Raw genomic sequence first — 57,671 nt, 5'->3', positions numbered from 1 at the left:
TTGCAGGAAAATCCACCATAGGTATTGAGATCCCCAACCAAGTTCGTGACACAGTTTACTTCTCTGAAGTGATCAATTGTGACGCTTATGATAGATCTTCTTCTCCGCTTACTTTATCCCTTGGGCATGATATTTCAGGTGAACCTGTGGTGGTTGACCTAGCTAAGATGCCACATGTTCTGGTGGCTGGTACAACAGGTTCAGGTAAGTCTGTTGGGGTTAATGCAATGATTTTAAGTATGCTGCTTAAATCGACTCCCGATGAAGTGCGCATGATCATGGTTGACCCTAAAATGTTGGAACTTTCTATATACGAAGGTATTCCGCATCTGCTAACCCCTGTCATCACAGATATGAAAGACGCAGCGAACGGCCTTCGTTGGTCTGTTGATGAGATGGAGCGCCGTTACAAGCTTATGTCTAAGCTAGGTGTACGTAATATTGCGGGCTACAACAAGAAAGTAAGGGATGCGATAGAAGCGGGTAGTCCAATAGAAGATCCACTTTGGCAACCTGAAATGGCTATGTTCTCCGAAGATGGTGTTGCTCGTACAGTTCCTCACCTAGAGCCATTACCTTATATTGTGATTATTGTTGATGAATTTGCCGACATGATGATGATAGTCGGTAAAAAAGTAGAAGAGCTCATTGCTCGAATTGCACAAAAAGCCCGTGCGGCAGGTATTCATTTGATATTGGCAACACAACGACCTTCTGTTGATGTTATTACAGGTCTTATTAAGGCCAATATACCGACTCGTATGGCGTTCCAAGTGTCCTCTAAAATCGATTCAAGAACCATTCTGGATCAAGGTGGGGCAGATCAGTTACTAGGAATGGGTGATATGTTATACCTTCCTGCGGGTCTACCAACTCCTATTCGTGTTCACGGCGCCTTTGTTTCTGATGATGAAGTGCATGCCGTGGTAGAAGAATGGAAGCAAAGAGGGGAGCCTGCTTACATAGAAGATGTGGTAGTAAATCCTGAAGATCTTATGTCCGGCGATGATAGTGAAGACAAAGATGCCCTATATGATGAAGCTGTAAAAATTGTGTTAGAAACTCGAAAAGCTTCTATTTCGTCTGTACAGCGCCGATTAAAAATAGGCTATAACCGAGCTGCTAATCTAGTGGAAGCGATGGAAGCAGCTGGTCTAGTTGGCCCTATGGGCACTAATGGACAAAGAGAAATCTTAATTCCAGAATGATCCTGTTAGTTTTGAATTATCCTATTCTGGGCGATTGAATTTTAGTGAGGTAATGAATTGATCAACAAGTTGCTACAACAAAGCGTTTTATTTTTAGTGTTTATATTATCTCTAACGAATGTTCACGCCACTGAAGTCTCAGATTCGATTGAGGCCTTGTTGGAAAATAATCGAAATGTAGAAGGTGAATTCAGACAGGTTACCTACGATGAGCAAGGCAAAGAGCTGCAGGTCAGTGAAGGTGTGTTTTTGCTAGCCAAGCCAAATCAATTTGTTTGGGATAGCATCTCGCCTTTTTCTCAGCGTATTATTTCCAATGGACAGACAGTTACCATTTGGGACGTGGATTTAGAACAAGCGACGCAAAGGCCTGTTTCTGGTTCTGTTGGGAATTCCCCTGCGGCATTACTAAGCCAACCAGCAAGAGATGTTCTGCCTAATTTCGATGTTAGTGAAATCAGTAACGGAAAATATCGATTGGCGCCTAAAGATGATCAAACATTGTTTCAAACACTTACTTTGTCGTTTAAAAAAGATCTAATCAGTGCCATGAGTATTGTTGATTCTTTAGGACAAACGACAGTCATCGAATTTAAAAATGTCGAAACCCATGAAGGTGTTGCTAAGGCTAATTTCACTCTAGAACTTCCAGAACATGTGGACGTCATTATAGAAGGTAACTGATGAGAGACCTTTTTTCAGAGGTGCCTACGGAAGCTTATCAGCCCCTTGCTGCCAGAATGAGGCCTTCCTCCTTAGATGATTATATAGGTCAGTCTCACCTTGTAGGTCCAGGAAAACCATTGCGTCGTATGGTGGAAACGGGTCACTGCCATTCTTTTATCTTGTGGGGCCCTCCGGGTGTTGGAAAAACCACATTTGCTCAATTACTTAGTCACGCCTTGGATGCACAATTCATAGAAATCTCTGCTGTTATGTCTGGTGTCAAAGAGATTCGTGCCGCGGTCGATCAAGCAAAACAGCTGCGCATGATGAATGGTTCGCAAACAGTTTTATTTGTGGATGAGGTGCATAGGTTTAACAAGTCTCAACAGGATGCCTTTTTACCCTTTATTGAAGATGGTACTTTTTTATTTATTGGTGCCACTACCGAAAACCCTGCATTTGAACTTAATTCTGCCTTGTTATCACGAGCGCGTGTCTATCGTTTACAAACGCCATCTGTTGACGATGTTCAGCAAGTGCTTATTCGTGCTATGGAAGATGCAGATAAAGGCGTCAATATCAGCCGTAACCAAATATCGGATCACTATCTTTCTATCTTAGCGCAAGCGGCAGATGGTGATATTCGCAGGGGGCTTAACTTTCTCGAGATTCTTTCGGACTTAATCGAGCCGGAAACGCAAGTCACCCAAGCACAGTTGGAAGATGTACTTGGTGATAGCGTACGACGCTTTGATCGTCAGGGGGATGTTTTCTATGATCAAATATCCGCTTTCCATAAGTCTGTTCGTGGTTCCTCTCCTGATGGAGCCTTGTATTGGATGGCACGTATGTTGGATGGCGGTTGCGATCCTTTGTATATAGCTCGGAGGTTATTAGCAATTGCTTCTGAAGATATTGGTAATGCCGACCCAAGAGCCTTGCAGGTTGGCTTAAACGCATGGGATATATTTGAACGTGTTGGCCCTAAAGAAGGTAATAGAGCCATTGCGCAGGCGGCGGTTTATATGGCGTCAGCCCCCAAAAGTAATGCTGTCTACATGGCTTATAAGCAGGCAATGTCAGATGCGTCATCGCAACCTAGTTATGAAGTGCCAAACCATCTGCGAAATGCACCAACATCGTTAGCAAAAGATATGGGGCATGGGGAAGATTATCGCTATGCCCATAATGAAGAGCATGCTTATGCAGCGGGTGAAAATTATTTACCAGAAGAATTAGCCAATATGCGGTATTATCAGCCTACAGATCGAGGTTTAGAGAAAAAAATTGCCGATAAGCTGAACTGGTTATCAGAGCTTGATGAGCAAAGCCCCCAACAGCGTTATTTCATGAATCAACAAGAGAGTGACACATGATGTACTTGATGATTGCACTAGGCGGAGCCTTTGGTGCATTAAGCCGATACGGTATGACGAAATGGATTAATGGCTATTGGCAGCAAAGTTTCCCTCTCGCTACCATGCTGGTCAATGTGCTGGGTTGTATTTTAATGGGAGTGGCTTTTGTCATTGTTAGCGAACGTATGCCATCTTTGGCGACCTACCGACCTCTAGTCATGGTGGGTTTTTTAGGTGCCTTCACAACCTTTTCTACCTTTTCTTTAGAAATTGTTTCACTTATTGACGCACAGGCTTGGCTAAGCGCATTAAGCTATTTATTATTAAGCTGTATTTTGGGTGTGGTAGGTCTGGTCATTGGTATGGCCATGGCTCGAGCTTTTTAAGCTTCCAAAAACTTTGAAAGTTTTATTATTTATTTAAAGGATATTGTTGCAGAGATGTTAGACATTAAAGCGTTACGCGCTGACCCTGAAGCCGTCGCGGCTCAACTTAAAAAGAAAGGCTATGAATTAGATGTAGCGACTTTCTCATCTTTAGAAGAGCGCCGTAAAGCGATTCAAATAGACACTGAACAACTGCAGCAATCCCGAAATTCCGTATCCAAGCAAATTGGCGCCGCGATGAAAGCGGGCGACAAGGACAAGGCAGCAGAATTGAAGGCACAAACTGCCACATTGGGTGATGACCTTAATGCGGCGAAAGATCAGTTGAACGAAGTGCAAGGTGCAATGGAGTCCCTTTTAGAAGGTATTCCTAATATTCCTCACGCTTCTGTTCCAGCAGGGAAGTCCGAAGACGATAATGTGGAAATTCGTCGTTGGGGTGAACCAAAAAGCTTTGAGTTTACAGCAAAAGATCATGTAGACCTTGGTGAAGCTTTAGAAATGCTCGACTTTGAAGCAGCTGTAAAAGTAACAGGCTCTCGTTTTGCCGTTATGCATTCAGATTTAGCGCGCCTACACCGTGCTTTAACCCAGTTTATGATCAATACGCATGTTGATGAGCATGGTTACTCTGAGGTGTATGTACCTTACTTGGTAAATGCTCATTCCTTAAAAGGTACGGGTCAACTACCTAAGTTTGAAGAAGACTTGTTTAAAGTGCCAGTGGACAAAGAAAGTGGTAACAACGATCTTTACTTGATCCCAACCGCAGAAGTTCCTGTGACGAATCTAGTGCGCGATGAAATTTTAGGTGACATTAATCTTCATAAAAAGTTTGTTGCCCATACGCCTTGTTTCCGAAGTGAAGCAGGTAGCTATGGTCGTGATACACGTGGCATGATCCGCCAGCATCAGTTTGAAAAGGTGGAACTGGTACATGTGTGTCGTCCAGATCGTTCTGAAGACGTACTAGAGGAGCTTGTAGGCCATGCGGAAGTGATTTTGCAAAAGCTAGAGCTTCCATACCGTACTGTTATCTTGTGTGGTGGGGACCTAGGGTTCTCAGCTCACAAAACATACGACATTGAGGTTTGGTTACCAGGCCAAGAGAAATACCGTGAAATTTCGTCTTGTTCTAATATGGCGGACTTCCAATCACGTCGTATGCAAGCTCGCTGGCGTAACCCAGAAACAGGTCGTCCAGAGTTAGCTCATACGCTAAATGGTTCTGGTCTAGCTGTAGGGCGTACATTAGTTGCTATTCTAGAAAACTATCAAAACGCGGATGGTAGTATTACCGTTCCTGAAGCTCTATTACCTTATATGGGTGGTAAGACAGTATTAGCGAAAGCCTAAAGGCCTCGTTTACATAAAGCTCCCCTAGGGGAGCTTTTTATTATTATGGGTAGATAATAATGGTAGGCAAAGTATATTTAATCGGTGCAGGTCCCGGCGATCCAGAGTTGCTGACACTAAAAGCTCACCGATTATTAACCACAGCAGAAGTGGTGTTGTATGACCGTCTTGTGGGTCAGGAAATAATAGATTTAATTCCCGAAACGGCAGAAAAAATGTATGTGGGCAAAGCGAAATCCATGCATAGTCTTCCGCAAGATGAACTTAACGCTCTTATTGCTGCTAAAGCGAAGGAAAATAAAATCGTTGTTCGTTTAAAAGGCGGAGATCCCTTTATCTTTGGCCGTGGTGGAGAAGAGTTAGAAGAGCTTATTCAAGAAAGTGTTCCTTTTGAAGTGGTTCCGGGTGTTACCGCAGCAGCAGGCTGTGCTGCCTATGCCGGTATTCCTTTAACCCATCGAGATTATGCCCAATCTGTCCGTTTTCTAACAGGTCATTTAAAGGATGGCACTACGGATTTGCCTTGGGAAGAGTTGGTTCATCCAGCGCAAACTTTGGTGATCTATATGGGGCTAACTGGGCTAGAAGAGACCAGTGCTTCTCTTATTAAGTTTGGTATGTCGCCTACTATGCCTGTGGCTGTAGTAGAAAAAGGCACGACTAAAAATCAGCGAGTTTTTACTTCTACAATCGGTAGTGTTTATGAGTTAGCGGTTAAGAATGAGGTGAAATCCCCAGCTCTGCTAATTATAGGGGAAGTGGTGTCGTTACAAGAAAAGCTAGAATGGTATGGTAAATACTAGTTAACTCCTTATCGTATGATAAAAAAAACGGAGCTAGATAATTTGGCTCCGTTTTTTATTTCTGTCACTTTTTGTGTTGGTGATTTCTATAGGTATTTATTAAATGCAGTTTGCTGGCTTAGGTAAGCCTGCAATTTTTGCAGCTAATTTGGGTGGGCTGCCGGGGAATAAGCTCATTAAATAAATACTACGACCTTTTTCTGCCCCCAGCTTTTTACTGACGGCTTTCACTAAAGGACGCATAGCTGGTGAGACTTCGAAAGCTTGATAGAAGTCCCTTAGTAAATGGATAATTTCCCAGTGGGCATCGGTAAGCTCTATTTCTAATTCACTTGCGAGTTGATTTGCTAACTCGGGAGTCCAGTCGTCTAAGTTTAATAGATAACCTTCCTCATCTAACATGGGCGTATTGTCTGTCATCCTGTTACCAACTGATATTTTTTTCTGCCGAGAGAGTTGTATCAACCCATTGTTCTTCTGATAAAGCTTCGCCAATAGAGGGAATGATTCCGTAGGCATCTGCATCTGCTTGTAAATAATAGAGAGTTACCTGCTTGCTGGCTAATAGCGCTTCTAACTCAACTTTGTTTTGCTGTGTTCGCAAGATACCTTCTTCAATAAGCAGTATTTGATCGCCTATTTGTAAGCAATCTTGCCAAGTCGTTTCTGTGGATAATGGGTAAGCTAATCTATTGATTTGATGTAAAGTCATAATTAAAAGCGGAAAACCTGTTGGTAGTTTGAAAAAAGTTTTGCCCATTGAGCTTTGTCTAGTTCTGTTACTCCTGACCAAGCCTTACCGCTTTCTATTTCAAGCTTGCCTGCTTCAATATAAATATTCTCAATGTCATACATCTCTAGCCCATCTAAAAGCTTGTGTAGGTTCTTGCCGTGCTCTGGTAGAGGTGCTTGGTTGCTAACCAGTAATGCTAAGGCGGCTCCGGATAAACACAAATCAACTGGCTGTTCAAAAGTTGCCAAAACCAAAGCGAGGTCCAAACCCTCTTTGCAGCTTAGACTTGAGTAGGGACTGCTACTCAGGTGAATTAAAGTATGTGTCATTGGCTTACCTAAACTGAATTACTTTGTTTGTTGAATTCATGAGATCGATGAGTGTGCCTAAACCTTCAAGCTGAAAATGATCCGCTAATGAGTGTTGTTTTGACTCATAGCGCTTACTTTCGCTTTCACTGAGAATACCGCGCCTTACGGCTGCTGCAATGCAAAGATATAGAGGCGTATTATGCTGCTCGGATAAAGATTGCCACTCCTTCAACAGATTAATTTCGTCTCGCGGAGGTTGGCTTAGGTTATTGCCAATAAGAACGGCGTCTTCATAAAAAAATACCCCTCTAATACTTTCTGGGTACTTTTTTAATGCTGCTTTAGCAAAGCGGAGTGCCGTATGGCATGCCTTGGTTTGGTAGGGGGAACCTGTAATAAGCAGAGTGTATTGCATTATAAAGTGAGCCTAAAACGAGTATTTAACAAAATGTACAAATAAAAAAAGGCCGCTGTGAGCGGCCTTTTTTAACAAACCGATATTAATCGTCGTTTGCCATGCCAAGCAGAGACAGAATGCTTAGGAACATGTTGTAGATGGATACATACAAGGTCACTGTTGCCATGATGTAGTTAGTTTGGCCACCACGAACAATTTCACTTGTTTGTAGCAAAATTACAGCCGCTGAGAACAAAGTGAAACCCGCTGAAATGAAGATTTGCAGCGCAGGCATTTGTACAAAGAAACCAGCAATAACGGCAAACAATAGAACAAAAAAGCCTACTGTGATGAAGCCATTCAAGAAGCTGAAGTCTTTACGAGTGATAACGGCATAAGCAGAAAGGCCTAGGAAAGAAAGACCTGTCATACCTAACGCACTCATTATCATACTAGCGCCATTAGGAATACTTAAATAAGCGCTTAAGATTGGGCCTAGCGTTAATCCCATAAAACCAGTTAAAGCAAATACACAAAGGATGCCCATTGAGCTGTTTTGGCATTTGTGAGTTAAAAACAACAAACCATAAAATCCAACCAAGGTAATAATAAGGCCAGGATGAGGCAGGTTCATTGCCATGCTTAAGCCAGCAGTAAAGGCGCTGAACAATAAAGTTAGCGACAACAATCCGTAGGTATTACGAAGCGTTTTATTTGCCGCTTGTGACGTATGTGTCGAAAGGGCTTCTGTGTAACGCATGGGTATTACTCCTCTAAGGTTTTAAAACTATCTCTTGGATGTAATATGCGGTGGAAAGTTCCAAATTTCAAGTGACAATCTGACTTTGTTATTAAGAAAGGTGTATATAGCCAATAAAAAAGCAAAGACGCTCTGATTATCAGGCAGCCTTTGCTTTTCATGAAGTGTTTTGGCTAATAATGAGTAGCCTACTAAAGGTTTTTTTATAAATTTATATTATGTTTTGTTCCAGCAGTGCTGTGCTTGGTTTTGTGCTTGCTGATTTGGCGAATGAGCTTTTCTACCATGGCATCAATGGCATGGAATAATCGATTTTCTGAGCTCGCAGCAGCAAAAATATCTTTACCGGGTAAATGTAGAGTTGCTTCAGCTTTTTGAAACTTGCTGTCTTTTAGTAGAGTGATATTAATAGAAGTGATTTGATCGGTTAGTTTGCTGAGCTTGGCGAGCTTTTCATTAAGATGCTCTTTTATAGCTGGGGTGATGTCGATATGTTGGCCAGATATTTGAGTGGTATGCATATGTATTTACTCCCTGTGGCAAATGTTTATCGTTATGATGAAATCTTTCATCATCTTATTCAGCATAGGAGTTGTTATGGCAGCCGTCAAAAAAGCTTCTAGTGACTTTTGTAAAGATAGATAACCCCAAAAGTATCTATTTAAAGTATTAGCTTGATGATACTTTATGATGAATTCGCAACCAGTCATAAAAGCTTGTGGTGCTTATGTCATCGGCTTTTGATAAACTGCTGAAATACCTATTCAAAGCGAGAGTCATGTTGGATAACGATTACCTTTTACCCATTTCATTTGCAACCGCCGCTCAAATTGGGCTCGAAGAAACCGTCTTGCTGACCTTCTTAAAACAGCAGGCATATTCATCTAATACGAGTGTTTTGAGAGTTGAAATCAGCCGCTTATGTGCCCAGTTGCCGTTTTGGACTGTTCCTATGGTGATGCGTCAGTTGGCTAATTTGCAAATTAGTCAGCTATTAAGCTTTCAACGTAATAATGAAGTGTTGGAAATACATTTGTCATCGGCTTCTAATACGACAGCAGATTTTAATAAAGTGGCGGATGTCAAAACGGCAGATGTAAGCGTACAAAACGATGGTTTGATGGATAAAATGGATCGGTTGCATAAAGCCTCCCGTGAGAAAAAAGAGGAGTTCACGCCTAAGCCGCAATTTACTCCTAAACCACAATTTAATGATAAACCAAATAGTTACGCAGCTAAGCCGGTTGAGAGGCAATATGATGCGCCGCCTGTACCCACTACAAATGATCGTCGAGGCGTGACAGATTTTGATTTGTACCTAGAGCAGAAAGAACGTTCTAGACAACCAGATCAATGGCTGCCAGAAGAAGCCACCATAGAACAAATTACTCAAGCGGGCATTACTCGCGAATTTGCTTTGTCTCTACAGACTGAATTTTTATTAAGAATCAAAGAGCAGCGCAAAAATGTCCGTACTTGGAATAGCGAATTCTTTAAATATGTAAAACGCCAGTGGCAATACAAACAATCAGATAGGTCTTCATATGAAGGAACCTCAAGCAGTACAAAATTTAATAAAACCTCTAGAGAACAAGTTAGCGACGCACTCACAAACATCCACGACACAGACTGGTGATTACGCTAACAGCGCGTATCAAGGTAAGAGTGCAGGGCAAGAGTCTGGTCCGACGGAAGCGGAGCAACAAACTCGTGTTCTAGTAAATATGATTTTTGCTCGCTTTAAAGCGATTTACACTCACAAATTTGCCTCGGCATACAGTACGTTAGAAGAAGTGAAATTAGCTAAGCGAGAGTGGGCAGTGGCGCTAAAAGGGTTTCAGGAACCGCTTTTGGCGTATGCAGTTGAACGTACCAAAGAAGAATACGCTTGGCCGCCAACAATATCTGAGTTTTTGAAGTTAATTAGTACCGCCTATAAAGCATACGGTTTGGCTAACCCACGAGCTGCTTATTTAGAAGCATGTGCTTGTCGAACAGATCCTTTAAGCTATAAGTGGAGTCATCCTGCGGTTTTCTTTGCAGGCTCAGAAACGGATTGGTATAAATTGAAATCTGAGGAAGAAAGAGTTTCTTGGCCTCTCTTTGAACAAAATTATTTAGCTATTGTCGATCGTGTTATTGCTGGTGAGCGTTTAGTCATACCCAAAGTGGTTATGATAGAAAATAAACAAACGGTCAACCTGAATAACTTGACCAGTAAAATAGCGAAAGCGCTTTCTTTAGAAGAAGATGATATTGCGCCATTACTGTATTACACGCAGAAAACCCAAGGCACAGGGGTGAGAACTCGTTATCGAGAAATAGCGCAGAAGAAATTAATGGAAATGGGTTACAAAGAAACACTTCCAGAATAGAAAATCATATTGAATAGTGTTCTTAATATCAGGTAAAAATATTGCAGTGTAGGTGAAACAGGCTCCTACTATTAAGAACCAATGAGGTAGTTATGTTAAAAGTCTTGATCGTAGATGACCATGATGTGGTTAGCCAAGGTATCAGTAGAGTACTTCAAGATGTGAATAGCGTTGATGTGGTCGGTGTTGTAAACAGCGGCGAAGAAGCGATCGCTCAAGCAAGAACGCTAGTACCAGATATCATTCTGATGGATGTACATATGCCGGGTATTGGCGGCCTTGGTGCTACCAAAGAGATTAAGCGCATTCTTCCTAAGATTAAAATCATTGCCCTTTCTGCATTGGATGACAACATTTATCCAGTGAAATTACTCGAAGCAGGGGCGTCAGGCTATTTGACTAAGGGTACCAATACTTCAGAGCTATTAGAGGCAATGGAGACAGTATCTAAGGGCGACCATTATATTTCCAAAACCGTTGCCCAAAAAATGGCGTTGTCTAAATTTTCTATTGATGATGCTGGCTCACCTCTTGGTCAATTATCGGATAGGGAATTACAAGTGGCGCAAATGATTGTCGACTGTAAAAAGTCTAATGAAATTGCAGACTCTCTAAATGTTAGTCCAAAAACAGTCAGCACCTACCGTACACGTATCTTCACCAAACTTAATATAGAGAGCGATGTTGAGTTAATGCATTTAGCAGTGCGTTATAACGTTTTGGGTATGGGTTAAAGGAACGGAGTCTACTTGAGCCAATCTGAATTTGACCCCAAGCACTTTGTTAGCAATCTAACCACTCGCCCGGGCGTGTATCGTATGTACGATAACAAAGGCGAGTTGCTCTACGTTGGTAAAGCAAAGAACTTAAAAAATCGCGTAGCGAGTTATTTTCGTGTTACAGGCCTAACAACCAAAACGATGGCCTTAGTCAGTCGTATCCACACGATTGAAATAGCGGTCACAAAAAGTGAAACGGAAGCCTTGTTGCTTGAGCAAACGCTCATCAAACAGCATAGGCCACCCTATAATATCTTGTTAAGGGATGATAAATCTTACCCTTATATCTTGCTTTCCAATCACCATCATCCTGCTTTGCTTTTCCGTCGCGGTGAAAAATCTGATAAAGGCACCTTATATGGGCCATTCCCAAGCGGCAGTGCAGTAAAAGAAAGCCTGAATACTATGCAGAAAGTCTTCAAAGTTCGTCAGTGCGAAGACAGTACCTATGCTAATCGCTCAAGACCCTGTTTGCAGTATCAAATAAAGCGTTGTTCAGGCCCTTGTGTGGGCTTAATTAGTGATGAAGCCTATGACGCGGATGTTCGTCACGCCCGCATGTTTTTGCAGGGAAAAGACCAAGAGCTAACCGCAGAAATTACTTCTCAAATGAGTGATGCAGCAGCGGACATGGAATTTGAAAGAGCCGCAGAATTAAGAGATCAAATCATTCAGCTCAAACATGTGCAAGAGCAGCAGTATGTTTATGGCCAGTCAGGTGAGGCGGATGTGATTGCCGCGATTATCCAGCCCGGTGGCTTGTGTGTACATGTGATGATGGTTCGTAAAGGCAAAGTAGTGGGCAGTAAAAGTCACTACCCTAAAATGCCCATCGAAATACAAGAAGGCGATTTATTGTCTTCTTTTATTGCCCAGTTCTATTTAGGCGGTATTCAAGAGCTCCCCAAAACACTGATCGTCAGTCATGAACTAGAAGATGGTTTAGCCTTGGTCGAAGGTATTTTTGAAACCACTCAAAAGAAAATCGAAGTGGTGACCAATGTCAGAGGGCAAAGGGCCCGTTGGCTGGATTTGGCAAAGCTGAATGCTGAGCAAGGTTTGCAAGCACGCCTTTCAGATAAACGAAATCACTTTAGCCGTGTTACGGCTTTGCAGAAGTTATTGGGCTTTGCTGAGCCACCGAGCCACATGGAATGTTTCGATATCAGTCATTCTAGCGGTGAAGCTACCGTGGCCTCTTGTGTGGTATTCGGTGCCGATGGGCCTGATAAAAAGCGTTACCGCTCTTTCAATATTGAAGGGGTAGAAGCGGGTGATGATTACGGTGCCATGAAGCAAGCCTTAACTCGTCGTTATAAACGAGTGAAAAGCGGTGAGCTTGACCCGCCAGACGTATTATTAATCGATGGCGGTAAAGGGCAATTAACCCAAGCTGAGACGGTTTTAAAAGAGTTAGGGCTGGTGGATATCTTTTTACTTGGGGTTGCCAAAGGTGACACCAGAAAACCGGGTCTTGAAACCTTGTACATAGGCTCTAAAGAAGACGAAGTGGTACTGCCTCCTGATTCAGCTGCCTTACACCTCATTCAGCACATTCGAGACGAAGCCCACCGTTTTGCTGTGAAGAGTCACCGTAAACGAAGAGACAAAAAGCGCCGACATTCTGTATTGGAAGAGATTCCGGGCATTGGACCGGGAAGGCGAAAAGAACTGTTAACCGCCTTTGGAGGTTATCAAGAACTGCAAGCAGCCAGTCAAGAAGATATTGCCAAAGTAAAAGGAATTGGCGTTAAAAAAGCAGAAGAAATTTATCTTTACCTCCATAAAAGTTAAGCTTGTCATATAGAGTCATTATTTAGTCTACACATTAGGAACCGAATGAACATACCAAACATTTTGACCTCAATTCGTATCTTTATGATACCTGTTCTTGTCGTGATTTATTATTTACCTTGGGAAGGGCGTTACCATGCCTGCGCGGCTATTTTTGCTTTAGCGGCGATTACAGATTGGTTAGATGGCTACCTAGCAAGAAAGCTAGATCAATCGACGCCTTTTGGTGCTTTCTTTGACCCAGTGGCCGACAAGCTTATGGTATCCATAGCTTTGGTTCTTTTAGTCGCAAGTTACGCTAACCCGCTATTAACCTTAGCCAGCGCTGTTATTGTTGGCCGTGAAATCGTTATTTCGGCATTACGTGAATGGATGGCAGAAATGGGTAAGCGTGCGAGTGTGGCGGTTTCCTATATTGGTAAGCTAAAAACCGCGATGCAGATGGTCGCTATCTTTATTTTGTTAGGCAGCCGTCCAGATACTTTTTATGCCTATATTGGTGAGGGGGTTTTGATTATCGCGGCACTGCTTACTTTATGGTCAATGTATGTTTATTTGAAAGCGGCATGGCCAGAACTAAAATCACAAGAGACGGATAAAAGTTAAGCAGATTGTAAAAAACTGTCTAAGTAAGCTATTTATTTGGATTTTTTCCTTGACGTAGATGCTCAAATACATAGAATAGGCACCGTCTTTTGAGACGCGGGAATAGCTCAGTGGTAGAGCACAACCTTGCCAAGGTTGGGGTCGCGAGTTCGAGCCTCGTTTCCCGCTCCAAAAAGAAGATTTCTGATAGAGGCCGGATGGCAGAGTGGTCATGCAGCGGACTGCAACTCCGTGTACGCCGGTTCGATTCCGACTCCGGCCTCCAAAATCAGATATGCCCGGGTGGTGAAATTGGTAGACACACAAGACTTAAAATCTTGCGCTTTAACGAGCGTACCGGTTCGATTCCGGTCCCGGGCACCATTTATGGTGCCTTTTTTATGCCTGTAACTTTTCAAAGCATCTCAACTTTCTTCTTGTACGTTTCACTTCTTAATACTCAAACAACTCCTAGCGCTTTGTTTAATGCGTAATCAGATTTTTTGGTTGCCTATATTTCTAATGTTTTGATTCTAGGTGCACGAAATGGCTCGATGCCTCCATTTGATCTCACATTTGGCGTTTGCCTAGCCTCATATAGAACACTCTTGAATACGTCAGCATTGCCCTTGAAGTTATTCAGAGGACCTGTGTCCTATGGTATGCTTTGTGCTTAATGAATAAGGTTCTATTTTTACCCTAATGAAGTAAAGGAAAAGCAGGTTATGCCAGAATTTGAAGAAAAGACAAAGGGCCGTTTAACGACTAGAACCGTTGCTATGCCTGCTGATACTAACCCTGCAGGGGATATTTTTGGTGGCTGGGTTATGTCTCAAATGGATATCGCGGCGGGTATTTGTGCAGGGCAGCGTGCGCAATCACGTGTTGTGACGGTCGCCATTGATGGCATGAGTTTTATTCGCCCAGTAAAGGTAGGTGACATCTTGGGTGTCTACACAAGAGTAGAAGCGACGGGCCGTACTTCAATGGAAATTTTGGTAGAAGCTTGGGTTCGCCGAGATCGTATTGGTGCCCGTGAGAAGGTAACGGAAGGTATTTTTAAATTCGTAGCCATTGATGAAACTGGCCGCTCAACTCCTATTCCCAAAGAAGAAGACCTTCCTGATTACACGCTTTATGGTGTGGATGATCACTAAAAATTTTGTTTAAACAGACATAAAATAAAAAGGCGATGGCTAAAATAAGTCATCGCTTTTTTGTTTTTAAGTTTGTTGGTTGGGCGTTGACGGACTAACGAATGGATTCCATGACCTCGTCAGTCCATATCATAGCTTCTAGAAAGGAGTTATTCAGATCAGCTCTTTCCTTATTCGAGAGTGACTCCAAAGCACTCCAATTTTGCTCTTCACAGCTCAGGGTTTTTGTTAGGTATTGGCCGAATTCACCTTTATGTTCTGTGATTGCTTCCAATAGATTGTTATCGAGTGATATTTGTTTTAGGGCGATGGATTTTTCAATATTGAGAATGACGTCTATACCAGACATTAAGCCTACTAATAGCGCGGATTCTGCATTTTCAGACTGGTTCTTTTCAGCTAATAGCTGGCAGCAACGGCTGCGTGTAAGAAGAGCCTTTAAAAAAGGGTGGGGCTTACCGAAGGAAGAAGTGAAGGCGATTAGCATGGCCCATTTTTTTAGTTGCACTAAACCCAGAAAAATAACGGCCTCTTTTATGGACTTAATAGTGCGTGAAATACCGCAGGCGGGGCTATTGATAATACGTAATAGCTGATAAGAGAGCTTGGGGTTTTTCGTAACCAAATGAGCGATATGATCGATACTGCTGTTAGGGTCTTGAATGGTGTTGATTAGTTCTATAGCACCTTGGGTGGTGGAATCTACCTTTTTACCTTTTATCACTTCAGGGCGTTGAAGAAAGTAACCTTGAAACAGCTCAAAGCCTGCTTCTTTGCAGCGTTCAAACATGTCAGCATTTTCCACCTTCTCAGCTAGCAGTATCAACCCTTTGCTCTTTAAGGAGCGAATTTGCTTTGAGTAGTCCTCGGGCGGAGTTGCTAAAACGTCCACCTTGATGATGGATACCCAAGGCAGTAAAGCTTCATATGCTTCACTAAATTGATAATCATCAAGGGCAAATTTATACCCTGCATCATGCCATTTTTTTACGGCTTTAAAAAAGCTTGGAGTGAGGTTTTGGTCTTCTAAAATTTCAAGGTAGACGGTATTGGGCTCAATAGGAAAAAAAGCATCTGACAGAATCAAGCTTGTGGTCATATTAATAAAAAAAGGCTTTTTAATGTGAGACTCTAGCTCTGAAATACCAGTGCATAGATTGATGAGAACTTGGCTTGTGGCGGCTTCACCATTGCTCATATCGGCAATATTTAATGTATTGTCTCTAAACAGAAGTTCGTACCCAAAATTTTCTTTTTTCCGAGTAAGAATAGGTTGTTGAGCCATCATTAGGTCATTAAAAACGTTTGGTAGAGTCATCCTTGAGTACCTTGTTTTCATCTAGATAAAAGTCATAAGTAGCACTGGAGGAAAAACTGGTAGGTGAGTCGTCCGTATAAAAAGTGCATAAGACAGTTATTTTACTTAGAGTCTTTATTCGTTATGTGTGTGTTTTGTGTGTAATAGACTGAGTTTTGTGGCTTTTTATTGCAGAGTATATTTTCTGAAGTTTTGTACCCCCAATAGCCTTTTAATATAAGGGGGTACAAAGGGGGTTGACTCCATAACAGAGCGCAAATAAAATCTACCGCGATTTGGGGCTATAGCTCAGCTGGGAGAGCGCTTGCATGGCATGCAAGAGGTCTGCGGTTCGATCCCGCATAGCTCCACCAGATCACTTCTTTTTCTTCCTGCGTTATTCTTTATCAAAGTCCCTTTTTACTAAATCTAGATTCATTCTGTTGTCGAATTTTAAGGTATCATGCATAGATTGTTTTTAGCGGATAGCGGGATGCGTGCATGTTTCAACTTTATACTGGTAATCGCCTAGAAGATTTGGCCGTATTACTGGCAAAAATTTTAGCCGTTTCACCGCCGGATAACCCTTTTGATGATGAGCACATACTGGTACAAAACCCGGGTATGGCCCAGTGGCTAAAGATTTTTCTTGCCCAGTCCCACTCTATTTCAGCGGGCTTAGCTTTCCCTCTGCCTTCTACTTTTATTTGGCAAACCTTTTCCCACGCATTAGACGATATTCCCTCGCAAAGTGAGTTTAATAAACCTTTTCTAGTCTGGCGTTTAATGCGCTTATTAGATTCTCGTCTTCAGGAGTCTGAATTTCAGCCTCTAAAGTGGTATCTAGAGGAAGACGACACGCAAGTTAGGCGATTCCAGTTATGCAGCAATATTGCCGATATTTATGACCAATACCTTGTCTACCGACCCGATTGGATAAAGGCTTGGGAGGCCAATCATATTGAAGATCCAGCCTTAGTCTCATTATTTGAGCAGCAGGCGTGGCAGGCTATTTTATGGCGTGATTTGGTGGCAGATGTTAGCGAACAAGGCACCTCTTTGTACCATAGGGGAAATTTGATTGAGGCTTTGCAGGAAGCTTGTAACTCATCCTCTCGTCCAGCTGGGGTGCCAGCGCGAATCTTTATTTTTGGCGTGTCATCCATGCCACCCAATACTTTGGAGTCACTGCGGGTACTGGCTGAGTCTGGTTGGATTGATGTGCACTTATTTTTGCAAAACCCTTGTCGTTTTTATTGGGGCGATGTGGTTGATAAACATTATTTAGGCCGAGAGATAAAAAGAAGCAACGCAAAGCCGAATTTAAGTGTGGAAACATTGCATCTGGATGCCAACCCACTACTGGCCAGTTGGGGGCGACTAGGCCGTGATTACATTGCCCAACTGCAAGAAATGGCGAACAATGAAATAACCATTTTTGAAGACTATATCCAAGGCTATTCTGAAGGAATTAACGAAGGCCATATCGAAGGCTCTTCTCAAGGTCAGCAAAGCTCTTTACTCCAGTATGTTCAGCAAGATGTGCTAAGTCTTGAAAACCATGGCTCAAAACAAGATCGAGATACTAAGGTAACGTCTTCCGAATATCGTCACCCTATAAAGGAAGGGGATGACAGTATTCGTGTACATCTGTGTCACAGCCCTCTGCGAGAAGTGGAAGTTCTGCACGATCAGCTCTTGGATATGTTTGAAAAGAATCCACAGCTTACACCTAAAGATGTGATTGTGATGCTGCCAGATGTAAATGCCTACAGTCCTTTTGTGAAAGCCGTTTTCGGTCAAACTGCTTTTGCCCAAGTTAAAGACCAAAGCAACACGAAGAAGCAGATTCCATTCACCTTGATTGACCAATCTGGGGGAATGGAAAACCCAATTGTCGACGCTTACCTCTATTTATTGGGTTTAGGGGAAAGTCGTTTTACGCTTTCTGAGTTGATTAGTGTATTGGAGGTGCCAGCAGTGTTGGCACGATTTGACTTAACAGCGGAAGAATTAGAACGCATTCGCCAATGGGCAGCAGAAGTTGGCGTACGTTGGGGCTTGGATGGAAGTACTGCTGAGCAGCACGATCTTCCGATACAAGAAGTTCATACTTGGCTAAATGGTATTCGCCGTATGTTGTTGGGCTATGCCATGGGGCATGACCACATATGGGAAGGCACATTAAGTTATGGTGATGTAGAAGGTTTAGAGGCTTCTATAGCGGGTAAACTAGCGGACTTCTTAGTGGCTATTAATGAGGCGCAAGCTCGCTTAATGACAGAAATGCTTCCTAAAGAATGGGCCACTTGTTTGCACTTTTTAGCAGAACGCTTCTTTGAATTACCCGAAGACGATGTGTTCTTAAACTTGCTTGGGCAGCAGCTTGATACCCTGATTAGCCAATGGCAGATGGCGCACTTTGATGCACCGTTAGACCAACAAGTGATGCGCCAATTACTCACACCTATGCTGCAAGAGTCTCAAGGTAGCCAGCGTTTTCTGGCTGGACGAGTGAACTTCTGCACCCTGATGCCAATGCGTTCTGTGCCGTTTAAAGTTATCTGTGTTTTAGGCCTGAATGAAGGGGACTACCCTCGTAGTGTGGCACCTATGGGGTTTGACCTCATGGTGGGGCAATATCGCAGCGGCGATCGAAGCCGAAGAGAAGATGATAAATATCTCTTCCTAGAAGCCCTTATGTCGGCGCGGGAGTGTTTTTATATCAGTTATGTTGGCCGCAGTATTCAAGACAACAGTGAAAAGAACCCTTCTATTCTTGCCAGTGAATTACTGGAATATATCGGCCAAAGTTGTGCTTATGAGGCGGACCTTTCTTTACCGCCAGAAGAGGCGCAAAAGTCTCTTTTGAAACAGTTGATACTTGAGCATCCTTTGCAGCCTTTTAACGCATCTTACTATTTAGGGAAAGAGCATGAAACTGTGTCAGCGGATAAGCGCTTGTACAGTTACGATGAGCAATGGCTACCTGCGCTACTGACCAATCAAGAAGAAGAGGCCTGTCAGAATTTACAACCGTTGGAAGGCTTAGAGCAGCTGAAACAAGAGCTGGCATTGGATGAGGTATCGAGATTTGTTAATCACCCTGCGCGCTACTTTACCCAGCGCCGCTTAAAGGCTTTTTTGACTCTGCGAGAGGAAGAAGAGTACGAAGATGAACCGTTCGCTCTGGATGGGTTAGCGGGCTACCAATTACGCGAAGCCCTGCTCAATGCAATGTTGGAGAAAAATGAAGAACGTTTTCTAGAGCAGTTGTCGCTAACGGGTGCTTTGCCCTATGGCGCCATCGGTCATTTATCTTTACAGAAGAATATCGACAGCTGCCGCCAATTATTGGCAGAGCTAAACAGTTACGGCGTAGAAGAGACTCCGCCCATAGAAGTGAATTTATCGTTAGGTCACTTTACCTTGCAAGCATGGTTACCAATGGCGAGTGGTCATATCCGCCTTTCCTACCGAGTGGGTGATGTTTCTGCCCATCAAAAAATGCTGACGTGGATTGAGCATTTGGCATTAAGTGCCCAAGGAACCCCTAAGCGCCATTGTTTAATCAACCTTGTTCCCAAAAAGGGCATAGTGACTCAAGAATTTCTGCCTTTATTGCCAGAAGATGCCAAAGGGTATTTGTCCGAGATTTTGGCGTTATTACAAAAAGGTTTGTGCTTGCCGCTGGCTTTACCTGCCAAAAGTGCCGATGCATGGTGTAAAAGCTATTGCTCAGCAAAAGCAGCTGAAAACCCAGAGCTGGCATGGGAATCCGCATTGAAAATTTATCAAGAAAGTAGCAGTGCTTTTTCCAGTAGTGAAGTGGATGATGCCTATTGGCAGCGCTATTACCCAGATTTATCTCCCCAGAAAGACACCTTTATGAGTTTGTGTGAAAGTGTTTGGTTGCCTCTGCACAGGCATCTGGAGGAAGTGAAATGAGCGATTTGATTCAAGAAACTTTATTAACTCCAGAAAGCTCTTTAGCTCCGGAAAAGTTAGTCGCACAAAGTTTTCCATTGTTTGGGAAGCGCCTAATTGAAGCCAGTGCAGGAACGGGTAAAACCTACACGATAGCCAACCTTTATTTGCGCTTATTAGTACCGACAGGGCAAGAGGGTGATCTAGACAAAGCCCTCACGGTAGATCAGATCTTAGTAGTGACTTTTACTGAGGCCGCTACTGCTGAACTAAAGGCGCGTATTCGTGAACGTATTCGCGTTGCTCGTAAGGCTTTATTGCAAGGGCAAAGTGATGATGTGTTCCTGAGCGAATGGCTGGGGACTATGTCAAAAGCACAACAAGCCGATGCCATAGAAAAGCTCCTCTATGCTGAAAAGCAGATGGATGAAGCCGCAGTTTTCACGATTCACGGTTTTTGTCAGCGCATGTTGAGCCAAAATGCTTTCGAGAGCCGAATGCTGTTCCAGCAAACTATTGAAACGGATGAGCAAGCACCTTTATCTATGGCGGTAAAAGACGTTTGGCGTAGCGTATTTTATCCAATGGATGAAGTGAAAGCCTCCTTGATATTGCCAATATGGTCAGGGCCAGAAGCCTTACAAAAAGATTTGTTGTTATTAAACAATCAGCCTGATGCCCAGCTCGCCGTGCCAAATTATGACTGGCAAGAAGCCTTGATTCAGGCTCAGTCATTGATGGCAAAGGTGAAAAATATATGGCTTTCTCGCTCGGACGAGGTAATTGAAGCGTTAGAAAAAAGTGGAATTAAACGCACTTTCTGGCGCAAAGATCCAAGTAAAGACATTGCCGCCATGACTCGCTGGGCAAGCTCACCAAGGTTTGAACTCGATAAGTGTGTGGACAAGTTTGATACTTATGAACATGCTTCTCGGTTAGCAAAAAATGGCGCTTTACCTGCCCATGAGCTGTTTGATCTGGTACATCAACTACGGGAAAGTTTCCCTGATAAGGGGCGGCTAAAAGCGGTGCTTCTCGCTCAATTGTGGCAGCAAACCCAAGAGCGCATGAAACGCTGGAAGCGTAATACACAGTCCCTTACTTTTACCGATTTATTAACCTCATTAGATACCGCGCTTGCAGCAGATGAAGCAGGTAAATTAGCTGAGCGAATTCGCCACCTTTACCCCATCGCTTTGATCGATGAGTTCCAAGATACGGACGCCGTTCAATATCGTATTTTTTCTACCATATATCAGCCAGCACAAACGGATCAGAATAGCCTTGGTCTGATTATGATAGGCGACCCGAAACAAGCAATTTACGCCTTTCGTGGAGCAGATATTTACACTTATTTAGCCGCTAAAAAACATGTGAATGGCGTGTACTCATTAGCGACGAACTATCGTTCGTCAGCGGCCATGGTTCAGTCTGTGAATACGTTATTTACTACGCAAAGTGAACCTTTTAGGGTATCTGGTATTCCTTTTGTGAAGGTGCAGGATCGAGGCATAGAAGGTCGCTTTATTCGCCAAGATTTGCTCCAGCCTGCCTTACAGTTTTTATATTTAAACTCTGATGATCCAGTGACGCCTGCCGTTTATCGACAACAAATGGCAGAGTCCTGTGCTGCCCATTTGCATGAGTTACTGCTCGAAGGTCAGCAAGGTTCAGCCCTAGTAGCTGGAAAAGGTGTACGACCCAAGGATGTGGCTCTGCTGGTAACCAACTTTAGCCAAGCCAATGCCTTGAAAGCAGCCTTAAGACAAAGAGGTATCGCCAGTGTTTACTTGAGTGATAAAGGCTCAGTGTTTGAAACGGTGGAAGCCCGTGAATTGCTGATTGTGTTGACCGCCATTTTATCTAATGGCCAAGAAAGTAAATTGCGTTCTGCGTTGGCGACCAGTTTAGTGGCTTGGTCTTTAGAAGATTTAGATACCTTAAATCATGATGACGTGGTGTACGAAAAGTGGGTAGAGGCTTTCCGCCAATATTTGGTTATTTGGGAGACTCAAGGGCTATTGCCAATGCTACGTGAATTTATGCAAGACGTATCGCTGGCTAGTCACATGCTCAGTCAAATTGGCGGTGAAAGACGTCTGACGGACTTCCTTCATCTCACCGAAAAATTGCAGCAAAAGTCACTTGAGTTAGATTCCAAAGAAGGTGTGCTTCGTTATCTAAGGCTGTCCATACAATCCCCCAATGGCAACAGTGATGATCAGAAAATTCGCCTAGAAACGGATGCAGATTTGGTTCGTATTGTGACCATACATAAGAGTAAAGGCTTGGAGTATCCCATTGTCTACTTGCCATTTGCCTTTACACCTTATGGCAATAAAGGCACATCGGCTTTATATCACGATGATAATGAACAGCTGTGGATTGCGATTGATCCAGATGAAGAGCAAAAAGCGCAACATGAAGAAGAGTTGTATGCGGCAGAAATTCGTTTGGCCTATGTGGCGCTAACACGATCAAAAGAAGCCTGCTTTATTGGTGCTATGGAAGTGGGCAAGGCAGCGAGTGCATCAAAGTCGGCTGTGTTAAATGTGCACCTTAGTGGTGTTGGTGCATTGGTGGCAGAAGGTGAGGAAATGGAAGCAGGTGACCTACTTGCTAGTTTAGGCCGCCTTTGTGAACCTGACTCAAATCAACAAGGATGCCCGCAAATGCAGCTGGTGGAGTTGCCAAATGAAGCGCCTGAACTGCCTCGATTTAAAATGGAACAGGAAGAAATAACACAACCGAAAGTACGCGATTTCCAAGGTTCGATTGAGCGAGATTGGTGGGTTGGGAGCTATTCTTCCCTTGTGGTGGAAGACAAAGCTCATCACGATGAAAGCATACCGGGTCAGGATGAAGGCGTATTGGTCTCTGAGCCGGAATTGGATTTTAGTGAAGCTTTGCCCCATCCAGAACAGAGCCGTTTTACCTTCCCTAAAGGGGCAACACCGGGAACCTTTTTGCACGATGTGCTTGAAGGTAAGGCACTACAAAAAACGCTCGACAAGCCAAGTTTTAATGACCTACTTAAAGTGCAATACAGTACTGATATGGCAAACTTTTATGAGAATAAAGGCTTTGCTGAATGGCAGAGTGTTTTGTCAGAATGGTTACCTGATATGGTGAACACCGAATTGTTTGACTCTATGACGCTAGGGCAATTACAGCCATCCCAATGTCGTAAAGAGCTAGAGTTTTTTATTCCTGTAAATCGCATGAATGCCCTACAACTGGATGGCATCGCGAGGGAACACGACAAGGTATCTCGACATGCCCCAAGCATACAAGACCGACCTTTGAAGGGGATGTTGAAGGGCTTTATTGACCTGCTGTTCGAATGGCAAGGCCGTTACTATGTGCTGGATTATAAGTCGAACTACCTAGGTGATGACTTTGCAAATTATGAAGATGAAGCCTTAGGTGAGGCGATTGCAGACCACAGGTACGATCTGCAATATCAGTTATATACACTGGCTTTACACCGTCTTCTCAAGCAACGCCTACCAGACTATGACTATGAGAAACATATAGGCGGCGTTTTCTATCTGTTTTTACGAGGTATGAAATTGGGCCAAACAACGGGTATTTTTCAAAGCCGATTGAGCCTTGAACATGTGAATGCCTTGGACACCTTATTTTCGGGTGAGGGTGAAATTGAACAAACGGATGTAAAGAAAATCGAAGAAGAACTGGCTGAAGGAGTTGTGCAATATGGACTCTTTTAAGCTTATAAACGAGGCTGCTAACTCAAGTAATGATTTGCTGTTAGGTTGGCAACAAGAAGGCCTATTACGTGCCGTCGACTTGCACTGGATAGAGCAGTTAGCGTGTCATATTGGCGAAACTCGCTTAGCTGTTTTAATCTCAGGTGCCTTGTGCAGTGCCCAGCTTGGTGAGGGGCATATTTGTATTGATCTGTCCCATATTTGGGAAACACCTTTATTGGACGATGTGAGCCAACAAGGGAGCCGAGAAAAGAGTCTAGATACTTGGCAACTTACATTGAAAAACGCAGGTATTAGATCACCTCAGCAATGGTGCGAGATTCTGTCAGAAAGCCGATTGGTATGTTCACCTCAGACTCTTAGCGAGAGTGCTATAGCACCTTGCCCTATGGTGTTAAGCGGCACACGTTTGTATTTATTTCGATACTATCAATATGAGCAACAGGTACTGAATTATCTTACCCAACAATTATCGGCTTCGCCTTATGTGGTAAGTGAATCTCTGTTAACGCAGCTTTTTCCTGCTTCACCTTCAACAAAAACTGAACATATTGATTGGCAAAAGGTCGCGGTGGCAAATGCGGCTAGCCTACCATTCTCTGTTATCAGTGGTGGCCCGGGTACGGGCAAGACCACAACAGTTACTAAGCTTTTAGCGCTTTTAGTGGCGCAAGCGAAAGAGCAGGGGGAAGCATTACGAATAGGGCTTGCTGCTCCTACAGGGAAAGCAGCCGCACGATTAACCGAGTCCATTTCTCAGGCGAAAAGTAAATTGCCTTTTGATGATGAGATAAAGCATTCGATTCCAGAAAAAGCCAGTACTTTGCATCGCTTGCTAGGCAGCGATTTCGGGCGTAGTCGTTTTAAGCATAATAAAGAGAACCCTTTGCATTTGGATCTATTGCTCATTGATGAAGTGTCCATGGTTGACCTGCCAATGATGGCAAAAGTGATAGAGGCTTTGCCAACTCACGCTCGATTGATTTTATTGGGGGACAAAGATCAATTGTCTTCTGTCGAGGCTGGAAGTGTTTTGGGTGATTTGTCCTATGACATTGAGAATGCTTACTTCTTACCCCAATGGGCGGAGTATTTATCAACTCTCACGCAGGAGGCGATTTTACCTTTTGCCAACGCCAATGCCCCAGCGATTAGTCGCTCATTAACTTTGCTTAGAACCAGTTATCGTTTTTCATCGGAAAGTGGCATTGGTTATTTAGCGAAAGCGATGAACGCAGGGGACGATAGGGCGGTGATACAAAGTCTTGATGCTGGCTATCCTGACCTTGAGTGGTGCCAACCTAAAGTAGGCCAGAAAAAAGCTGATATTGCCCGTTTAGCCCAAGGTTATGATGAGTACTGGCAAGCAGTTCGAGATAATGTCGACATTGAAGCCTTGTATGAGGTGTTCTCAAATTACCAGATTCTCACCGCGGTACGACAAGGAGAGTTTGGTGTTGAAAAAATAAATGCGCAATTAGAACATTACTTTTACCAGCGTGGCCGCATTCAAGACTTACATGTTTGGTATCCGGGAAAGGCGGTAATACTAACTCGCAATGATGCTGCACTCGGCTTGTTTAACGGTGATATTGGTTTGTGTAAAGCAGATGATAGTGGTCGTCTGAGGGTGTGGTTTATGTTACCTGATGGTTCATTTACGGGCTTGCTACCAAGTCGATTGGGGCAGTTTGAAAGTGTGTTTGCTATGACGGTGCATAAATCCCAAGGCTCGGAGTTTGAACGAGTGGCGCTTTTATTGCCTATGCAACCATCTCCTGTTTTAACGAAAGAGCTTCTCTATACGGGGATTACTCGGGCAAAACAGCACTTTACCTTATGGGGCAGTGTGTCCTTAGTCCGTACCGCAACCCAGTCTCGTATAGAAAGGTATTCAGGGCTAATTGATGCTCTTTGGAATGATCGGCCAACTTGATATTCTCGGCTTTGACACCATGGTTATGAGTAGATCGAAAAGGATAGAAAAAACATTAAGATAAAAAAATTATACTGTCATTCTTGCTATCAAAGTTTTGTGGTAGGGTAGGTGGCACATTGGGTACTAGTTAGGTACCAAGACAAGAATAAGTAGGTAAAGAGTAACAGTAATGGCAAAAGAAATTGTTTTAACCGGTGTTACCACCACAGGCACGCCACATTTAGGTAACTATGTAGGTGCAATTCGCCCAGCTATTGAAGCAAGTCGTCAGGAAAACACTGAGTCTTACTTTTTTCTAGCTGACTACCACGCTTTGATTAAATGCCAAGATCCTGAGCGCGTACAGCAGTCTCGATTAGAAATCGCGGCGACTTGGTTAGCTTGTGGCTTAGATACAAATAAGGCGACCTTTTATCGCCAATCCGATATTCCTGAAATTGCCGAATTAAACTGGCTGCTTACCTGTGTAACGGCAAAAGGTTTAATGAACCGTGCCCATGCCTATAAAGGTGCTGTTGACGAAAACTTGGCTAATGATCAGGACCAAGACTTCGGCATCACAATGGGACTATTTTGCTACCCTGTATTAATGGCGGCAGATATCTTGGCTTTTAATGCCCACAAAGTACCTGTTGGCCGAGATCAAATTCAACATATTGAAATGGCACGAGATATTGCTGGCCGCTTTAATCACTTGTTTGGTCAACACTTTGTTTTGCCTGAAGCCGTTGTTGGCGAAGAGGGCTCTATCTTAAAAGGTCTAGACGGCCGTAAGATGAGTAAAAGTTATAACAACACGATTCCGCTTTTTGACACAGAGAAGAAATTGAAAAAAGGCGTTAATAAAATCAAAACGAATTTATTAGAGCCAGGCGAACCGAAGGATCCAGATGATTCCATTGTCTTTGATATCTACAAATCCTTCGCCACAGCAGAGCAAACAGAGCAAATGCGCCAAAGCTTCAAGGATGGTATTGCTTGGGGCGAAGCGAAAAAGGAACTTTTCACACTCATTAATGACCAACTGAGTGAGCCAAGAGAAAAATATTTAGAGCTAATGGCAAACCCGTCCCATGTAGAAGAAATTTTGCAGGCAGGTGCCGAAAAAGCAAGAGCGCGAGCTCGCAGCTTAATTTCCGATTTACGTAACGCCGTTGGCTTAGTTAATTTTAAATAGAGGAGAGTTTTGTGAAAACAACAGTATTTGCCATGATGATGGCGTTTGTTTTAGCAATTGGTGGCGGCTACAGCGCAGATGTTGAAGCGAAGAAGTTTGGCGGCAGCAAGAGCTTTGGTAAAAGCTTCTCTTTCTCTAAACCAAAAGCGACGACGAGCAATACAACAGCAAGTAAAACGACTGCTGCTAATGGCACGTCAACAACTAAAAAATCTGGCTTTTTAGGCGGCCTAGGCGGTGGCTTGTTAGGTGGACTACTAGCGGGTGGTTTATTTGCTGCTCTACTAGGCAGTGGCGCTTTTGATGGTATCGCTTTTGGTGACATCTTGTTGTTCGCTCTAGTAGGCTTCCTAGTTTACAAGTTCTTTATTGCTCCGAAACGACAAGCGGCTGCGGCAGCTGGTGGAAACAATATGTTCCGCGAAATGCCGGGTGCAGATCAACAAGGTCAACCGAATGCTTGGTCTGGTCAAGGTGGTTTTTCTGGAGCGAATTCTCAACCAGAGATTCAGTTGCCAGAAGGCTTTAACGAGCAAGCTTTTGTTGCCGAAGCTAAGAACCATTACATCAACCTACAAAAAGCGTGGGATGATAATAACTTCGATGAAATTTTAGACTATGTGAGCCCTGAGCTTTATAATTTGTTGGTAAAAGAGCGCGCATCTTATGGCGACGATAAGCCAGCAACAGAAGTAATTTCTTTGATGGTAGAAATTGTACGTGGTGAAATGAGTAACTCAGTGGCTTCTATTTCTCTACAATTTTCTGGCTGGATTAAAGAAGGTGAACAAACCTCAGAAACCAATGAGATTTGGCATCTAGAGAAAAATACAGCGGATGCTAACGGCAATTGGACCATTGTCGGTATCCAGCAAGATCAGTAAATATGGTCTAACATCGTAAGGTGAGCTCAACCACATGGAATTTTGCTAAGCGAATTTTTGCTAGACAAATGGTGTGTTGAGTTCTACATTATCTTAACTAAATTGAATGCGGATGTGAGTAATGTCTGAATTAGCACCTGTTAAAACTGGAACGGATATAGATGTAAAGTCACCAAAAGGTGATTTGCTACAGTACCTTACCTTTAAACTTCTTGAAGAAACTTATGCTATTAACGTAATGCAAATTAAAGAAGTATTACGTTATAGCGAAATCGCACCTGTACCGGGCGCGCCTGTTTATGTTCTAGGTATCGTGAATCTACGTGGTAATGTCGTTACTGTTGTTGATACTCGTATTCGTTTTGGCTTACCAGAATGTACTATTACCGACGATACTCGAATCATCATCATTGAACACGATGGTGAGCAAGTTGGTTTATTGGTAGATGCTGTGCATGAAGTGTTCTACTTGTACCAAAACGAAATCGAGCAGAGCCCAAGTGTTGGTAATGACGCTGCCCTTAAGTTCATCCAAGGCGTATACCAGAAAGAAGAAGAGCTGGTTATCTTGCTTGAGCTTGATCGTATGTTTGAACGTGATGAAGAAGAAGTACTTAGCATTGAAGCAAGCTAAGCTTTTATAACTTCTAAAAAAGCCTGACTTAAGAAATTAAATCAGGCTTTTTTGTGTCTTGCAGTTTTGTAGACTGTAAGTTTTTAGATTGTACCTTTGTAAAAATGAATTGAACTAACTCTCTATTTCGGTAATTTCTTCGATATGGTTTTGTACCTGTAGCTTGTATTTCTCAGCTATGCCTTTTACTTCATAGGCTAACATGTCTTGTTCATCCACCTCTATGATCTCCGGAAGGCCGCTGAATACTCTGTTCTGTATTTCGGGTAGGGTGAATATCTCTTCACTAATTACGAGTTTATTAACACTCTCTGTGTGGCTTAAGAGGTGAGTATTCTCTAATAGTTCACTCACTTCTTCTTTTACAAAGATATTATCCTTAAACATGCCAGCAACTTGAGGGTTGCCTTGATGCAAGCCTAGGTGGAAGTTTAGTTTAGGAATGTCCTCATAAAGCTCGTTCTCAAATAGTGTTTCCATTAAGCCTAAGAATAATTGGGCAGTGCTTACAGCGTTCATATAGAGTTTATCTTCGCTGTCCGTCGCGCTAAAGAGAATAATGGCCGAGTTACTTTGGTACTGATGCACCTGACCTAGATATATATCACTGGCTTGAAAAATAGCCCGATAGACAGGTGTTAGTAGGTTGCTTACTTGTAAAGGTGGGAGGTTTTGATGCCAATCATCTAAGTTAAGAATACTGAAATAAAGCACACAGTTGCGTTGGCTAGACTCTTCAAATATGGCATCAAAGTTAATTTCAAACTGGGTTTCTTGGGCTGCCTCTACTTCCTTGTGTAATTTATCTAAAGCGACAGCAACCTCTTCTTGAGGGTTTTCTTCAATAATAGGCTCAACCGGTTCTATTTTTTGCACATCAGCAACAATGTCACACAGGTCTTTGGCCTCTCTATATTTTGCCGTTGGTAGTGGCGCTGTACGCTTACCTCTTTTGTAAAAGGTTAAAACCTCAGCGACCTGATTAATGGGCGCGAAGAGCCATTTGCTGAGTAGTGCAATGAGTAATAGGGTAATCACACCCACAAAAATTGCTACGCCTAATAACAATTGATTAAGGTGCTTCAAGGTGGTTTGGGCAGGCGTTTTGTCTAAAGTGATTAAGACATGGCCAACGATCTCGTCTCTGAATTTTATACTCGAGCTATACACACTGCGCTGTTCATTGGGGCGAAAATCTTGTTCTGAAGAACCGCTAGAGGAACCACTGTCTGCTTCGGCCAGTAATTCATCTTTTTTGTTATAAACGCGTGCGCTTAATATATTGTCGTCGACGACTAAACGGTTAAGCAAAATATTTAAACTTAGTAAGTCGTTAGTCAGAATGGACTGCGTAGCATTAAAAGCGGCTTGAGTGGCTAGACTACTGCCTAGTACCTCGGTTTGCTGTGACAGGTAATTGTCTAAGGCATGTGTCATGGTGTACCAGAAAATACACACTGTCAGTAGCATAATGGAAACAAAAGAGGTGACCATGACAACTGATGCGCTGAGTTTTTCATGGATAAAAGTGGCGATCGCCTCAAGTTTTTGCTGAGTGTTCATTCACATCCTTTCGGGTAATTCATAGAGCAATGTCTAAAGTATACATACCATAACGGCCGATATTTGATTTCTTTAAAGTAGAACAGGAGCTTAGCGAAAAGAAAACGATTTGCTATAGTAGGCACCTTACTGAATTAGGAGCGTTTATGTCTGCCAGCATTACACTAATTGGCTCTTTACAGCCAAACTACACTGAACAATTTAACGCTTGGTTAACTGAGCGCCAATTATCAGGCACAAGTCGAACTCTAACAGATAATGACGATACGGTTACCGTAGTGCAAATTACGTTAGACTCTCCGTCGCCAAAAAAAGCAGAACTGATTGCCGAATTGCTTCTTCTATCCGATGAAACAGGCATAGATCACATCTATCAAGCAGAGCAATTGGATATCCGCAAAGCGGGTGTCGCCGTGTTTGATATGGATTCTACCTTGATTAAAGCGGAAGTCATGGACGAGCTGGCCGTGGAAGCGGGTATTGGTGAGCAAATATCAGCCGTAACAGCCAGTGCAATGCGCGGTGAAATTGATTTTGTTGAAAGCTTTGTTCAGCGACTAGCCTTATTAGATGGCCTGAGCAGCGAAGTCATGGATGGTGTATTCCAACGTATTCAACACATGGATGGCATCACAACCTTAATGAAGGCGTTACATCATTATGGCTGGCATACCGCTATCTTATCGGGTGGTTTTACGTATTTTGCTGACTGTGTGCAGTCTACCTATGGTATGTCAGAAGTACATGCCAATGTGTTGGAGATTATTGAAGGTAAGCTGACAGGTAAGCACCTTGGGCCTATCGTGGATGCTGAGCGTAAAAAGCTGCTGCTGACGAATATCGTTGCAGAGCAAAAAGTAGATTGGTCTCAAACCATTGCTTGTGGTGATGGTGCGAACGACTTGTTGATGCTTAACCACGCCGCATTAGGTGTTGCATTGCATGCTAAGCCATTGGTGCGTCAGCAAGCACCATGTCCAATGAGTAACCTAGGGCTAGATGGTATTCTTTATATGCTTGGCATGACGTCGACAGATATTCGTGCGTTAACAGCCTAATAGTCATCGCTCAAGTCCAAAAATAAAGCCGTTACTCTCAGAGTGAGACTAACGGCTTTTTTGTGCTTATATTTTTTTAATGCTTTCTATGTTTTGCGAAAAGCTTAGAAACTAGTGAAAGGGTAGAAAGCATAAGAGTGACCACTTTCGATTACGGCATTCGCTTTGATGTGGAGATAACCTTGGCTCTCACAGGCTGCTAGCAAGGCACCAGAGCTTTGTTGGGCGTGGGGGTAAGCTCTGCCATCACGCTCGATAGAAACACGTAAAAACTCATCGCGTTTAATAACTTTTTGACGATCGAAACCCGCTTGCACCATAAAGGCTTGGGGGATAACAGGCGTTTGGCCAGCGCAGACCGAAAGTAATAAACGAGCAAACCAATGGTAAGTCACTAAAGTGGAACTTGGGTTGCCGGGTAAACCTAAGAAAGGTACACCTTCAAGTGTTGCATGGACTAATGGCTTGCCGGGCTTGATGGCAATCTTCCATAAGTGAACCGTTCCTAGTTTCTCAAGCACGCCCTTAACATGGTCTTCTTCACCGACAGATACGCCACCTGAAGATAAAATAACATCACAGGATGAAATGAGTGTTTTTAAAGCAGATTCTGTTTCTTCAGGAGAGTCTTTGGCGTGAAGACAGTGGATAACTTGATGCCCCGCTTGGGCAACAAGAGCGCTGAGCATAGGGCCATTAGAGTTGTATATCTTGTCTACCGAGAGAGGTTCTCCCGCTGTTATTAACTCATCGCCAGTGGTTAATATGCCCACTTTCAATGGTTCAAAAACACAGATTTCGGTTATGCCTAAGCTAGACAGCAAGCCAACATGCATAGGGGTTATCTTGTCACCAGAGCGAAGAACCGTTTGACCTTCTTTAATGTCCTGACCCTTAGGGCGAATATTGCCTTGTTCCATAGGTCTTTGTACGAAAATAGGCTTTTCACCGTCTAGTCTGGCATTTTCCTGCATGACGACTGTATCTGCGCCTTCGGGAATATGGGCTCCTGTAAAAATACGTGCACAGGTTCCTGCTTCTAGAGGCTCTGGTGTTTGACCTGCGGCAATGCGCTGGCTCACAACAAAGGCTTTACCTTCTTGCCAATCCCCAGCGGAAAGTGCATAGCCATCCATTGCACTGTTATCGCTTGGTGGGACGGAAATAGTCGCCACAATGTCTTCAGCCAAGATTCGACCGACACTATTAACCACTGGCACCTTTTGCTTTTCTACGCGGCAGCTGGCACTGAGTTTGATTTCTTGTAAGGCGTCTTCAAAAGCCATTAACATCGACATTGTCCTTATGCTTACTCTTGTTCAGGTTGGTAAGGTTCTGGTTGGTATGGCCCAAGTAATAGGGTTACAAAGTTACAAGGGCGATGAGAAGCATCAAGCTGCTCTTTTAAAATACCATTCCACGCGGTTTTACAGGCCCCTGTAGACCCAGGTAAACAAAATACCAGTGTCTGATTAGCAAGGCCTGCCAAGGCTCGAGATTGTATGGTAGATGTGCCAATTTCTTGGTAAGAAATCTGTCTAAATAGCTCACCAAAGCCTTCGATGTTTTTATCGAATAAAGGCATCATGGCTTCAGGTGTACTGTCTCTGGAATAGAAGCCAGTACCGCCAGTAATCAACACCACATGGGTATCTTCACTGGCAATCCAGTTAGATACAGCAGCACGCATTTGGTAGATATCGTCTTTGACGATTTTACGCTCTGTTAATGTGTGACCGGCTTCTGTCAGTAAAGTAATGAGCGCATCGCCAGAAGTGTCCTCGGCAATGGTTCGGGTATCAGAAACCGTTAAAACGCTGATTTTTAATGGACGAAATGGAGTCGGTGTCTTAGCCATGGTCTTCCTTTTTAGCCGCCAGTTGCGCTCATGAAGCGTAAAATTTGTGGGGCTTCTTCAAGATTAAAATGATGTTGTTGAGGTTTTAATGCTAAGGCCTCAATAATGGCCTTTTCTAATATGTCTGAATCGTTTGGATACTGACGTAAAATGCTTTTTAAATCTTTAGAGTGATCATTTCCAAGGCATAGTAATAAGCGGCCTTCGACTGTCATGCGCACACGGTTGCAGGTGTCGCAAAAGTTATGGCTATGGGGAGAAATGACTCCCACCTTATGGCTTGAACCTTCTACGTGGTAATAACGAGTAGGGCCACCAGTCTGCATGGTACTCGGCGTTAGCGTGTAATGCTCACTAAGGGCCTTGATGACATCATCACTCGACAAGTAAGTTTCCGCCCTATCATGGTTGGTGATCACACCAAGGGGCATTTCTTCTATGAAACTAATGTCCATATTACGATCTAGGGCAAACTTAGCCAGATCATACAGCTCGTCATCATTGTGATTATTCAGCATGACGCTGTTTATTTTAACGCGTTTGAAGGGCAGCTTAGCGACGGCCTCAATACCCTCGATCACTTGATGGAACTTGTCTTTACGGGTCAAGGCTAAAAAGCGGTCGGCTTTTAAGGTGTCTAAGCTGATATTGATGCGTGCCACACCCACATTAAGTAAGTCGTGGGCCATTTTCTTCAGTTGGGAACCGTTAGTGGTGATGGTGAGTTCTTCGAGCCCTGCGGTATTAGCAATCTGTTCTAACGCCCATAACACATTCTTTCTGACCAGAGGCTCGCCACCCGTAATACGAATGCGTTTTGTGCCCATGCGAATGAAGGTTTTCGCCACATAGACAATTTCTTCCAACGACAAAATCTGCTCTTTTGCTAAAAAGGAAACGTCTTCATCCATGCAATAGGTGCAACGAAAATCACATCTATCCGTAACAGAAATGCGCAGGTAGTCTATTCTTCGACCAAAGGGGTCGATTAGGGCATTAGTACTCAAAAAAATCACCTCACGAGATGGCTTACTATCAAACCAAAAAATGCCTCATTTAGCAAAGCAGTCATCTAAATAGGCCTTATATATTTTTTGTATAAAGGTGAAAATGCTTTGCTGCATTTAAGAAAGTAGGTCTGTTAAGAATAGACTAATGAAACGCCAGTTAGTTCTAAGAGAGCTCGGTTAAATACTATAGCGGACGGCTAATGTTCATATTTATGGCTATGTTTCTCCAGCGCCCATCTAATGTGTTCCTTAACCATGTCCGTTGCGTTAGGTAATGCCTTGGCTAAGCTGTTGATGGTGGCCTCATTGCTTGGTGCATTACCTAATGCCACAGCAATGTTCCTTTGCCAGTTTTCATAGCCAGTACGGCGGATAGGTGAGCCTTCGGTGTTTTTCAGGAAGGTGGCTTCATCCCATTCAAACAGGCTGATTAAATCTGCCGAATCTAAATCGTGCCTTGGCTGAAAGTCGCTTTCCTCAGTGTATTTGGCGAACTTGGTCCAAGGGCAGACCAATTGGCAATCATCACAACCAAAAATACGATTGCCCATTTTACTGCGCAGTTCTTCTGGAATGGCGCCTTTGTGTTCAATGGTTAAATAGGAAATGCATTTTCCTGCATCCAATACCCAAGGCTCCACAAAGGCATCGGTGGGGCATTGGGTTAAACAGGCGGTGCAACTACCACAATGGCGAGAAGGTGTCGGCTTATCGACGGGTAGAGGCAGGTTAGTGAAAATTTCCCCTAACAAGAACCAGCTGCCTGCTTTTGGGGTAAGTAATAGGGTATTTTTACCTATCCAGCCCATACCAGCTTGCTCGGCAATTTGTCTTTCTAAAATAGGGGCACTATCAACAAAGGCACGATAACCGTGGTCTCCGACAGTTTGTTCAATCTTTTTGGCTAACTGGGTAAGTCGTTTACGAATTAATTTGTGGTAATCGCGCCCTAGGGCATAGCGTGCAATATAAGCTTTATCTTTGGTTTTTAAGCGTTCGACGGTTTCGACAGATTGGGGCAAATAATGCATCCGCAAGGAAATCACTCGACGAGTACCCGGGTGCAATTGCTCAGGGTAAAAACGCATGTCCCCGTGGTTGGCGAGATAATCCATGCCAGCATGGTATTCATTATCTAGCCATTGCTTGAACTCGTCTTTGTATTGGGCAAGGTCAGGCTCGACAATACGAGCCTCAGCAAAGCCAAACTCCACTGCCCAAGATTTAATATCACTGGTCAGTGTTTGTAAGTTCTCAGGAGTAGATAAAGACGAAGGGAGCAAGGGAATACCGCGATATAGCGCTAGACCCGTGGTTGTGGTCTAGCGTGGGATAGAAATTAGTAAAGCAGAGAGTCGCCTTTTACCACACTCATTAGTAATTTAATGAACATGCGATCCGCTTCTGTATGATTTTCTTGTATTTTTAACGTCGTTTGGCTGGAAACTTCTGCGGCAATACGTTCATAAGCGTCAGGCTCGTTGATGTATTCTTTGGCAATGCGAGTGAGTTCTCCTGACAATTCTGGGTCCATAAGCATTTTACGAAAGCAGCGTAAGAACTCATCAATAATACGTTGTTTGTTAAGTTCATTATCCATAGTACAGCTCCTCAGTAGATTATTTCGCTATAACACCATGAAGTGCTGATGAGGGCAAGTTTTTATATTGATTTTCCCTCTCACTGTTGACTTTTAAAGGGCTTGAAGGGAAAATTGCCGTCTATTTTATTCGACGCCACCCTGTCGATATCTCTGTTATTTGGGCCACTAGCCTATCTCGTCAGATCTGATCTGATAAACACAAGTATAAATGGCATAAATTGTCACCTTATACTTCTCCTCGCGAAAAGACGCGAGCAGCGTAAAAACTGCGATTTCTTGCGTTTTCGAGTGTCTTATTTATAAAGTCCTCTCACTAAATTAAGCAAATCGTTCTATCAACTTTAATCTGCATAGCGTATGCGGTTACAATAGCCGCACTTTGAACTTAGACAGATAAAAATACTTATAGAGGGTAACAAAGTGGAGCTTTTATCCGGTGGTGAAATGATCGCCCGATTCCTCAAAGATGAGGGAGTTGAATACATCTATGGTTATCCAGGTGGTGCCGCACTTCATATATACGATGCTCTGCATCGTCAAGATGATGTGAAGCATGTACTGGTTAGACATGAACAAGCAGCAACGCACATGGCGGATGGCTATGCGCGTGCAACAGGTAAAGCAGGGACAGTGCTAGTAACCTCAGGTCCAGGCGCGACCAATACTATTACCGGTATTGCGACAGCCTACATGGACTCTATTCCAATGGTTGTTATCTGTGGTCAGGTCATGAGTTACCTGATCGGCGAAGACGCATTCCAAGAAACCGACATGGTTGGTGTCTCTCGTCCTATCGTAAAACACAGTTTTACCGTGAAGCATCCTTCAGAAATCCCAATGATCATGAAGAAGGCATACTACATTGCTAGCACAGGCCGTCCGGGCCCTGTTGTTATCGACGTGCCAAAAGACATGACCATGCCGGGTGAAAAGTTTGAGTACAAATACCCAGAAACGGTTTCACTTCGTTCATACACGCCACCAACAAAAGGCCATAGCGGACAAATTAAGAAGGCTGTAGACCTTCTACTATCTGCAAAACGCCCAATTATTTACGCTGGTGGCGGTGTCATCATGGGTGGCGCTTCTGAGCAATTGGTTGAATTGGCGAAATCGCTTAATGTTCCTGTTACCAACACGCTAATGGGCTTAGGTGGTTTCCCGGGTACAGACGAACAGTTCGTCGGCATGCTAGGCATGCATGGTAGCTACGAAGCAAACATGACAATGCACAACAGTGACGTGATTGTTGCCGTTGGTGCGCGCTTTGATGACCGTGTTACCAACGACCCTGATCAATTCTGCCCAGGGGCAAAAATTGTTCATATCGATATCGACCCAGCAGCGATCTCTAAAACGATCCGTGCGGATGTGCCAATCGTTGGCCCAGTAACGCAAGTATTGACTGAAATGCTTTCATTGATCAAAGGCAAATCCCTGAATTCGGATGCCCTAGCGACATGGTGGAAGCAAATTAACGAATGGCGTGCAGTGCACGGCGGTCGTTACGATACCAGCAGTGAAAAAATCAAACCACAAGCAGCGATCCAAGCTTGTTGGAGAGCGACAAAAGGGGACGCTTTTGTAGCCTCTGATGTTGGTCAACACCAAATGTTCTCTGCGCAATACTACAAATTCGATAAGCCATACCGTTGGGTTAACTCTGGTGGCCTAGGCACAATGGGCTTCGGCCTTCCTGCTGCAATGGGCGTGAAGATGAACTTCCCAGAAGAAACGGTAGTTTGTGTAACAGGTGAAGGCAGTATTCAAATGAATATACAAGAGCTTTCTACTTGTTTGCAGTACGGTTTGCCAGTGAAAATTTTATGTTTGAATAACGGTTACCTAGGCATGGTTCGCCAATGGCAAGACATGAACTACGAAGGTCGTTACTCAAACTCTTACATGGATTCTTTGCCAGACTTCAAAGTACTGATGGACGCTTACCGTCATAAGTACGTTGAGATCAGAAGCAAAGATGAACTAGACAGTAAAATGGAAGAAGCGTTTGCCATGAAAGATCAATTGGTCTTCATCAACTGCTACGTGGACCCAGATGAACATGTATATCCAATGCAAGTACCTCGTGGCGCGATGCGTGACATGTTCTTGAGCAAGACGGAGCGAACCTAATTATGCGACACATTATTTCTATATTGATGGAAAACGAGCCGGGTGCTTTGTCGCGAGTTGTTGGTTTGTTTTCTCAGCGTAACTTTAACATTGAGTCTTTGAACGTAGCGGCAACGGACGATCCAAGCTTATCGCGCTTAACCCTAACGACTTACGGGTCAGAACAGGTGGTTGAGCAGGTGACAAAACAGCTTAACAAACTGATTGATGTGGTTAAGTTGGTTGACCTTACTGAAGGCCAACACATCGAACGCGAATTGATGCTGGTGAAAGTACGTGCGGCGGGTGAACAACGTGCGGAAATTAAGCGCACTGTTGATATCTTCCGTGGTCAGATCGTTGATATGACACCTTCTATCTACACCTTGCAAATGGTGGGTGAGTCCGACAAGTTGGATGGTTTCCTACAGGCACTAGGTGGTGCGCATATTCTTGAAGTTGTTCGTACGGGGATTTCGGGTATTGCGAGGGGCGAGAAGACGTTGTCTTTGTAACTCTTGTTTGTTTATTTAAAGGCCGCTCAGTTGAGCGGCTTTTTTTTGCTTAAAATTTGGCTTTTGGTTTTTTAGGGGGTAGGGTTTTAAGTTCCATTTTAAATTTGTGTAGGTGAAGCATTTTTCCGCCCTGCTGGGCGGGTAACTTTTGCCCAGATCCGCAAAAGTAACCAAAAGGTCTCTTTTAATCAGAATCTTAACGCCTCATTTTCTTATTTTATGTATTTATCTCCTACGCGGTCTTTTACGTAAGGTGTTTAGAATATCTTCTTTTAATTATTTGGTGTTTTAAACACGGTAACCCGACTATCGAGCTGTCGTGCAATCGGGATTGCATCGAATGTTTTTGTTTAGTGATATTCGCTTGGTGAAGTAAGTGGATGTATTTTGTACTGGTGGTGTTTTTTAAAGTACTTTAGTATCAATGAATAAGGGAGTTCACGGAATAAGTAATGCGCTGTGGACAAAAAGAATAGTATGCATGCCGTACTATCTAAAGATGTTATACGCCAATTGAACATTACGTGATTTTGAGAGCAGGGATGTTATGTCAATAAAAAGCATACAAAAACTTAAAAAGTTCGGTATCTATCAGAATCATACAAACACCAATGCTAAAGACTTTGGGAAGTACAATCTGTTTTATGGCTGGAACGGAAGTGGGAAGTCTACGCTTTCTGATGTTTTTCGGTGTATCGAAAACAAAAATAATTCAGAAAAATTCCCATCTTCTGAATTAACTGTGGCTATAGACGACGGCACATTGATTACACAAACGAGTATTGTCAATGCTGATCTGAATATCTACACCTTCAATCACGACTTCATTGAAGAAAACATTTCATGGAATAGTGTAGTCAAAAGTATCTTACTGGTAGACAAAGCGAAGATTGAGGAGCGCGAAAGACTCGAAAAACTGAAAATATTACAAAAGAAAGACTTAGAAGTGCATAGTAAAGAAGCGGAAGAAATAGTGAAGCTTAACAGCGCAGTATCAAAATTTGGTACTGATAGTGCAAGGCACATGAAGACAAGCCTTCAGTCGATTGATACAACAGATCGCTATTACTTAAATTATGATAAGCGCAAGTTTGAGGCATTTGTCGCCGAAAATATTGAAGCCATGAAGACGGATGGGCCACTTCTTAATGATAATAAAATTATTGAACTAACTAATGCGTCTAAACCAGACCATAAGAACCCCATTTCATTCAAACAACAGGCCATTAATTAGGAAATGTTCGCCAAAGCAAAGGAACGCCTTGATGATCTTTTAAAGGCCAGTGTCGTTAGTAAAACAATTAAACGACTTGTTGAACATGGTGATATAAAGTCTTGGGTTGAAACTGGTCTTGATCTTTATAAAAGTCATGATACAAGCGAGTGTGAATTTTGTGGTCATACTGTAACTGAGGAACGCATAAAACAACTCGAATCCCATTTCAATGACGATTATAAAGCTTTTCAAAACAGACTTATGAAGGCTGATGATTGGCTTACAGATCAATACATTCAAGTCCCTTTATTACCAGCGTCAAGTGACTTTTACGAAGAGTTTAAAAAGGAGTACAGCGAATCTTGTGCAGCCTTAGAGAGGGCAACTAAAGACCTTAACGAAGAAATATCAGTTTGGCACAAAACCCTGAAAGAGAAGACAGGAAACCCACTTGAAACAGGTCTTGCAGTCGACGTCATAAACGAATCTTCGATAAAGGCCTATAACGATGCTATGACAGCGATTGGCGCAACAGTTGACAAGCACAATCACAAATCGAGCAACTTCAAAGAAGAAACAGAAAAATCCAAGAAACAACTTGAACTTCACTATGCAACCACAGAAGTTAAGTCTTTCGGTTATCACAACAAGAAAAAGGAAGTTGTTGACCGGAGAGCAGAAAATGATGTGTTAAAAGCCACTATAACTAGCCGAAGCAGTGAAATTAGAAGCCTTGAAGATTCCTTATCAAATGAAGGCTTAGGGGCTGACAAATTTAATGAATCACTTCACAAGTTTCTTGGCCGCAATGAATTAACTCTTCGTTTTAATCCAGCTAAAAAAGGCTATGAAATATTGCGGAATGACTCCGTTCCGGTAGAAGGAAGCCTGAGCGAAGGTGAAAAAACGGCTATTGCGATTGTTTATTTTATAACTAAGTTGAAAGAAAACGATAACAAGATGGAAAATACTATCGTTGTTGTAGATGATCCTGTTTCAAGTTTTGATTCGAACCACTTATTTCATGCGTATTCGTTTCTTCGTAGTAACTGTGCCAAGGCAAAGCAGCTATTCGTATTTACGCATAACTTTACTTACTTCAAATTGATCCGTGATTGGTTCGAAGGTGTAAACCGTAATAGAAGAGGAAAGAACCCACCCAAAGATCCAAATGCGTTCTTTTATACAATTGAAGCCTCAACAGCGATTCCACGTCAATCAACGTTTAAAGACGCAGATTCTAGCTTGGTTAATTACAATTCAGAATACCATTATATATTTTCTAAGCTTCATGCATACAGAGACAACCCAGCTCTATCACGGGATGAAGCCTTTTTAACAGCGAATCTTGCAAGGAAACTGCTTGAATCATTTTTTAGCTTCAAGTTTCCAAAGCACCGAAGCGATATTGCACAGCTTATGAATTGTGGCTTGACTGGTTGCGAAATCACAGACGAATCTACCAAAGAAAAAATTTATCGATTTATAAACAAATATTCACATAGCGCTGTTATTGAAATCAATGAAGACTCGTCAGAAAACCTTCTAGGCGAAAGCCAAAATGTCATTGGTGATATTTTTACGTGGCTTCAGGAAGTTGATGAGATTCATTACAGCGAAATGCTCGAGGTTGTTGCATAATAAGAATAAGTCGGGTCAGAGTTAAATTAAAAAATAATTCGGGTAAGAGTAAAATTAAGACCATAGATAGCCTGCTATTTTTAGCAGGCTATCTATTTAGAAAAATCACATAAGCGTTCGATTCCAAACACGGTTGCCATTAATTCAGAAATTCTATTTTCGAAGAGCTGATGATTTTACCTTGCATGGCATCCGTCATAGTTTGCCAATCGACGGAGAGAGAATCTTGTGTGGGTAGGTTATCTAGCATTCCATTTAGGGCATAGATGGTGATTGTGTATTTATGCTGTGGCCCCGGTGGGGAGCAAGGGGGAGTATATCCTGTACGTCTGCCATCTTTATCTGAGCCTTCTGTGCCAATGGAAAGTGGGTTGCCGCGCTTAAGTTTGGTTGTCTCAACAGGAATATTCCACAGTAGCCAATATTGGCTTGGGGCGTCTCTGCCTTCAATCGTTCCTCGTGGGTAGTGATGCATGATCAGCGCTAAGCTTTTGCTGCCTGCTGGAGCTGTTGTCCAATTTAACGGTGGAGAGAGGCCGTCACCTTGGTCACGCTGGCATTTTAGGTCTGCTGGTAATGTATCACCACTTTCAAACGCAGGACTTGTTAGTTTAAAACTTGTATCTATGGTGAGGGTTTCAGCTGAAGCGGACTGAATACATAAGAAAAGTGCTGAAGCTGCAAGAACAGGAAGCTTTGTCATTTTGATCTCATTGGCCAATATGGCCTGTTAGGAGTGAGGGTATCAATTTTTGCTGTGTAGAGTCATTATCCCACTATTTATGTAAGACGCCTTCAATACCATGTAAATAAGGGTAAAGGTCTGATTCAGATAGGGGCATCGATGGATTTTATTCAGTCTATATGAATGAGAAGTTGCATATCTAACTTTCTGCTTAGCTAATCAGACTAACCAAAAAGCTAATTCGAAATAACTTAGGTGAGGATAGAATTAATATCTTATATAGCCCGCTATTTTAAGCGGGCTTTTTGTGATGTGTATTAATTTAGTAATCGGCTACTTTTAAAGCTCTTTTTTTAAGAATCAAAATTTTGCTTCAGATAGTCTTATGCCAATTTAATCAACAAGAAGCCAAAGCCAGTGAAGCTTTGCCTCTGTTATCAAAGGCGGCTTTTGATGCTGTTTGATCTTTTGCGGTTATTTCAATAGTGGCATTTTCTATCTCGGATCCAGAGACGCGAATGTTACCTAGCTCGCTTCTTTTTAATGTGTCGTCTACGTCGATAGTGAAGTGAACAGAGTCATTGGCTTTGAGAGTAGCAATTTTGACGGATAGCCCTGTTGCTCCATCATTTACTTTGTTGCCATTAGTTAACTGCATGTTTGAGTTACTGGCTTCAAAAGGCTGGAATACTTCAACTCCTGCACCTGTGGCGGTGGTGTCAAAAATGAGTTTGCCCGTGCTGTTGGATAAGTCGATATTCGCTGTGATATTTTGTATGTCACATTGGCTGGTGTTACTCAATACGAACCTATCTTTTGGTGCACTTTCAATAAAGCGGGCATCGAGATTAGCCTGTGCGAGGCTGCTTATGAGAAAAATCATAGGTGTTGTGCAAGTGATAAATAACGTTTTCATTGGATTACCTTCAAGTTAGCTTATATATACTGAAACGTGTGCTGTTGAGGAATAGATCATTTTTTGTTTTTAAGGCTGAAAGGGCATAGGAGGAAAGAAGTTCATTTTTGAGAGGTTGCAGGAGCTGATAATAGATAAAGCCGAGGGGAAGGGCGCTTCCTCTCGGCTTTATTAGTCTAGATTTTTGCTTTTTTATTTAAAGTTATTCGGGGATGGCGGCGCCAATGTTGGAGCAGTCGGCGATGAATTTTGCTTTAGGGTGCAATTCAAGCATGGCCTCTACTTTATGGAGTTGGTTGCGGTCGACGTCGATGACGATAACAGCCTCTCCTAAGTCAAGATGCTGGTTAAGCCTTTCCATTAAATAGCTATCAAATGAGCTGCCGGCAATTTTGACGATAATGGTTGCCATGGCAGCAATGATGATAAGTAAAAAAATGGGTAGCGAGGGCACGACGGCAAATAGGTGGTTTAATAGCGCCAGTGCCATAATACCGATCGCTAAGCCTCCTCCTACCTGATAAGCACGACTGCCAGAGGCAATAATGTTGGTTTTCTCCAATGTGTCACTGCCGTGAAGGTGGTGTGTTTTTATGCCTTTTTCGTCTCGACAAATCACAAAAAAATGGTGATCGTCTATTCCGTTTCTATGAACTTCGCCTGAAATCATTTCAGCATCATCAAGGTCTTGCGTTACGTAGTAAAGCCTTTTCATAGTTCACCTCTCTTACCGTCACCTTTGTGTCGTTTAGAGCCTTACACTTGATGATGGCTGTCTAATTATTATTATCGAACCATTTAATAAAAGTAGATAAAGTGGGAAGTTGCAAGGTTGGGGGCAATATCAGTGACGAAAATTGTAAGAAGAAATATGTGAGTAGTGAGTGAAAATTAGACGGGCCGTCCCTTGGCGTTGTAAGAGTGCTCTTTTGCGAGTTTTAAATTATTTATATTTTGTCACTATGAAATCGGCAAAACTGACTTGCTCTTCTTGGTCTCGCAGCATGTGTTTGCTTTTAAGTGAACGATATATTCCCCATTTTGGGCGTACGAAATGATCGCTTTTTGTACCGCGCCACATATCTATATTATCACTTTGGTATGAGAAAACTTCTTTTCCAGTTTCTAGCTCGGCGAGGCTGAAATTAAGCTTTCCTTGATTACCATAAGTGACCTTGCAATTGGCCTGCAGCCACTTATTGTGAACATCATTCCAAGGGTAGCTTGCTAAAAATGTGGTCTTTTTAACCGCAGCGTGGGATAAAAATAGGTTTTCTTGTCCTTTTTTTAATGCAGCAGACACGGTAAGAATGGGCGTGCCTATACCATCATCCACGGATTTAAGCTGGAATAAGTGAGTAAAGTTTTTAGATACCGACATGCCTTCACCCACTTTAAACTTCCATGAATAGCTTAATGTTTCACTCTCAAAGCCTTTTAAGTCGTCTTTGGAGCCAGAGTAAGCTTTAATCTCATTGCGTTGTCTGTCACTGAATTGGGTGAACTTGTTCCTGTCTTTGTCTTCGTGTTTGTGAATGGTAAAGACAAAGTGGTGGCCAACAATGTCATCTGTTCGTTCGAATATATGTTTAACGCCAGTGTGGTTTCCAGAATATAAATCAGGCGACTCGATAGGTTTTGGGCCAGCAAACTGCCTAATCAAATCGTAAGCTTCGAGGCCTTGATTGGGTCCGTCGGATTGCAATTTACTGACTACAGGTGCTGCAAATAGGTGGGTGGCAGAAAATACACAGATTAATAATATATTTGAAAGCCGAATAAATCGTGTCATGAGTATATCTAAACCTAATTTTTATTATGTTGCTCACCACGTTAGCACAGGTTATTTCTACAGAGCAGCTTTTATATTATCAGTGCTATAGAAAATATAAGTTAGAGTATGTTTTTATTTGAAGTTATTGTTAATAAAATAAGAAGTTATGCACATTTTTTATGAAGGATTATTAATATGCAATTTAGAAAAGCGATGCCAGATGATGCTGTTTTAATTGCAGAACTGGTGATTAAGCTTACAAATGAAATAAGTGAGGTTACCAAGGCAAAACAATTCAATATCGACCTTCAAGAGACAATAGACACATGTCGTGAGCTTTTAGTGAATGGACATTATCAGGCTATTTTGGCTTTTAGTGACAAACTAAATACTCATCAGCCTATTGCTATGGCGACTTTAGCAGAAACCTATGCCTTGTATGCTGGGGGTAAAGTGGGGATTATTCAGGAATTTTATACCCTGCCTGAATATAGGAGTTCTGGTGTGGGTTCCTTGTTAATGGAGCAAGTTAAGGAGCATGGCCGTTTATCTTCTTGGGCATGTATTGAGCTGTGCACACCACCTTTACCTGAGTTTGATCGAGCTCTGGCTTTCTATCAACGAAACCTATTCAACCCAGTTGGTGGGCGTAAAATGAGGTTGTCTTTGGTATAACTCTTTGTCAATTTCTTAGGTGTTGAAGGTCGTATTTACTTACAATTTAGAGGGAAGAGATGAAACGCATTAATGTTGTAGGCAGCAGTGGTAGTGGTAAATCAACTTTCAGCCGTCAGTTAGCAGAAGCGTTAGCTTGTCCTTATTTAGAAATGGATGCCATGTTTTGGAAGGCGAATTGGCAGGGGACGAGTGATGAGGAGTTCTATACCAAGCTTGAAAAAGCATTGAATCAAGAAACTTGGGTGTTGGATGGTAATTATAACCGTACTAGGACTATCAAGTGGGCGAAGGTGGATACGGTTATTTGGATAGATTACTCCTTGTTGCGAACAGTTTATCAGGCGATAAAACGAGCTTTATATCGCTCCATCACAAAACAAGAACTTTGGGAAAATACGGGTAATGTAGAAACCGTACGCAAATCTTTTTTTAGTAAAGACTCTATGATTTTATGGACGCTAACAAACTATCAAAAAATTCGATCGCGTTATTTGAATGTTTTCGCCGACCCTCAATATCAGCATATCAATTTTATTCGAATTAGTAGCCCAAAAATGGCGAAAGCCTATCTGAAAAATATCGCTGAAAGTAAGCCATAAAATACAAGAAGCCCTCTTAGAGGAGTAGAATAACGGGTCAGCTAAACGAGCTAGCCATAATGTCAAAAGGGAGTGTTACTTGGACAAGATTAATTTCAAATTACTCAAGGCGTTGCAGGAAAATGCACGACTGACTTTTGCTGAATTAGGTAAAAAAGTGCATTTATCCGCCCCTGCTGTGGCTGAGCGAGTACGAAAACTTGAGGAAATAGGTGTTATTACGGGCTATAGCGCTAAGGTGAATCTTGAAAAATTGGGTATCCCTATTACAGCGCTAGTAGAGTGCCAAGTATACCGGACTAAAGAAAGGGAATTTAAAGCCCTAGTGATGGGGCTAGATGAAGTGGTAGATTGTTATAACGTGACTGGCCCTTATGCTTTTGTTTTAAGGGTTGCCGTTCGTAATATGTCTCATCTAGATACATTGCTCGAACGCCTAATTGATTTGAGTGATACCAACACCATGATGATTATGTCGACGCCGGTACATCGCGAGATGCCGGCGGACATAGAAAAAATACAAGATGTTTAATAAGCCATAAGCCATTAGCTTAGAGGACTGGCTTAGTTGCTCTAGTTTGGCGTGGCCATTGGCTAATGATCATGCCAATGAAGATAAGTACACACCCCATCAATTCAAGAATAGAAAGCACTTCGTTCATGAGCCACCACCCGCCAATTGCGGCAAAGACAGCTTCGGTAGACAAAATCAATGCGGCAGCACTAGGCGATACATTCTTTTGTCCCAAGATCTGTAACGAAAAAGCAAGTGCTGACGAGGCAACGCCCGTATACAAAAGTGGTAGCCAACTGAGTTGAATACCGTGCCATGTGGGTTGCTCTGCAGAGAAGGCTAATATCCAAGACAGTAATGCGACAACAACAAACTGCACAATAGAGTAGCTAATAATAGGAACTTTTCGCGAGTAAAAGCCTATTAATAAAACGTGAACTGCCCAGAATATTGCTCCAATTAACTCTAGCCCGTCCCCCTTTTGAATGGTTAAGTTGGGGCCAATGGTAAGGAAATATAGCCCACCCAATGCGAGAAAAATGCCCAACCAAGTGTGACGCTCAATAGTATGTTTGAGAAATAGCCCGATAATAGGCACAAACAACATATACATGGCGGTGATAAAGCCTGCATTGGCTGTGCTTGTGTAAAGTAGGCCAATTTGTTGCAAGGTCGCCCCTGAAAAGAGAACTAAGCCTGTCATCATTCCAGCTTTTAACGTGAGGCCAAAGTCTGACTTTCTATGGCGCTCTAATAAATAAGCCAGCGGTAACATAGACAAAGCAGCTAGAGTGAAGCGAACAGCATTAAATGTATAGGGTCCGATCGACTCCATACCAACACTTTGAGCGACAAAAGCCAGCCCCCAAATGGCGGCAGTGAGCCATAAAAATAGATGTGAAATTGTCATAATAAACCTCAATAATTAACCTAAGATGAGTCTAGAGTTGTGCTCTTATGTAGGTGATTAGTTTATTTACTGGCAGTGGCTTTCAACAGGCTAAAGGCAAAGTGCTTGTATCTACTTGCTTTTGAATCGAAGGAAAAAATGCCTTTTGGCTTTGTTTTTCTAAATTGGTTGTTTTTGTTCGAGAAATATCATGTATTTGCTCGTTATTTTGAGTGTTCTATGAGACGTTTAAACTTTCATGCTTGGTACATCAGGTTAATGTAACGGAAGGCTAGATTATGATGGTATTGGATATTCGGTTGTTGGTTGGTGCGTTGTTGGTGTGCATGAGCTTTGGTGCCTTTGCTCAAGTGGATGAAGCAGAGGTTGAGAATATTGATGAGTTGAAAGCGCCATTGTATGAGCCCTTTATAGAGCGATATATTTTGGATGAGATAAAGTCCTTGCGCCAGGGGCAGCAGGCGATGAAAGCTGAAGTGGCTGAAAAGGTAGCAACGGCTAAGCTTGAGTCTTCTGATCGTGCATTACGCTATACTGCGGATACTACGAATAATATTTTTTACATCATTACTGCCGCTGCTTCTATGCTGGTTTTGCTGGGGTGGAAATCGTTACGAGACATTCGGGATAACGTTGAATCCATTACTGAAAAACGTGTGGAAACTTTGACGGAAGAATATGCAAAGCGTTTGAGCGTTATTGAAGAGGCCTTAAAAGAGCGCTCGGAGCAAATTGTCGCCGCACAGCAGGATATTTCGAACAGTACTATTATCCACTCCTTATGGATGCGGGCAGGCTTAGAGAAAACAGAGCAGGAAAAAATTAACATCTATGATCAGATTCTAGAGATCAACCCGAATGATGTGGAAGCTTTAACTTATAAAGCCGATACGCTTTTGGATATTGATCAGGACTCATGGGCTTTATCATTAACAAATCAAGCTATTGAGTGTGATAGTGAATACGCCATGGCCTATTGGCAAAAAGCCTGCGCTGAAGCCAAGCTAGAACTCTACAGTGAGGCGATTGGGGATATTCAGAAAGCCTTGGATCTTTCGAGAACCCTACAAGATGAGCTACTCACAGAGTCTTATTTTGAAAGCTTAAAAGAGAGAGACGATTTTAAGGCTTTAACGGCAGTCTAAAAACTAGGTTTAGCTAATGTCTAGAAAATAAAAAGGTGGCTAATAGCCACCTTTTTACTGTACAAAAAGAAGAAACAAACTATTAGCTGTGTTCTTTTAAGAACTCTTCGCTTAGGTAAAGCTCTTCGTTGCTGTTTACTTTCACATCACGAGATAAAATCATCTCAGCGATCTTTTTTGCTTCTTCTAGAGAATGCATTTCGTATGTACCACATTGGTACTCGTTCAACTCTGGAATATCGCCTTTAGCTTTTACTGCTAGCACGTCTGTCATGGCAGCTTTCCATGAATCAGCAACTTTCTCTTCGCTTGGCGTACCTATTAGGCTCATGTAGAAACCAGTGCGGCAACCCATAGGTGAAATGTCGATGATCTCAACACTGTCACTGTTTAGGTGATCACGCATGAAGCCTGCAAATAAGTGCTCCAATGTGTGAATACCTGTTTCAGAAAGGATTTCTTCATTTGGCACGCAAAAACGTAGGTCAAACACTGTGATCTCGTCACCTTTAGGTGTCGACATGGATTTGGCAATACGTACTGCAGGAGCATCCATACGAGTATGGTCTACACGGAAGCTGTCTAATAATGGCATTTACAATTCTCCTACTTAATCAATAAGGCGACTTCATCGGCGCATGCTGACACAGGGTCGATGAAGTGATGGCGTTATTGTACATTAAGTTGTTCTTTTGGGGCTCTTATTTGTTCATACGCTAAGGCTAAAACGAACATTAACCCAGCAAAGATCATACTTTCGCCAATAAAAAACACCATGAAGCCACAACTAACAAGAGCGATACTTGCTAAAACACGTGCCGTTTTATTCAAAAGCTTGGTTGCAGCGATACATGCCAAGGCATAAATGAGGAGAAAGCTACCATTAGTGGTTTCTATAAACCACTGCATTTCCCATCCAGATACTTCCGAGAAGGTGATCGAACATAAGGTAATAACACCCACTAATAGTACTGCTTGAGCCGGCACACCGTTATTGCTTAAACGTGCAAACCTTTTTGGTAATGCGCCTTGTTCGGCCATAGATTGCACCATTCGGGAAAAGCCCAATATATAGATAGCTACATTGGCAAAGGCAATAACATAAGCACCAATGGCAAACACTCGGCTATAGGTGCTGTTGGTTAGCTTTTCAACGAGTAAGGCAAGAGACTGGCTATTGGTGATTTCATCGCCATAGGTTTGGTGCCAAGCAATAAGTAGTACCAAGCTTAGGTAAGCTAAAATCACTAGAGTAATCCCGCCTAGCAATGCAATGGGGAAGTCTCGGGCAGGCCTTTTGAATTCAGCCCCCATATGAGCCATGACTTCTATGCCAAGAAAACACCAGAAAATCACACCTGTGGCATAGAGTGTTTGCTGCCAATTTTGTTGGGTGACAGGGGCTTCAATAACGGAGCGACTGGCATTAATATCACCAACAAAGCACAACCAGATAACGGTTATTATCATGGCAATGACGACACCTGTTTGGAAACGGGCTGAGGTTTGCATGCCAACAATGGCAAAGAGCAATATGCCAACCATGGTTAACATGCTGAGAAACAACATCCACTTCTCAGAAGCATTAAAAATAATCGCCAGATAAGCCGCAGCGACTTTAATAGCGACCGCAGGCCCCACCAGTAAAATACTGAGAAATAACCAGCCAACGGCTTTTTCGTAGCGAGAACCGAATGCTCTGCCAATATAATGGGAAGCTCCTCCTGCGGAAGGGTATTTGGCACCAAGGAATGCAAATACAAAAGCAATAGGAATAATCATGGCGGCGGTAATTAACCAAGCGTAAAAGGCAAATGACCCTGCTTGGGCGACAGACATGGCAGGCAGAATCATTAACCCTGTCCCTATGAAGGTGGTGACTGTCATGGCGATGCCCTGAATGGGACCAAGTGTTCTATGGTATTGAGACATAAGTGTTTTCTTAATTTGTTGATGTTAAAAGCTGTTATTTGTTACTGCTAAGGATAAAATGACACCATTAATAAGTCGCTATACAAGCTGACGCTATTTGGGCTCACTTTGTCGGAATGACAGTGAAATTGACGCTTTATTAGAAATGGAGAAGTAAAGTGGCCGATCAGTATGATCAAAAAATATTAGCTTTACTAATGAAAGATGCTCGTTTGTCGGTGTCGGACATCAGTCGACAGGTAAATTTATCTCGTTCGGCCGTGGCTGATCGAATAAAACGACTGGAAGAGAATGGCACAATTACGGGTTATCACGCCCATGTGGCAGCCCCAAAAAAAGAAGGTGTAGATGCCTACATCGCATTAACTTTTAGGCCTTTGTCTTGTGAGTTAGTGATGCCGCTTATTGAGTCGATTCCTGAGGTCACCTTGGCACATTCTATCAGCGGAGATCTGGACTTACTTTTGCTTGTGCAGTCACCTTCTATGCAACGTCTGAATGAAATTCGAGAAGAAATAGAAAATTGGCCAAACCTAGATAAAGTGATGACGCATATGTGCTTAACGAAAAGGGTCGATAGACTCTAAATTTCGATCACACCAATATAGTCGCTAGGCACAAAAAAAACGGGCAGTTTCTTGGAAGAAACTGCCCGTTTTTGATTCTATGGATAGATACGCTGAGTTTTATTTAGTTTGTGCTTAATGGCAAACCATTACGGCATCATACCCAGCGCGGTTAAACCAGTATTCTCAGGTAAGTCCAACATGATGTTCATATTTTGAATGGCTTGGCCTGACGCACCTTTCACCAAGTTATCGATTACAGACAAGACAACCACTTTGTCACCATCTTGTGGACGATAAACGGCAATACGGCAGAAGTTCGCGCCTTTGGTACTACGAGTTTCTGGTGTGCTACCAGCAGGCATAACATCAACAAAGAATTCGTCTTTATAGCGCTCTTCAAATAAAGTTTGCAGATCTACCGAAGTATCTACCAAGGTTGCGTACATGGTTGACTGGATACCACGAATCATAGGAACAAGGTGAGGGACAAAAGTTAATCCAACAGGGGATTCACTATACGCTTGAAGACCTTGTTTAATCTCTGGAAGATGACGGTGGCCTGCTACCCCATAGGATTTAAAGCTTTCGCTCGCTTCACATAATAAAGAGCCGATATTCGCACCACGGCCAGCACCGCTGACACCGGATTTAGCATCAGCAATAAGGTGTGCAGGATCGATAATGCCAGCTTCTAATAAAGGAATTAAACCTAACTGAGTGGCAGTTGGGTAACAGCCAGGGTTGGCGACCAGTTGCGCGCCTTTAATGGCTTCGCGGTTAATTTCTGGTAAGCCGTATACGGCTTTAGCCACATAATCTGGTGTTCTGTGTTCCATGCCGTACCACTTAGACCACTCAACTGTATCCTTGATACGGAAGTCAGCCCCTAAATCAACCACTTTAATGCCGCGATCAATAAGCTCTGGAACTTGGTCCATAGCTACACCATGAGGTGTCGCAAAAAATACTAGGTCGCATTTTGCTAACTCATCAACACTTGGAACAGTAAAGCGCAAGTCGTAATGACCGCGTAAGCTAGGGTAGATATCAGAGACAAGTTTGCCTTCCTCGCTTCGAGATGTGATAGCAACAACCTCTACTTGTGGGTGATTTGCGAGAAGTCTGAGTAATTCGGCTCCGGTGTATCCCGTGCCGCCAACGATACCTATTTTATACACTGCTTTTTCCTATTGTTTCATTTTAAAGGTGGCAATTACGATTTTGCCTTTACCTGATTGAAGAGTACTGTTTGAATAGTACGATGAATAGTGCATGAAATCGACTCGTGTTGAAAGTGAGGTAGAGCTCTGAAACAGCTAAATTTAAAGGAAAAGTGGTTAAGCAAATCGAAATCCTATGATGATCTGTCGAAACTGGCCTTATTGGGTGCTTTATGTGGCTTGTTCAGCGGCGTATTAATGGTGCTGTTTTATGCAGCTATTTATCTTCCTTCTCGTTACTTTCTTTCTGCTGATGTGGATGGTTTTGAGTCCTTACCTGTAGAGTGGCGTGTCGGTCTCACTTTTTTTGCTTGTGTTGTTTTAGCCCTCATTTTTATCTTCTTACCTAAGCGCTTCCATAAGGTAGGTGTTCCCTATGTGGTGGAAAGGTTGAACTATCACAAAGGTAACTTACCCGTCGGTAATGGAGTGGTGCAGTTTTTCACAGCCGCAATTGGTTTAATGGGGGGCTTATCTATTGGTAAAGAAGGCCCCGCTGTTCATTTAGGAGCTACGCTTGGCGGCTATATTGCAGGCAAAGCGAAATTGCCTCAGTTTGGCGTCGAAACACTATTAGCTTGTGGCGTGGCTGGTGCAATATCGGCTGTATTCCAAACGCCTTTGGCTGGTGTGCTGTTTGCTTTTGAAGTTATCTTTCTTGAATATCGCCAACGCTATGTTTTACCTGTTCTTTTATCGGCTGTTGTAGCAACACTGGTTAGCCATTACTTCATTGGCCCTTTAGATATTTTCAGTATTGGTAGTATTACAACCCTTACACTGTCCGTTGATTTGTTTGTAGCTTGCTCTGTGCTGGTGGTTTTAATTTCACTGTTGGCCGCTTTGTTCTTCCATACACAAAAAGCAACTTGGCGTATTAATAGTCTGCCATTTTGGTCGCGATTTCTTATGGTTGCGATTGTCAGTGTATTTTTTGCGATTTACATGCCAGCTGTTTTAGGCAGCGGTTATACCTCTTTAAGTCACGCATTATCAGGTGATGCACTGCTCTACTCTCTATTGCTCCTTGTTGTTATAAAAACCTTATTAACGGCATTTACTGTAGGTCTTGGTGTGCCGGGGGGAATGATAGGGCCAACTTTTATCATTGGTGGCTTAGCGGGAGCTCAAGTGGCTTATTTGTTTGACGTTCCAGTCAGTGAAATTGCTCTGTTTGCTTTACTGGGAATGGCCGCAATGATGGCGGCAAGTTTTCAGGCGCCATTAACTGCTTTAGTGGCTATCATAGAAATGACACATTCTTCTGCTGTCATTGTTCCAGCTTTGTTTGTGATTGTATTAGTATGCTTGGTAATGAGAGTTGTCTTTCATCAGGAGTCTATTTTTGTTGAACGTTTACAGTACATAGGTATGGCTTCAACGGTTAGTCCATTACAGAGATATCTAAGACAACACACAGTAAAACCTGTGGCTGAAGATGTTTTGGTTCTGCCAATGTTATCGTCATTGGAGCTAGTGAAAGATTTGGCCTCGAGTGTGGTAGACTACGTCGCTTTCGAAAAGGATGGCGACTGGCATTTAGTTAAACGTATTCTCGTTCTGGAAGCGTTAGACACTATGAACGAGGGGCCGCAAGCATGGATGGCGACAGAAAATGGCAAGTTATTTATGGACTTGTCTCTTGCTGTAGAGTCTATTAAAGCTCCAGTAATAGAGGAACCATCGTCACTTGATGAAATGATGACTTGGTTCCAGAAAACCGCTAATCGATATGCTTTGGTGTCTTTTTCGCCATCCTTTAGGTTGGTTTCGCGCCAACGCTTAGATCAGTTTTTGTTAGAAGAGGATTGATTTTTCTCGCTGTAAAAATCATAACTCAGATAGAAAGTTACATTCTTTATTATAGGATTTTTAGAATATGAGTCGCTCAGAAGATTTATATGCAAGAGCTCAACACCGCATTCCTGGTGGCGTGAATTCACCAGTTCGAGCGTTTAATGGTGTGGGCGGTACCCCAGTGTTTTTTCAAAGTGGGGAAGGGGCTTATGTTTATGATGAAGATAAAAAACGTTATATCGATTATGTTGGCTCATGGGGGCCGATGATTTTAGGGCACTCACACCCTGATGTGCTCGATGCAGTAAGAAAGCAGCTAGACTATGGTTTGAGCTTTGGGGCACCAACAGAAATTGAAATTACCATGGCTGAAAAAGTCTGTGAAATAGTGCCTTCAATGGACATGGTACGCATGGTGAATTCAGGTACTGAAGCGACTATGAGTGCGATTCGCCTAGCTCGTGGTTACACTGGCCGAGACAAAATTGTAAAGTTCGAAGGTTGTTACCATGGCCACTCGGATTCATTATTAGTGAAAGCTGGCTCGGGCGCTTTAACATTAGGTGTGCCTAATTCTCCGGGTGTGCCTGCTGACCTTGCCCAACATACAATCACCTTACAGTTTAACGATATTGAAGAAGTGAAGCGTTGCTTTGCTGAGATAGGAGAGCAAATCGCTTGTATCATAGTTGAGCCAGTAGCAGGAAACATGAATTGTATTTTGCCAGTAGAAGGCTTTTTACAAGCATTGCGTGAAGAATGTGATAATTCTGGAGCAGTGTTAATTTTTGATGAGGTGATGACGGGCTTTCGTGTTGCCCTTGGTGGTGCTCAGGAGGAATTTAATGTTGTTCCTGATTTGACAACATTAGGTAAAGTGATCGGTGCTGGTATGCCAGTTGGCGCTTTTGGTGGTAAACGAGAAATTATGGAGTTTATTGCGCCACTAGGACCTGTTTATCAGGCGGGTACTTTATCTGGTAATCCTGTTGCTATGGTGGCAGGGTTAGCTGTGCTGAATAAAATTAGTGAGCAAGGATTTCATGATGCGCTTGGCGAGAAAGCTAAATACCTAGTAGATGGTTTGAAGCATGCTGCCGACGAGGCTGGTGTACCATTTAGTGTAGTGAACGTCGGAGGCATGTTTGGCTTCTTCTTCACTGAAGCGGATTCGGTCACTAGTTTTGCAGAAGTTCAAAAGTGCAGTTTAGAGAAGTTTCAGGCATTTTTTCATTACATGCTTGAAGAGGGGGTGTATCTTGCACCTTCAGCATTTGAGGCTGGTTTTATTTCTCAGGCGCATACGAAAGAAGATATTGATTATACCATTGCAGCAGCGAAGCGTTCTTTCGCTAAATTGGCATAATAAGATTGTTTATATAAAGGTTAGATAGATTTAATGTCGATAGATGAATTGAAAAAAGTATTAGTGGAAGATACGGAAGATATGCATATCAAAGGGGATAAAAAGCAGCCAAGAAAAGGTGTGTTTTTGCTACCGAACCTATTTACCACTGCAGCTTTGTTTTCGGGGTTCTACTCGATCATAGCCGCAATGAATGGGGACTTTTCTGGGGCAGCTGTGGCAATCTTCATCTCGATGGTATTTGATGCTCTTGATGGCCGTGTGGCTAGACTGACTCATACGCAAAGTGCTTTCGGTGCTGAATATGACTCTCTGTCTGATATGGTGTCTTTTGGTATTGCTCCAGCATTAATTGTATTTACTTGGGCGTTAGAGCCATTAGAGAAAATCGGTTGGATTACCGCTTTTGTTTATGCCGTTGGTGCTGCTCTACGATTGGCTCGATTCAATACCATGATAGGTGTTGAAGAAAAACGTTATTTTACAGGCTTACCTAGCCCTGCTGCTGCGGCTATTGTGGCGGGTGTGATTTGGGCTGCAAGCGAGCATGGAATGTCAGGAGAAAGTCTTTCTATTGTGATGGCTTTCTTGTTACCTATTGCTGGTTTATTAATGGTTAGTAATGTTAAGTACCGTAGCTTTAAAGACTTAAACTTAAAAGGGCGTGTTCCTTTTATGGTACTGCTCTTGTCGGTTTTGATCTTTGTTCTAATCGCTTTAGAACCTTCATTGGTTTTGATGGTGCTATTTTGTATCTATGGTCTTTGGGGGCCGGCTGCGATTTTTATTAAGGGTCTACGTTAATCTTTCTGTTCAAATACTAGCAATTTGAAGTTTTTTTGAACTTGCTAAGAGGTGCCCTGTCTATAACTCTACTTTAGAGAAGGGGTGCCTTATGCTTATCCGCAATAAAAAATCATCAGATATTTCAGAATTTGAAGTGACGGATGAATCTGTTTACTTAAATCGTCGCCAATTTATGAAAGTGACAGGCGGTGCTGTCTTAGGAGCTGGAACGATTGGTAATGTTTCTGCTGCGCTGCAATCTGGTAATACCCTTTCTCCCCCACCTTCGTTAGCCCCTGCGTTAAAAAACATTATAGAAACGCCTTATGGTTTGGATGAGAAAGTCTCACCATTTGATGTGGCTAGTTCTTATAACAACTTTTACGAATTTGGATACGGCAAAAGTGATCCAAAAGAAAGGGCATCGTCACTGCAAACAACACCTTGGACTATTACTGTAGAAGGTGAAGCAGAAAAAACAGGTGTTTTTAACTTAGAAGACATTATCAAAGACTCGATGCTGGAAGAGCGTATTTATCGCTTACGCTGTGTTGAAGCATGGTCAATGGTCATTCCTTGGGTTGGTGTGTCATTGGGTGAGGTACTGAAACGATTTCAACCGACATCTAAAGCTAAGTATGTTTATTTTGAAACCTTGTATGACCCAAAACAAATGCCGGGGCAGAATGGCGGAAATATCAAGTGGCCGTATCGAGAAGGCTTGCGAATTGATGAAGCTATGAATCCACTCGCTCTACTGGCTGTAGGTATGTATGGAAGTGTGTTGCCAAATCAGAATGGTGCGCCTGTTCGTCTAGTCTTGCCATGGAAATATGGTTTTAAAAGTATCAAGTCGATTGTGAAAATTCGCTTTGTAGAAACCATGCCAGAAACAACATGGAGTGCATTAGCCCCAAGTGAATATGGCTTTTATGCCAATGTAAATCCGAATGTGGACCACCCCCGTTGGACTCAGAGTCAAGAGCGACGTTTACCAAGTGGTGTGCTCTTCCCGAACGTAGTCAAAACTCAGATGTTTAATGGTTATGAGGAAGAGGTGGGTTCTATGTACAGTGGCATGGATTTAACTAGGTTTTACTAGCGTGAGAGGTTTTTGGGATAGAGAAGAAAAGCCCTATGTCATCGCGTTGTTGCTGACACCCATTTTATGGATGATCTATGCATTATTCAGTGGGCGATACTTTCCTGATCCTGGGAAAGTCTTAATGATAGATAGCGGTGTTTGGGCGTGTGTCTTCATCGTTGCTGTACTCTGTATGTCGCCAGCAACGAAATATCTTCGCCTACGTTTCCTTTCGCGCTATCGACGTATCGTAGGCTTGTTGGCATTTTCATATGCATTATTCCATTTGCTTGTGTACTTGGTGTTGTTTGCTGGGCTGAGTGTAGAATGGATTGTCTCTGATCTGTTGGAAAAGCCTTATATCTACGCTGGTGTATCTTCTTTGCTCATTCTCATTGCTTTAGCTATAACAAGTACTAAAAAAATGATGAAGCGACTTGGTAAGAATTGGAAAAAACTGCATCAGTGTGTCTATATAGCAGCGGCCTGTGTGGTTGCTCATTTGTGGTGGCAGGTAAGGAGTGATATTACGATTGCTCTTGCTGTTTCTGCTTTTATTGTCCCCTTATTGTTGTTACGAATTTGGCAATCTCCCACCTTTCAAAAATATTTCAAATAAAGCGTTAAAAGTTCTTGCATTGTTTCTGTAGATCCTTAATATACGCCCTCGCTGACACGGGCAGTGCTTCTACTTAGTTATTTAGTAACTAGGTGATTCAAGTAGCTGCAAGTGGTATAGCAACGCTCTTTAAAATAGATAATCAGATAATTTGTGTGGGCGCTCGCTGGAGACTTTCAAAAAAATTGAAGTCTTACACGAGAGTCAAACACGTCAATTCGCTTTATTAAGTAAGTTGGTGTTT

Annotated in this window: 52 protein-coding genes, 4 tRNA genes and 1 pseudogene (1 of these 57 running past the window's edge); 36 read left to right on the top strand and 21 right to left on the bottom strand. The window is 42.7% G+C overall.

Annotated elements, in window-relative coordinates; all coding sequences use genetic code 11:
* The 6 genes in view from OFY17_RS00285 to cobA are tightly spaced (at most 59 nt apart) and all read left to right on the top strand, a layout consistent with a single transcriptional unit that may run on beyond the window.
* Positions 1 to 1,208 carry the final stretch of a DNA translocase FtsK gene (locus OFY17_RS00285; protein WP_263528689.1) on the top strand. 1,525 nt of this gene lie to the left of the window's left edge, so the window shows 1,208 of its 2,733 coding nt (coding positions 1,526–2,733); its start codon lies beyond the left edge, outside the window; the stop codon is at positions 1,206 to 1,208.
* A gap of 57 nt (positions 1,209 to 1,265) precedes the next feature.
* Positions 1,266 to 1,892, top strand: a complete 627-nt coding sequence (gene lolA, locus OFY17_RS00280) for an outer membrane lipoprotein chaperone LolA (RefSeq protein WP_263528688.1) — start codon at positions 1,266 to 1,268, stop codon at positions 1,890 to 1,892.
* Positions 1,892 to 3,250, top strand: a complete 1,359-nt coding sequence (locus OFY17_RS00275; protein WP_263528687.1) for a replication-associated recombination protein A — start codon at positions 1,892 to 1,894, stop codon at positions 3,248 to 3,250. Before lolA ends, OFY17_RS00275 begins: the two co-directional genes overlap by 1 nt.
* On the top strand, positions 3,247 to 3,618 hold the full coding sequence (crcB, locus tag OFY17_RS00270) for a fluoride efflux transporter CrcB (RefSeq protein ID WP_263528686.1): 372 nt from the start codon (positions 3,247 to 3,249) through the stop codon (positions 3,616 to 3,618). The genes OFY17_RS00275 and crcB overlap by 4 nt, the downstream gene beginning before the upstream one ends.
* Before the next feature lie 54 nt (positions 3,619 to 3,672).
* The gene (serS, locus tag OFY17_RS00265; protein ID WP_263528685.1) at positions 3,673 to 4,974 is read left to right on the top strand and encodes a serine--tRNA ligase; all 1,302 of its coding nucleotides are present in this window, start codon (positions 3,673 to 3,675) and stop codon (positions 4,972 to 4,974) included.
* A gap of 59 nt (positions 4,975 to 5,033) precedes the next feature.
* A complete protein-coding gene (cobA, locus tag OFY17_RS00260) occupies positions 5,034 to 5,777 on the top strand; it encodes a uroporphyrinogen-III C-methyltransferase (RefSeq protein WP_263528684.1) in 744 nt (247 codons plus the stop codon).
* A gap of 99 nt (positions 5,778 to 5,876) precedes the next feature.
* Here the strand turns inward: cobA and OFY17_RS00255 are convergent, their stop codons facing one another.
* The 6 genes from OFY17_RS00255 to hpf all read right to left on the bottom strand — a co-directional run bounded on the left by OFY17_RS00255 (position 5,877) and on the right by hpf (position 8,499).
* Positions 5,877 to 6,197 carry a TusE/DsrC/DsvC family sulfur relay protein gene (locus OFY17_RS00255; RefSeq protein ID WP_263528683.1) on the bottom strand — a complete coding sequence of 107 codons (321 nt, stop codon included), beginning with the start codon at positions 6,195 to 6,197 and terminating at the stop codon, positions 5,877 to 5,879.
* A 4-nt stretch (positions 6,198 to 6,201) separates the two neighbouring features.
* Entirely contained in the window at positions 6,202 to 6,489 is a 288-nt protein-coding gene (locus OFY17_RS00250) for a DsrH/TusB family sulfur metabolism protein (RefSeq protein WP_263528682.1), read from the bottom strand.
* 2 nt (positions 6,490 to 6,491) lie between these two features.
* Complete coding sequence (locus OFY17_RS00245; protein WP_263528681.1) at positions 6,492 to 6,839, bottom strand: DsrE family protein; 348 nt, start codon at positions 6,837 to 6,839, stop codon at positions 6,492 to 6,494.
* Positions 6,840 to 6,843: 4 nt separating this feature from the next.
* Positions 6,844 to 7,236: a sulfurtransferase complex subunit TusD gene (tusD, locus tag OFY17_RS00240; protein ID WP_263528680.1), complete on the bottom strand. Its 393-nt coding sequence runs from the start codon at positions 7,234 to 7,236 to the stop codon at positions 6,844 to 6,846.
* A gap of 85 nt (positions 7,237 to 7,321) precedes the next feature.
* On the bottom strand, positions 7,322 to 7,978 hold the full coding sequence (locus tag OFY17_RS00235; RefSeq protein WP_263528679.1) for a Bax inhibitor-1/YccA family protein: 657 nt from the start codon (positions 7,976 to 7,978) through the stop codon (positions 7,322 to 7,324).
* A 203-nt stretch (positions 7,979 to 8,181) separates the two neighbouring features.
* Complete coding sequence (hpf, locus tag OFY17_RS00230; protein WP_263528678.1) at positions 8,182 to 8,499, bottom strand: ribosome hibernation-promoting factor, HPF/YfiA family; 318 nt, start codon at positions 8,497 to 8,499, stop codon at positions 8,182 to 8,184.
* 206 nt (positions 8,500 to 8,705) lie between these two features.
* Between hpf and OFY17_RS00225 the strand changes: the two genes are divergently transcribed.
* From OFY17_RS00225 to OFY17_RS00185, 9 genes are all read left to right on the top strand, one after another.
* Entirely contained in the window at positions 8,706 to 9,614 is a 909-nt protein-coding gene (locus tag OFY17_RS00225; protein ID WP_263528677.1) for a DnaT-like ssDNA-binding domain-containing protein, read from the top strand.
* Positions 9,523 to 10,353, top strand: coding sequence for a replication protein P (locus tag OFY17_RS00220; protein WP_263528676.1), 831 nt, complete (start codon positions 9,523 to 9,525; stop codon positions 10,351 to 10,353). The genes OFY17_RS00225 and OFY17_RS00220 overlap by 92 nt, the downstream gene beginning before the upstream one ends.
* Before the next feature lie 92 nt (positions 10,354 to 10,445).
* Positions 10,446 to 11,087, top strand: a complete 642-nt coding sequence (locus OFY17_RS00215; RefSeq protein ID WP_263528675.1) for a response regulator — start codon at positions 10,446 to 10,448, stop codon at positions 11,085 to 11,087.
* A gap of 15 nt (positions 11,088 to 11,102) precedes the next feature.
* Positions 11,103 to 12,926: an excinuclease ABC subunit UvrC gene (gene uvrC, locus OFY17_RS00210; RefSeq protein ID WP_263528674.1), complete on the top strand. Its 1,824-nt coding sequence runs from the start codon at positions 11,103 to 11,105 to the stop codon at positions 12,924 to 12,926.
* Between the two features lie 45 nt (positions 12,927 to 12,971).
* Positions 12,972 to 13,532, top strand: a complete 561-nt coding sequence (gene pgsA / locus OFY17_RS00205) for a CDP-diacylglycerol--glycerol-3-phosphate 3-phosphatidyltransferase (RefSeq protein WP_263528673.1) — start codon at positions 12,972 to 12,974, stop codon at positions 13,530 to 13,532.
* 96 nt (positions 13,533 to 13,628) lie between these two features.
* A tRNA-Gly gene (locus OFY17_RS00200) sits at positions 13,629 to 13,703 on the top strand.
* A gap of 20 nt (positions 13,704 to 13,723) precedes the next feature.
* A tRNA-Cys gene (locus tag OFY17_RS00195) sits at positions 13,724 to 13,797 on the top strand.
* A gap of 11 nt (positions 13,798 to 13,808) precedes the next feature.
* Positions 13,809 to 13,895: transfer RNA gene (locus OFY17_RS00190), tRNA-Leu, on the top strand.
* Between the two features lie 341 nt (positions 13,896 to 14,236).
* Entirely contained in the window at positions 14,237 to 14,668 is a 432-nt protein-coding gene (locus OFY17_RS00185; protein ID WP_263528672.1) for an acyl-CoA thioesterase, read from the top strand.
* 94 nt (positions 14,669 to 14,762) lie between these two features.
* Here OFY17_RS00185 and OFY17_RS00180 read toward each other — a convergent pair whose 3' ends face one another.
* On the bottom strand, positions 14,763 to 15,986 hold the full coding sequence (locus tag OFY17_RS00180; RefSeq protein WP_263528671.1) for an EAL and HDOD domain-containing protein: 1,224 nt from the start codon (positions 15,984 to 15,986) through the stop codon (positions 14,763 to 14,765).
* 277 nt (positions 15,987 to 16,263) lie between these two features.
* Here OFY17_RS00180 and OFY17_RS00175 point away from each other — a divergent pair.
* The 7 genes from OFY17_RS00175 (at position 16,264) to OFY17_RS00145 (ending at position 28,257) form a co-directional block, all read left to right on the top strand.
* Positions 16,264 to 16,339 (top strand) — tRNA-Ala (locus OFY17_RS00175).
* A 127-nt stretch (positions 16,340 to 16,466) separates the two neighbouring features.
* Positions 16,467 to 19,913 carry an exodeoxyribonuclease V subunit gamma gene (gene recC / locus OFY17_RS00170; protein WP_263528670.1) on the top strand — a complete coding sequence of 1,149 codons (3,447 nt, stop codon included), beginning with the start codon at positions 16,467 to 16,469 and terminating at the stop codon, positions 19,911 to 19,913.
* The gene (gene recB / locus OFY17_RS00165) at positions 19,910 to 23,623 is read left to right on the top strand and encodes an exodeoxyribonuclease V subunit beta (protein ID WP_263528669.1); all 3,714 of its coding nucleotides are present in this window, start codon (positions 19,910 to 19,912) and stop codon (positions 23,621 to 23,623) included. Before recC ends, recB begins: the two co-directional genes overlap by 4 nt.
* The gene (gene recD / locus OFY17_RS00160) at positions 23,610 to 25,559 is read left to right on the top strand and encodes an exodeoxyribonuclease V subunit alpha (protein ID WP_263528668.1); all 1,950 of its coding nucleotides are present in this window, start codon (positions 23,610 to 23,612) and stop codon (positions 25,557 to 25,559) included. The genes recB and recD overlap by 14 nt, the downstream gene beginning before the upstream one ends.
* 172 nt (positions 25,560 to 25,731) lie before the next feature.
* The gene (locus OFY17_RS00155) at positions 25,732 to 26,739 is read left to right on the top strand and encodes a tryptophan--tRNA ligase (RefSeq protein WP_263528667.1); all 1,008 of its coding nucleotides are present in this window, start codon (positions 25,732 to 25,734) and stop codon (positions 26,737 to 26,739) included.
* Positions 26,740 to 26,750: 11 nt separating this feature from the next.
* On the top strand, positions 26,751 to 27,623 hold the full coding sequence (locus OFY17_RS00150) for a Tim44 domain-containing protein (protein WP_263528666.1): 873 nt from the start codon (positions 26,751 to 26,753) through the stop codon (positions 27,621 to 27,623).
* 121 nt (positions 27,624 to 27,744) lie between these two features.
* Positions 27,745 to 28,257, top strand: a complete 513-nt coding sequence (locus OFY17_RS00145; RefSeq protein WP_263528665.1) for a chemotaxis protein CheW — start codon at positions 27,745 to 27,747, stop codon at positions 28,255 to 28,257.
* A gap of 114 nt (positions 28,258 to 28,371) precedes the next feature.
* On the opposite strand, the gene OFY17_RS00140 is transcribed toward OFY17_RS00145, so the two are convergent.
* Complete coding sequence (locus tag OFY17_RS00140) at positions 28,372 to 29,820, bottom strand: AhpA/YtjB family protein (RefSeq protein ID WP_263528664.1); 1,449 nt, start codon at positions 29,818 to 29,820, stop codon at positions 28,372 to 28,374.
* Positions 29,821 to 29,966: 146 nt separating this feature from the next.
* Here OFY17_RS00140 and serB point away from each other — a divergent pair, with 146 nt between their 5' ends.
* Positions 29,967 to 30,878, top strand: coding sequence for a phosphoserine phosphatase SerB (gene serB, locus OFY17_RS00135; RefSeq protein ID WP_263528663.1), 912 nt, complete (start codon positions 29,967 to 29,969; stop codon positions 30,876 to 30,878).
* Between the two features lie 104 nt (positions 30,879 to 30,982).
* On the opposite strand, the gene OFY17_RS00130 is transcribed toward serB, so the two are convergent.
* The 5 genes from OFY17_RS00130 to OFY17_RS00110 all read right to left on the bottom strand — a co-directional run bounded on the left by OFY17_RS00130 (position 30,983) and on the right by OFY17_RS00110 (position 35,346).
* Positions 30,983 to 32,170, bottom strand: coding sequence for a molybdopterin molybdotransferase MoeA (locus tag OFY17_RS00130; RefSeq protein WP_263528662.1), 1,188 nt, complete (start codon positions 32,168 to 32,170; stop codon positions 30,983 to 30,985).
* A gap of 17 nt (positions 32,171 to 32,187) precedes the next feature.
* On the bottom strand, positions 32,188 to 32,736 hold the full coding sequence (moaB, locus tag OFY17_RS00125) for a molybdenum cofactor biosynthesis protein B (RefSeq protein WP_263528661.1): 549 nt from the start codon (positions 32,734 to 32,736) through the stop codon (positions 32,188 to 32,190).
* Positions 32,737 to 32,747: 11 nt separating this feature from the next.
* Positions 32,748 to 33,743 (bottom strand): GTP 3',8-cyclase MoaA, encoded by a 996-nt coding sequence (moaA, locus tag OFY17_RS00120; RefSeq protein WP_263528660.1) that lies wholly within the window; start codon positions 33,741 to 33,743, stop codon positions 32,748 to 32,750.
* 200 nt (positions 33,744 to 33,943) lie between these two features.
* Positions 33,944 to 35,029, bottom strand: a complete 1,086-nt coding sequence (gene queG, locus OFY17_RS00115) for a tRNA epoxyqueuosine(34) reductase QueG (RefSeq protein WP_263528659.1) — start codon at positions 35,027 to 35,029, stop codon at positions 33,944 to 33,946.
* 56 nt (positions 35,030 to 35,085) lie between these two features.
* Positions 35,086 to 35,346, bottom strand: coding sequence for a hypothetical protein (locus OFY17_RS00110; protein ID WP_263528658.1), 261 nt, complete (start codon positions 35,344 to 35,346; stop codon positions 35,086 to 35,088).
* Positions 35,347 to 35,769: 423 nt separating this feature from the next.
* Here OFY17_RS00110 and OFY17_RS00105 point away from each other — a divergent pair, with 423 nt between their 5' ends.
* From OFY17_RS00105 to OFY17_RS00095, 3 genes and pseudogenes are all read left to right on the top strand, one after another.
* The gene (locus tag OFY17_RS00105; protein ID WP_263528657.1) at positions 35,770 to 37,482 is read left to right on the top strand and encodes an acetolactate synthase 3 large subunit; all 1,713 of its coding nucleotides are present in this window, start codon (positions 35,770 to 35,772) and stop codon (positions 37,480 to 37,482) included.
* A 2-nt stretch (positions 37,483 to 37,484) separates the two neighbouring features.
* Positions 37,485 to 37,976, top strand: coding sequence for an acetolactate synthase small subunit (gene ilvN / locus OFY17_RS00100; RefSeq protein WP_263528656.1), 492 nt, complete (start codon positions 37,485 to 37,487; stop codon positions 37,974 to 37,976).
* Between the two features lie 547 nt (positions 37,977 to 38,523).
* A pseudogene (locus tag OFY17_RS00095) lies at positions 38,524 to 40,833 on the top strand (AAA family ATPase).
* Positions 40,834 to 40,972: 139 nt separating this feature from the next.
* On the opposite strand, the gene OFY17_RS00090 reads toward OFY17_RS00095, so the two are convergent.
* The 4 genes from OFY17_RS00090 to OFY17_RS00075 all read right to left on the bottom strand — a co-directional run bounded on the left by OFY17_RS00090 (position 40,973) and on the right by OFY17_RS00075 (position 44,226).
* Positions 40,973 to 41,536 carry a YbhB/YbcL family Raf kinase inhibitor-like protein gene (locus OFY17_RS00090; RefSeq protein ID WP_263528655.1) on the bottom strand — a complete coding sequence of 188 codons (564 nt, stop codon included), beginning with the start codon at positions 41,534 to 41,536 and terminating at the stop codon, positions 40,973 to 40,975.
* 379 nt (positions 41,537 to 41,915) lie between these two features.
* On the bottom strand, positions 41,916 to 42,434 hold the full coding sequence (locus OFY17_RS00085) for a hypothetical protein (RefSeq protein WP_263528654.1): 519 nt from the start codon (positions 42,432 to 42,434) through the stop codon (positions 41,916 to 41,918).
* Between the two features lie 202 nt (positions 42,435 to 42,636).
* Entirely contained in the window at positions 42,637 to 43,149 is a 513-nt protein-coding gene (locus OFY17_RS00080) for a hypothetical protein (RefSeq protein ID WP_263528653.1), read from the bottom strand.
* Positions 43,150 to 43,377: 228 nt separating this feature from the next.
* Entirely contained in the window at positions 43,378 to 44,226 is an 849-nt protein-coding gene (locus OFY17_RS00075) for a hypothetical protein (protein WP_263528652.1), read from the bottom strand.
* Positions 44,227 to 44,403: 177 nt separating this feature from the next.
* On the opposite strand from OFY17_RS00075, the gene OFY17_RS00070 reads away from it, so the two are divergent.
* The 3 genes from OFY17_RS00070 (at position 44,404) to OFY17_RS00060 (ending at position 46,017) form a co-directional block, all read left to right on the top strand.
* Positions 44,404 to 44,883: a GNAT family N-acetyltransferase gene (locus tag OFY17_RS00070; RefSeq protein WP_263528651.1), complete on the top strand. Its 480-nt coding sequence runs from the start codon at positions 44,404 to 44,406 to the stop codon at positions 44,881 to 44,883.
* A gap of 59 nt (positions 44,884 to 44,942) precedes the next feature.
* Complete coding sequence (locus OFY17_RS00065; RefSeq protein WP_263528650.1) at positions 44,943 to 45,485, top strand: AAA family ATPase; 543 nt, start codon at positions 44,943 to 44,945, stop codon at positions 45,483 to 45,485.
* A 79-nt stretch (positions 45,486 to 45,564) separates the two neighbouring features.
* Positions 45,565 to 46,017: an Lrp/AsnC family transcriptional regulator gene (locus OFY17_RS00060; protein WP_263528649.1), complete on the top strand. Its 453-nt coding sequence runs from the start codon at positions 45,565 to 45,567 to the stop codon at positions 46,015 to 46,017.
* Positions 46,018 to 46,036: 19 nt separating this feature from the next.
* Here the strand turns inward: OFY17_RS00060 and OFY17_RS00055 are convergent, their stop codons facing one another.
* Positions 46,037 to 46,909, bottom strand: coding sequence for a DMT family transporter (locus OFY17_RS00055; RefSeq protein WP_263528648.1), 873 nt, complete (start codon positions 46,907 to 46,909; stop codon positions 46,037 to 46,039).
* A 278-nt stretch (positions 46,910 to 47,187) separates the two neighbouring features.
* On the opposite strand from OFY17_RS00055, the gene OFY17_RS00050 reads away from it, so the two are divergent.
* On the top strand, positions 47,188 to 48,054 hold the full coding sequence (locus OFY17_RS00050) for a tetratricopeptide repeat protein (protein WP_263528647.1): 867 nt from the start codon (positions 47,188 to 47,190) through the stop codon (positions 48,052 to 48,054).
* A gap of 82 nt (positions 48,055 to 48,136) precedes the next feature.
* Here the strand turns inward: OFY17_RS00050 and luxS are convergent, their stop codons facing one another.
* Complete coding sequence (gene luxS, locus OFY17_RS00045; protein ID WP_263528646.1) at positions 48,137 to 48,649, bottom strand: S-ribosylhomocysteine lyase; 513 nt, start codon at positions 48,647 to 48,649, stop codon at positions 48,137 to 48,139.
* A gap of 74 nt (positions 48,650 to 48,723) precedes the next feature.
* Positions 48,724 to 49,986 carry an L-methionine/branched-chain amino acid transporter gene (gene yjeH, locus OFY17_RS00040; RefSeq protein ID WP_263528645.1) on the bottom strand — a complete coding sequence of 421 codons (1,263 nt, stop codon included), beginning with the start codon at positions 49,984 to 49,986 and terminating at the stop codon, positions 48,724 to 48,726.
* Between the two features lie 158 nt (positions 49,987 to 50,144).
* Between yjeH and OFY17_RS00035 the strand changes: the two genes are divergently transcribed.
* Entirely contained in the window at positions 50,145 to 50,573 is a 429-nt protein-coding gene (locus OFY17_RS00035; protein ID WP_263528644.1) for an Lrp/AsnC family transcriptional regulator, read from the top strand.
* 128 nt (positions 50,574 to 50,701) lie between these two features.
* On the opposite strand, the gene argC is transcribed toward OFY17_RS00035, so the two are convergent.
* The gene (gene argC, locus OFY17_RS00030) at positions 50,702 to 51,733 is read right to left on the bottom strand and encodes an N-acetyl-gamma-glutamyl-phosphate reductase (protein ID WP_263528643.1); all 1,032 of its coding nucleotides are present in this window, start codon (positions 51,731 to 51,733) and stop codon (positions 50,702 to 50,704) included.
* Between the two features lie 240 nt (positions 51,734 to 51,973).
* Here argC and OFY17_RS00025 point away from each other — a divergent pair, with 240 nt between their 5' ends.
* The 5 genes from OFY17_RS00025 to OFY17_RS00005 all read left to right on the top strand — a co-directional run bounded on the left by OFY17_RS00025 (position 51,974) and on the right by OFY17_RS00005 (position 57,427).
* Positions 51,974 to 53,587, top strand: a complete 1,614-nt coding sequence (locus tag OFY17_RS00025; RefSeq protein WP_263528642.1) for a chloride channel protein — start codon at positions 51,974 to 51,976, stop codon at positions 53,585 to 53,587.
* A 67-nt stretch (positions 53,588 to 53,654) separates the two neighbouring features.
* Positions 53,655 to 54,938, top strand: coding sequence for a glutamate-1-semialdehyde 2,1-aminomutase (gene hemL, locus OFY17_RS00020; protein WP_263528641.1), 1,284 nt, complete (start codon positions 53,655 to 53,657; stop codon positions 54,936 to 54,938).
* 33 nt (positions 54,939 to 54,971) lie between these two features.
* Positions 54,972 to 55,742, top strand: a complete 771-nt coding sequence (gene pssA, locus OFY17_RS00015; RefSeq protein WP_407659330.1) for a CDP-diacylglycerol--serine O-phosphatidyltransferase — start codon at positions 54,972 to 54,974, stop codon at positions 55,740 to 55,742.
* A gap of 91 nt (positions 55,743 to 55,833) precedes the next feature.
* Entirely contained in the window at positions 55,834 to 56,826 is a 993-nt protein-coding gene (gene msrP, locus OFY17_RS00010; protein WP_263528640.1) for a protein-methionine-sulfoxide reductase catalytic subunit MsrP, read from the top strand.
* Position 56,827: 1 nt separating this feature from the next.
* Positions 56,828 to 57,427, top strand: coding sequence for a protein-methionine-sulfoxide reductase heme-binding subunit MsrQ (locus OFY17_RS00005; RefSeq protein ID WP_263528639.1), 600 nt, complete (start codon positions 56,828 to 56,830; stop codon positions 57,425 to 57,427).
* Positions 57,428 to 57,671: the final 244 nt, after the last annotated feature.

The sequence above is a fragment of the Marinomonas sargassi genome (assembly GCF_025716875.1).
Taxonomy (GTDB): domain Bacteria; phylum Pseudomonadota; class Gammaproteobacteria; order Pseudomonadales; family Marinomonadaceae; genus Marinomonas; species Marinomonas sargassi.
The sequence above is the reverse complement of the archived record's forward strand: the minus strand, read 5'-3'. Positions and strand labels throughout refer to the sequence as shown.

What these genes read in the sequence shown, in the direction of transcription:
- OFY17_RS00275 (WP_263528687.1), top strand. Translation starts at nt 1,892, where the DNA reads ATGAGAGACCTTTTTTCAGAGGTGCCTACGGAAGCTTATCAGCCCCTT.
- crcB (WP_263528686.1), top strand. Translation starts at nt 3,247, where the DNA reads ATGATGTACTTGATGATTGCACTAGGCGGAGCCTTTGGTGCATTAAGC.
- serS (WP_263528685.1), top strand. Translation starts at nt 3,673, where the DNA reads ATGTTAGACATTAAAGCGTTACGCGCTGACCCTGAAGCCGTCGCGGCT.
- cobA (WP_263528684.1), top strand. Translation starts at nt 5,034, where the DNA reads ATGGTAGGCAAAGTATATTTAATCGGTGCAGGTCCCGGCGATCCAGAG.
- OFY17_RS00255 (WP_263528683.1), bottom strand. Translation starts at nt 6,197, where the DNA reads ATGACAGACAATACGCCCATGTTAGATGAGGAAGGTTATCTATTAAAC.
- OFY17_RS00250 (WP_263528682.1), bottom strand. Translation starts at nt 6,489, where the DNA reads ATGACTTTACATCAAATCAATAGATTAGCTTACCCATTATCCACAGAA.
- OFY17_RS00245 (WP_263528681.1), bottom strand. Translation starts at nt 6,839, where the DNA reads ATGACACATACTTTAATTCACCTGAGTAGCAGTCCCTACTCAAGTCTA.
- tusD (WP_263528680.1), bottom strand. Translation starts at nt 7,236, where the DNA reads ATGCAATACACTCTGCTTATTACAGGTTCCCCCTACCAAACCAAGGCA.
- OFY17_RS00235 (WP_263528679.1), bottom strand. Translation starts at nt 7,978, where the DNA reads ATGCGTTACACAGAAGCCCTTTCGACACATACGTCACAAGCGGCAAAT.
- hpf (WP_263528678.1), bottom strand. Translation starts at nt 8,499, where the DNA reads ATGCATACCACTCAAATATCTGGCCAACATATCGACATCACCCCAGCT.
- OFY17_RS00225 (WP_263528677.1), top strand. Translation starts at nt 8,706, where the DNA reads ATGTCATCGGCTTTTGATAAACTGCTGAAATACCTATTCAAAGCGAGA.
- OFY17_RS00220 (WP_263528676.1), top strand. Translation starts at nt 9,523, where the DNA reads ATGAAGGAACCTCAAGCAGTACAAAATTTAATAAAACCTCTAGAGAAC.
- OFY17_RS00215 (WP_263528675.1), top strand. Translation starts at nt 10,446, where the DNA reads ATGTTAAAAGTCTTGATCGTAGATGACCATGATGTGGTTAGCCAAGGT.
- pgsA (WP_263528673.1), top strand. Translation starts at nt 12,972, where the DNA reads ATGAACATACCAAACATTTTGACCTCAATTCGTATCTTTATGATACCT.
- OFY17_RS00185 (WP_263528672.1), top strand. Translation starts at nt 14,237, where the DNA reads ATGCCAGAATTTGAAGAAAAGACAAAGGGCCGTTTAACGACTAGAACC.
- OFY17_RS00180 (WP_263528671.1), bottom strand. Translation starts at nt 15,986, where the DNA reads ATGACTCTACCAAACGTTTTTAATGACCTAATGATGGCTCAACAACCT.
- recC (WP_263528670.1), top strand. Translation starts at nt 16,467, where the DNA reads ATGTTTCAACTTTATACTGGTAATCGCCTAGAAGATTTGGCCGTATTA.
- recB (WP_263528669.1), top strand. Translation starts at nt 19,910, where the DNA reads ATGAGCGATTTGATTCAAGAAACTTTATTAACTCCAGAAAGCTCTTTA.
- recD (WP_263528668.1), top strand. Translation starts at nt 23,610, where the DNA reads ATGGACTCTTTTAAGCTTATAAACGAGGCTGCTAACTCAAGTAATGAT.
- OFY17_RS00155 (WP_263528667.1), top strand. Translation starts at nt 25,732, where the DNA reads ATGGCAAAAGAAATTGTTTTAACCGGTGTTACCACCACAGGCACGCCA.
- OFY17_RS00145 (WP_263528665.1), top strand. Translation starts at nt 27,745, where the DNA reads ATGTCTGAATTAGCACCTGTTAAAACTGGAACGGATATAGATGTAAAG.
- OFY17_RS00140 (WP_263528664.1), bottom strand. Translation starts at nt 29,820, where the DNA reads ATGAACACTCAGCAAAAACTTGAGGCGATCGCCACTTTTATCCATGAA.
- serB (WP_263528663.1), top strand. Translation starts at nt 29,967, where the DNA reads ATGTCTGCCAGCATTACACTAATTGGCTCTTTACAGCCAAACTACACT.
- OFY17_RS00130 (WP_263528662.1), bottom strand. Translation starts at nt 32,170, where the DNA reads ATGTTAATGGCTTTTGAAGACGCCTTACAAGAAATCAAACTCAGTGCC.
- moaB (WP_263528661.1), bottom strand. Translation starts at nt 32,736, where the DNA reads ATGGCTAAGACACCGACTCCATTTCGTCCATTAAAAATCAGCGTTTTA.
- OFY17_RS00110 (WP_263528658.1), bottom strand. Translation starts at nt 35,346, where the DNA reads ATGGATAATGAACTTAACAAACAACGTATTATTGATGAGTTCTTACGC.
- ilvN (WP_263528656.1), top strand. Translation starts at nt 37,485, where the DNA reads ATGCGACACATTATTTCTATATTGATGGAAAACGAGCCGGGTGCTTTG.
- OFY17_RS00090 (WP_263528655.1), bottom strand. Translation starts at nt 41,536, where the DNA reads ATGACAAAGCTTCCTGTTCTTGCAGCTTCAGCACTTTTCTTATGTATT.
- OFY17_RS00085 (WP_263528654.1), bottom strand. Translation starts at nt 42,434, where the DNA reads ATGAAAACGTTATTTATCACTTGCACAACACCTATGATTTTTCTCATA.
- OFY17_RS00080 (WP_263528653.1), bottom strand. Translation starts at nt 43,149, where the DNA reads ATGAAAAGGCTTTACTACGTAACGCAAGACCTTGATGATGCTGAAATG.
- OFY17_RS00075 (WP_263528652.1), bottom strand. Translation starts at nt 44,226, where the DNA reads ATGACACGATTTATTCGGCTTTCAAATATATTATTAATCTGTGTATTT.
- OFY17_RS00070 (WP_263528651.1), top strand. Translation starts at nt 44,404, where the DNA reads ATGCAATTTAGAAAAGCGATGCCAGATGATGCTGTTTTAATTGCAGAA.
- OFY17_RS00065 (WP_263528650.1), top strand. Translation starts at nt 44,943, where the DNA reads ATGAAACGCATTAATGTTGTAGGCAGCAGTGGTAGTGGTAAATCAACT.
- OFY17_RS00055 (WP_263528648.1), bottom strand. Translation starts at nt 46,909, where the DNA reads ATGACAATTTCACATCTATTTTTATGGCTCACTGCCGCCATTTGGGGG.
- OFY17_RS00050 (WP_263528647.1), top strand. Translation starts at nt 47,188, where the DNA reads ATGATGGTATTGGATATTCGGTTGTTGGTTGGTGCGTTGTTGGTGTGC.
- luxS (WP_263528646.1), bottom strand. Translation starts at nt 48,649, where the DNA reads ATGCCATTATTAGACAGCTTCCGTGTAGACCATACTCGTATGGATGCT.
- yjeH (WP_263528645.1), bottom strand. Translation starts at nt 49,986, where the DNA reads ATGTCTCAATACCATAGAACACTTGGTCCCATTCAGGGCATCGCCATG.
- OFY17_RS00025 (WP_263528642.1), top strand. Translation starts at nt 51,974, where the DNA reads ATGGTGCTGTTTTATGCAGCTATTTATCTTCCTTCTCGTTACTTTCTT.
- hemL (WP_263528641.1), top strand. Translation starts at nt 53,655, where the DNA reads ATGAGTCGCTCAGAAGATTTATATGCAAGAGCTCAACACCGCATTCCT.
- pssA (WP_407659330.1), top strand. Translation starts at nt 54,972, where the DNA reads ATGTCGATAGATGAATTGAAAAAAGTATTAGTGGAAGATACGGAAGAT.
- msrP (WP_263528640.1), top strand. Translation starts at nt 55,834, where the DNA reads ATGCTTATCCGCAATAAAAAATCATCAGATATTTCAGAATTTGAAGTG.